Here is a 57,671-nt window from a genome sequence, read left to right as displayed (position 1 = left end):
TGGACAGTGCGTGAACGCCTCGAGGCACTTGGCGCAGCACCGTGCACTCGCGGCTGTGGTGAAGGTGCCACATTTGTCGTGGGGTCGCGACAAGCAGGTTAAATCCGGCGTAATGAACGGCTTTTTCTTTCAGTTGCTCAAGCCAGCCGGGCAAATATGTGCAAGTGAGCGCTTGCACCACGAGCTCGCCGCGGCTTGGGGCACCAGACGGTGTTGTCAACGTGGGGTCGCGCACGTTGGTCAGGGTGGCTAGCATGCCTTGGCGGTTAACCGCGAGCCAGGTGCCGCCGGCTTCGAGATCGCGCCCACCGGTGATCGGCATATCACCCCAGTGGTGGAGCGCTTTAGTCGGGCGCGCGTAAAACTCATCGCGATTGCCGATAAGCCGCAAGGGCGTTGGCGCGCCGGGTTGCCAATCGAAGGCAAGTAGACACATGACTGCAAAACTCTGTTGATGTTGTAAAAGCGGTTAAATACCCGTTGATGGTGGCGATGCGACCAACATGACAGTCACGTACGCGCCACGTACACTGTCCGCGGCTATTATTTCGCACTCGCTCCCCTTTTTTATCCAACCGGAGCCTAGCGCCAACGGGAAGGCATTACCATGCAAGGTTATCACCGTCAGGAGCACTTCTGGAACGCTATTATGTGGCCAATTTTATGGCCATGGCTGCTGGCGCAGCTCGCGTTGGTGGGGCTCTGCTTGATCGTGGGTCTCGTCGTATGGGGGCTGAACCCTGAGGAAGCCTCTTGGGGCACGGTCGTGGCGATGATGGCCGCGCTGTTGCTCGGCAGTAGCCTCAACGCCGGCGCGTTCATTATCTTGTTGCGTGCCCGCGCAAGGCGCATTGAAGCTGAGTTTGAGCAGGTGCTAAGCGAATTGGAAGGATATGTTTCTACGCTGTGCGAACCTAGTGGGCATGCCAGGGTGACAGAGGGGGAGGCCCAAGAGATAACGCTGTATCGCCCTTCTGTCCGTATTCAGCGGGTTAGCGCGCAACTGGCACAGCTTGAACAGCGTACCCAAAGGGGGCCTCAAGGGGAGCCGGCGACTCCTGCGGAACAAGCCCTACGCGATGATTTAACGCGTCAACAGCAGCAGCTCGAACAATTGCTGCAGGGGCGTGATCGTGCGCGGGAAGAGTCACGGTTAAAATCCAGTTACTTACATCTGCTTCAGCGCGAAACCAATGCGCTATTTGAGTACTTGGGAGATTTAGACGCCGGCCCCTCGACCGAGGATCGCCAGCCTGACCTTATCGAACTGCGCGAGCGTTTGGCCGATATTCGGGCATTGCTTGCCAACATGGTCGACGATACCCCAAGCCATGCATCGCCACAGGCGGCAGCTGTTCGGCAGCGTCGGGTGCTGGTGGTCGATGATGGCCCCGTCAATTTAATGCTCGCTCAGCAAGTGTTGGAAAAACATGGGCTGGAGGTAGAGACCGCCAGCAGTGGCGAAGAGGCGCTCGCGCTTCAGCAAGCCAGTGCTTTTGATTTAGTATTTATGGATATTTTTATGCCCGAGATGGATGGGCTGGAAACGAGCCGCCGCTGGCGTGCGTATGAAAAAAACCACGGCATACCCGGCGCTATTCTCGTTGCATTGACGGCGAATGCGGATAACGCCGGTCGCGAGCGCTGCTTACAGGCGGGGATGAACGACTTGATCACCAAGCCCTATCAGCCCGAAAGCCTCATGAATAAAGTCGCTGCTTGGTTTCCGGATGATGTGCAAGAGGTTTCTTCATAATGGCAGTGTTAATCACGTTGTTGGGTTATCTGGCGCTTGGGGCAGTGGCGGGCACCATGGCGGGCCTTTTTGGCGTGGGCGGCGGGCTAATCATTGTCCCTGTGCTCGCATTCGCGTTCGAGCTGCAAGGCGTTGCCCCTGAAGTGCTCATGCATTTAGCCATTGGCACCTCGCTTGCCACCATTGTGGTCACCGGTGCTTCCTCTACGTTTGGCCACTTGCAAAAGGGCAGCATTCATAAGCCATGGTTTATCGCGCTCCTGCCAGGGTTGATGTTGGGGGCCGTCGCTGGTGTCTTCGTCGCTGATACCCTATCAGGTACGCTGCTGGGAACGCTTTTTGGGGTGTTTGTTCTGTTAGTGGCCGTCAAAATGGCGCTGGGCCTTGCCCCCAAACCAGGCACTATCGCGCCGGGTAAACCTCTGATGACGTTCGCCGGTGCCGTGATTGGCGCTATTTCCGCGCTGTTCGGTATCGGTGGCGGGACGCTTTCCGTACCGTGGTTTTTGCGCTGTGGCGCTACCATGACCCAAGCCGTGGGGACATCAGCCGCCTGCGGTTTGCCCATTGCTCTCTTCGGCGCCGTCACGTTTATTATCGTTGGGTGGAGCCATCCGCTAGTGCCCTCGACGGCAACCGGGTTTGTGATGTGGCCGGCATTTTTGGGCATTGTACTGGCGAGCGTGCCCTTTGCCCGCGTTGGCGTTAAGCTGGCGCATGCGCTACCGGGGCATATAGTGCGCTACGCCTTTGCTGCGCTGTTAACCCTCGTCGGTTTACGCTTTGTGTTGGGCTAGCGACCACTTACCCACCTTACTCTTTTGGGCGTTTGTATGCTGTCTTATCCCGAGATCGATCCCGTTGCCGTTTCCCTCGGCCCCTTTCAGGTGCACTGGTACGGCTTAATGTACGTGGTGGGGTTTGTCGCCGCCTGGTGGTTAGGATGTAAGCGCGCCGAACGCATTGGGCTGACGCGCGATGATATTGGCGATTACCTTTTCTATGCCGCTATCGGTGTTGTTGCCGGTGGACGAGTTGGCTACGCGCTGTTTTACGGCTTAGAGCAGTTCGCCGCGGATCCGCTGTGGATTTTCCGCGTGTGGGATGGCGGCATGAGCTTTCACGGTGGTTTGCTTGGCGTCATCTTGGCGACGTGGCTATTTGCGCGCAAGAAAATTCTCGCTTTCTTCACCATGGCCGATTTTGTCGCGCCGTTGGCACCGATTGGCTTAGGCGCCGGGCGCATTGGCAACTTCATTAACCACGAACTGCCCGGCCGCGTGACCTCGCTACCCTGGGGCATGCCATTTCCGGGGATGGGGCCAGAGCCACGTCACCCCTCGGCGCTGTATGAAGCGCTTCTCGAAGGAGCGGTACTGTTTGTGCTCTTATGGTGGATCTCGGCCAAACCGCAAAAGCGCGGCTTTGTCTCCGGTGTGTTCTTGCTTGGGTATGGCGCCTTCCGCTTCATAGTGGAGTTTGTTCGCCTGCCCGATGCCCATATCGGCTATATCGCCTTTGGTTGGGTCACCATGGGGATGCTTCTTACGTTGCCCATGATGCTATTTGGCGTGCTGCTGATTGCTTGGTCGCAAAAACAGCCGGTGGATGTGAAAACAACAGACAAACGCTGATGTATAAAAGCCAAGTTTGCTAGTATCTGACAAACTTCACCCGCGAATGGATAAGCCGTGACGCCGAGAGAGCCTTTGAAACAGCCCTTGAAAAATGGATCAGCTCAGCAAGCGCTTGAGCAACCTTATCTTGACCTAATGCAGCACGTGTTGGATCACGGGGTCGATCGTGGTGATCGTACCGGTGTAGGGACGCGCTCAGTGTTTGGCCATCAAATGCGTTTTGATTTGGAGCGCGGCTTTCCGCTGTTGACGACTAAAAAGCTGCATCTACGTTCGATCATTCATGAGCTGTTGTGGTTTCTGCGCGGTGATACCAACATCGCCTATTTGAAAGAGCACGGCGTGCGGATCTGGGACGAATGGGCGGATGAAAATGGCGATCTTGGCCCGGTTTATGGTTACCAGTGGCGTAGCTGGCCGCGACCGGAAGGCGGAAGTGTCGATCAAATCCAGCAGGTGGTCGAGCAGATTCGCACTCATCCGCAGTCGCGGCGGCTGATTGTCTCCGCGTGGAACCCCGCCCAGGTCGATGACATGCAGCTACCGCCGTGCCACTGTCTGTTTCAATTCTATGTCGCCAATGGAAGACTCTCCTGTCAGCTCTATCAGCGCAGCGCGGATATTTTCCTCGGCGTGCCGTTTAATATCGCCAGCTACGCGCTGCTTCTCAGTATGGTGGCGCAAGTCACCGGCCTGAAAGTGGGAGAGTTTGTTCACACGCTCGGCGATGCCCACCTTTATAGCAACCACCTTGAACAAGCCCGTGAGCAGCTGACGCGCCGCCCAAAAACACCTCCCCGATTAGTGCTTGCGCCCGACGTGACGGATCTATTTGCCTTTCAGTTTGACGACATTCGCATCGAAAATTACGACGCGCATCCGCATATCAAAGCACAGGTGGCGGTATGACCTCACAAACCTCTTCCCCAACGACCCACTCCATTGTGGCCGAGCCCCTGGTGCCGGTCGCTATGATCGCGGCGATGGCCAAAAATCGAGTGATCGGCGTAGAAGGCAAGCTGCCGTGGTACCTGCCGGAAGATTTACAGTTTTTTAAACGTATGACCCAAGCCAAGCCGTTGGTGATGGGGCGCAAAACGTTTGAGTCCATCGGTAAGCCGCTCCCCAATCGGCTGAATATCGTGATTACTCGTGATACCCGCTGGGAAAAGGAAGGGGTTCGCGTGTGCCATCGCTTAGAAGATGCGTTAGCGCTCGCGGATCAGCAGGCCACCATCGAGGCAGCGGAAGAGATTATGGTGATGGGCGGCGGCGAGATCTACGCGCAAGCGTTACCCCAGGCGCAGCGGCTGTATATTACCGAGGTTGATGTTGAAGTGGCGGGCGATGCCCTGTTTCCTGAGATTGATGTAAACGAGTGGCAAGAGGTACAGCGCGTAGCGGGTAAGCCCAAAGAGGGGCAACCCGATTACGATTTTGTCGTCTATGAGCGCAGAGTGCGTGCTTGACGCCATAAAAGAGGAGCTTACGCATGGCAGCCCACGTGATGCAGTTACTGGATGACTTAGAAGCCCGCCTAGAGCACGCTCAGCATGAAATTAACGTGTTGAGAGAGGAGAACCAGCGGCTAAGACAAAAACTCGGGGAGCAGGGGGGCCGTGAAGAGCAGAGTAATCGCGAAGAAGCGCTGCCTCCACTCCAAACGATGCCACCTGAGCCCGATGCTTCATCCGAGCCGCCAGCAGCGGAGGCACCAAAACCGCCCTCTCCCCATGCGTTATTGAACCAGTGGTACGAACGCTATCCAGACGCTTTTTTCAAAGGCCACACCAAGCCGCTGAAAGTCGGCATTCACCAAGATCTTGCCGAGCGCGAGCCGTGGTCGAATAAACTGATTCGCCGCGCCCTTGCCAACTACGTCAACTTGCCTCGCTATGTCAAAGCGATGCGCGAAGGGGCGACACGCGTGGATTTGGCGGGCAACCCTTCTGGCGTGGTCGATCAGCAGGCGGCGCAATTTGCTGCTGAAAAGCGCAAGTTAAGCGAGCCGGCCGATAAAAAAGCACCTCAAAAGAGCTCACAGGCGGCGCTGGGCGCAGAAAAAACACCCAGTAAAAACAAGCGCCCAGAACATGCGCAGAAAAAGCGTCAGAAATCGCAAAGAGTGGAAAAGCAAGAGAAAGATCAGCAAGCTGGGAAGAGAGAACTCACCCTGGAAGAGAAGCTGGCAAGCCTGCAGGCCAAGTTTCAGCGCCCCTAAGACATGCCTTCAAGGTGGGGGTTCCATTAAAAAGGCGTGAATAATTAAAAAACAGTGTTTTTTTCTATTGCGTTCCTCGAAATCCCGGTATAGAGTTCTACCTGCGAGCATTGGACTATAACAAGGTTTGCGTAGGACATGCCCTCCTCGGCAAAGAGGTACTAAAAAAAGCATGCCACCAAGCCAAAAAAGCAGGCGAAAGCCTGAAAAACGATCGAAACAGTAAGCTAGTTAAGGAACCTACTCATGAAAAAGACACTCTTAGCAACTGCTATCGCCGGTGCGGCCTTCGCCTCTGGCGCCCAAGCAGCGACCGTTTACAACCAAGACGGTACCCAGGTTGATCTGTACGGTAATATTCAGATGGTTTATGGCAGCATCACCGGAAGCGATGGCGAAAGCACAGAGCAGCTGGGCGATAACGGCACAACCTTAGGTATTGCCGCCCAGCACCAGATCTCTAGTGATTTGGTGGCCTATCTAAAATTAGAAATGGACGACTTCGCCGCCGATGAGATGAAGAATTACGACGATGCAGGCGATTCTGGTGATCAGGCGTATGCCGGCCTTAAAGGTAACTTCGGCGATGTTCGCGTTGGTTCTTACGACAGTATTTATGATGACTTGATCCATGATTCCATCGATGGTGCTTGGGTTTTTGGGCCGAGCGAAACTAGTGATAGCGGTGAGACTGATCAGATTCGTTACGCCTCTCCCTCTTTCAACGGCTTCCAGTTCATGATCGCCACGAATCTCAAAGGTGATGGCGAGGAAGTTGGTCGACTGGACGAAGAACCCATCTTTGACGACGAAACCGGAGAAGTGATTGGTTTTACTGAGAATTTTACTCCGGGCGATCCGGACGGCAGCGATCAGGCCTCCTTCGTGTTAGGTACCAAGTATACTATGGGACCCTTGACACTGGCTGCCGCGTTTGATGATCAGGGTACTGATGCCTCTGGCCAAGAGGGCGAGCTTTATGGTGTAAGTGCTGCCTACGCATTGACTCCTGAGTTTACTTTGTCTGGCAAGGTTGATATCCACAACAGTGATGATGGCGATACAGACCAAAATCTTTATGGCGTAAAAGGCAACTATGCTTATGGCATGGGTAATGTCTACACTGCAGTACAAAACGTTGATGTGGATACCGCTGCCGGTGATGACAGCTATACCGAAATCCTGATGGGTATCGACTACTCGCTCAGTTCTTCTGTCACCTTCTTCGTAGAAGGTTTGATGAAAGACCGAGAAAATGATGCGGGCGATTTCGTCGGTACCGGCCTGCTGTACGCATTCTAAGCTTCTGCTAGACTGCTCTTAGAGCCCCGTATCACAAGCCAGCCAGCCCCTCGGGGCTGGCTTTTTTTGGTTTTAAATGGGAGTAATGGGATGCGTTATAAACACCTGATAGGGTTGCCTCTGGTAGGTATATTGAGCGTGGCCCAGGCACAGGATGAAAAAGCTCCAGCGCTGGATCAGCGTATAGACTTAACCTCCACACTACAGTCTCGCAGTGATCAACGCAGCCAAGCATTTAATTTTGGCGGCCAACATATCCATCGTTTTGAAGTGGAAGAGAGTGGGCGCTACACTTTAGGCGCGGAAACCCTGGCTGCCTTTGAGGCGCGCTATTGGTTTGAGGCGACGCTTCGTAATGCCAAAGGCGAGGCGTTATTAAGCGATAAGCACTATGTCAATGCCGAACCTTGGTCGGAACGTGTTGAGCTTGAACCAGGGCAATATGAGTTGGTTGTCCAGGCCTCAGAGCATACCGATACGGCGCGCAAAGGAAATCGCTTTGTGGTAACAGTGTCGGGTGAGGGCTTGGCGCAAAAAACGTCAACGCCCCCCGTATTGGGAAGAGCGGGAAGTGGTTTGGAAGAGGCGGTTGGCCGCTTGTCCTCCGCTTTCACGCAAGGTGTGTCCACGCTAACAGGCAGCGGTAAAAGAGGTGAAGCTGAGACAAGATTAGACAGCGAGAACATGAATAACGAAAAAGCCATTAATTCATCAGACACCGAGCAGAAAGTTGCACTAGCTCCCTCGACGCAAGGCACAAGCGACGCGAAAGGTACCAGTGATAGCACTAAGTCTTCACCTGCGGAAACCTTCTCGCGCGTTGTTGCGGATGTGGATGTGAGCTACGAGGGCGAAGCGCTTGAATTCATCCTGCAAGAGCCGGGGCGCGTGCGCATTTATACCACCTCACTCGTTGGTGTGGAAAAAAACTATAAAGTGGAAGCCCTCCTAATGGATGCGCAAAACGGCGTGGTGGCGCGGGAAGAAGGCGAACGCTTTGCCGGTGATATTGATATGACCGTTGATCTTCCTCCGGGTCGATACACTGTCTGGGTCAATGGTCACCGCTACGGCTCTGCTCATGACGGCATGCAAAATTATGCATTAAACGTTGAGCGCTTGGATTAACAGCCTAATAACGTGAAAGCATGTTATCTCAGCTAAGCACGATCTTAATCTAACCATACTAAGCTTATCGAAAGAGAGGATGAGCGAAAAAGCCCCGGCGGCTGGCCGGGGCTCAAAGATCGAATTCGTTGTACTGTTAAGTCAAACTACTCGCTTGATTAGCTTTGTTTAGAAGCTGTACATCGCCATGCCTTGGATGCGGATTGCGTCTCCATCGTCACCAGCATGAGTTTCGCGAGTATGGTAACCAGCTTCAATACCGTAGCTAATGCGATCAGCAGGCGACCAGATATAATTGAGGTGAATGCCTTCGTACTTATCATTAGAGTTAGCAGTAATAGCAGTAGAACTACCTTCATCTACGACATCATCCAGGTCAACTGTGGAAATGCCATATGCTAAATTGATGTTGCCGGAACCTGCCGCCATACTAATGCCGATAGTACCACCGGAGCCTTCGATTCCTTCTGCATCGCCGCTATTATCAATGTAGCCAGCTTGAGTAGTAGGAGGTAGCCACAGGTAACCACCCAAACCATCGCCATGGGTAACAGCACCACGGAGGGTAATCCCTTCAGCGACTTCAGCGCTGGCTTCTAGGTTAATCCCCCAACCAAAAGTGCTTTCGTCGCTGTCTCTTGCGGCGTTGTAATATTCGAGTTGACGCATGACCGTAGAAGCAGCGTATTTCACATTGCCTGCGCTGGCTTGATAGCGCAATGTTAAGTCGGGTAAGCTGCTTTTGACGGTATCTTCATCAGTTGTTCTATTACTAATGTCTAGGTTGGTTCCAATAGTACCGGGGTCTTCCAATGCTACTGAGAAACCATTTGTAGTGTAGCGTAACTGGGACTGGCGACTGATATTAGCCTGACCTGGTTGACTGTTGAAGTCGATAGCAGGAGTCATGCCCAGGAACCCACCGAAGTTAGTCCAAGTCTGGCCGGCAAGAATGCCATTCCATTCACCAAAGGCGTGACGTAGACGAAACTCACCACCGCCCGCGCCGTAAAAATCCCCTTCGATGGTGGTATTAAGAGTGCTGCCCTTCAAGGGAGTGGAGGTCTTGAAGCCTATACGGCTTTGATAAGCTAGAAAATCCGCATGTCCGTCAGACCCATTTTCCCCATCCAAGCGAATGCTAGAGCGGGTAACAGCAGACCCTAAGTCTGCATCAACGTCATAAATCATATCTAACTTGGCGTAGCCATAAACGCTAGCGGTGGTGTTCCCCACTTCAAAATCTACGGCGTGTGAGCTAGAGGCCACGGCGAGGGCAAGGGCGCTTGCCGAGAAAAGTGAAGCTTTCTTGAAGGTTTTTTGAATTGTCACGTGCTATTCCTTTCGATAGATGACCGCTGTCAGCCAGCGGGTTGTTGTTGTAGTGGTCAAGCATCAGTCAGATAGCCCTGAGCGTGTGAACACTGTTTGCTATCTGTGCCTAACATAACCAGGCAGCAGGTAAGTGACAATCACATAACAGATGTATTACGACCAAAGAACGAGGAACTTCTTTGTAAGGTGTGAAGATATGGCGCGCCTATCCTTTCTATGCCCTTTTGACCGACATCAAGCATGAGCCGCGTCAAGGGAAAGGGGAGGTTTTGGCGCGGTGATTATGGCATAGTCGTAAGCGTTTATTGATGCGTTAACTGTACCTATTTATCAGTTTGTTTAACTTGAGTTGTAAGAAGGATATCGCTTGGCTCAACCACCCCAACGGAGTCCACTACGCTTTCTACACACGCTACGGGGGCGCCTAGTTTTTGGGCTAGCGCTCATTTGGGTGCTAGTCGTTGCGCTTGTTTTGGGCATGGCCTGGCACCTGGGGCAGTCGATGGTGCAGCGCACCAGTTTGTCGCACCTTGATTACCAAGCCAATATGCTCGCTGATGAAATCACACAGCAAATGAGCTCGCGTATCAGCGCGTTAGAGCGTATCTCGGCGTTTGTCGCAGGCCGAGAGCAACAAGCGTGGCTGCAAAACACACTACGCCGTAATGACGCCTTACTGGAGTGGTTCGAAGGGGTGGTCATCATTGATGAAAACGGGCGGGTACGGGCCGATTGGCCGGTGGTGAACGAACGGCAAGGGCTGGATACTGCGCATACGGAGTATTTCCGTATGCTAAAAGGCACCCAGAGTCCCTATGTGAGCGAGCCGTTTATAGGCCGGGTCAGCCAATACCCGATGGTGCTCGTCAGTGTGCCCAGGTTCGATGCGCAAGGGGAGTTCGCCGGGATGATCGGCGGCATAGTGAGCCTGAGGACCAGCGGCTTGTTTTCACGCCTCTCTCGCATGCAGCAAAGCGAAGGGAGCTACGCGGTGATTTTTACCGCATCGGGCAAAGTGCTTTATCACCCTGAGCGTGAGCGCATCATGACAGAGGCACCCCCGCGCAGTGAAAACCGGTGGTTGAATGAGGCGCTGTATGGCTGGCAGGGGAGTGCCGTTGGCCCTTTAATGAATGGGCAAACCGGTATGCAAGCCTATGGTCAAGTTTGGCCCGCCGGTTGGGTCGTCGGGCGATTTTTAACCCACGAAGAAGCACACCTGCCCCTTTCAGACTACATCACCAAACTTTGGTGGCTCTGGGCGCTGTTGGCTGTCTTGATGCTGCCACTGCTATGGTGGTTACTGGGCCGCTTGCTTCGTCCGCTGCGCCAGTTGGAAGCGCAAATTGGTGAGGTGGGTCTTGGCCGTCGCCAGCGGGTGTCGCTCGCGACCAACATGGCGGAGCTCAAGCAAGTCGCGTCAACGTTTAACCGCGTGGAAGACGAGCGCCAAGCACTGCTGAACAGCCTGCAAGAGCGTGAGGCGTTTTTAAACTCCATTCTGCAAGCCACGCCGCAAGGGATGTTCGTGGCCAATTTTGACGGTGAAATTACCTACATGAACCCAGCGCTACTTGATCTGCTGGGTATTTCCGCGACCGTGCCGATGTCACAGTGGCTCAAGCAAGTGCATCCTGACGACCGCGAGGGTGCTATGGACATGTGGCGTCATAGCTTGAAAACCCGCAGCGAGTTTGTCCGCCAGCTGCGCTTTATTCGCCGTGACCCTGAACATCCAGATACCAAGGAAGAAACGCTGTGGCTTGAGGTGCATGCGCGAGCGGTGATGGTGTCGCAAGCCGGCCTTTCGCTTGGGATGGTGGGGATGGTGAAAGACATCACCGAGCGTCGCGAGCAGGAAGCCTTGCAGCGCTGGGAGGCCGAGCATGACCCGCTGACGGGGCTTTTAAACCGTCGTGGCTTTGAGCGCCGTTTGGATGAAGCCTTCGCTGAGTTCCAAAAGACCAGTACGCCATCAGCGCTTTTACTTTTCGATTTAGACCACTTCAAACCGATCAACGACGAAGGCGGCCACGCTTTAGGCGATGAAATGCTACGCCGTATCGCTCAAGTGGTGGCGTGGGAAGTTCGTCGCAGCGATCACGTCGCCCGGCAGGGGGGCGACGAGTTCGGCGTGCTGCTACCCAGCTGTACGTTAGGCCAAGCACAGAAGATCGCCGAGTCGCTGCGTCAGGCTGTCGCCGATATATCGGTGACGCACGAGGGTAAAGAGTATCGCGTCACGCTGAGTATCGGCGTTACCGCTTTTGATGAGGACGACCATAGTGTGAGTGAGGCGGTAAAGCGTGCTGATGCTGCAAGCTACGATGCTAAAGCCCAAGGGCGCAACGCGATGGTCGTCAGCGTGCCTGGCAAACCCCTGACGGATACCTTGTTTGACTGAGTGCTTCCTCTGTTACCAGTGTGACCCCGGCTGGCAATGTTCGCTATAAAATGTTCGCTGTAAGGAGAGGCGGTTGTGGACTTGTTAGCGCTTTTTGCGCGAACACTTGATGTCACTTTACCGGTGTTTGCGATGGTGTTTGTGGGCCTGGGGCTCAAGCGGCTGGGTTGGATTGATACCGCCTTTATCTCTACCGCATCGGCGTTGGTGTTCAAGGCGACACTACCCACGCTGATCTTTATGAGTCTCGTGCAAGCCGACCTGAGCGTTGCGCTCAATCCACCGCTATTGCTCTTTTTTGCTCTTGCCACGCTGGTGCAGTTTTTACTCAGCTGGATATGGGCGCACTACCGGGTGCCATACGCGGATCGCGGTGTGTATATACAAGGGGCTTTTCGCGGAAATTGCGGCATTGTGGGCTTGGCGCTTGCCGCCGCGATGTATGGCAGTTACGGGTTATCCGCCGGTGGGGTGTTACTCGGCGTGGTGATTTTGACTTACAACGTACTTTCGGTCATCGCGCTGGCCATGTTTCAACCTGGCCGAACCACCGATTGGCATAGTCTGCTGCGGAGTATTCTTACTAATCCGCTGATTATCGCCGTCGTTGCGGCGGCACCGTTTGCGGCGCTTACGTTACCGCTGCCAAGCTGGCTACTGACCACAGGCGACTATTTTGCTTCCCTAACGCTACCGCTGGCGCTGATTTGCATCGGCGCGACACTTTCGGTCTCTTCATTAAGAGAAGAGAGCCAAGCGGCGCTTGGGGCAAGCCTATTGAAAATGGTCGTGTTACCCATATTGGCGACGTTAGCCGCTTGGCTTGTAGGCTTTTCGGGCCAAGAGCTTGGCTTGCTGTTTCTGTTTTTTGCCAGCCCCACCGCCGCTGCCAGTTTTGTGATGGTAAAAGCCCTGGGCGGAAATACGGCCTTGGCGGCGAATATCATCGCCATGACGACACTCATGGCCAGCGTGACGGTGACACTGGGGATTTTTTTACTACGCGGCCTCGGGTGGATTTAGCCACAAAGCGCTCTCCGTCTCAGTGGGGCGGTTGGCGCCTTAGCGGCCAAACGTTATACTGTGCGCCCCGCCACGTCCCTGTAGCTCAGTAGGATAGAGCAGCCGCCTCCTAAGCGGCAGGTCGCAGGTTCGACTCCTGCCAGGGACGCCAATAAAATCAATGATTTATTGTTACTCTACTTCTTAAGTAATGCCTCTTTTGCCTTCGGTTCCCCTAGTGGTTCCCCTAGATTTGCAAGCATTGAAGATGGTTATTTAATGCGTATCAGCACCCAGATAGCTGTGGTTTATTAGCTTATTGGTAAAAGTTGGGCAATCACTTCTGGTGCCATGAATCGTGTATTTATGTGAATCCTTCGGCGAAACTGATGATTGTGGAAGCCGGATGCGTCAGTAGCGCACGTCCGTCTGTGGAAGCTAGGTCGAACAAACGTCCGGTATACTAAACACGTATTCACAGATATCCGATTTTATAGCCAGGGGCTTTGGCTTAGACTTTAGTATATTTTTAGAGGATTTCTGATTAGCACCGTTTTTTGAGCCGGTTATTCACGTCATTTTTTTGAGGATTATTTATTCTACTTGTGCTTCACAAAAATTATGATTGTTTTTAAAGGAGTGCATTATGAATAATCTGCATGAAGATCGATATCTATGCGATCTCGAAGTTTGTAAGCGTTATAATATTTCACGTTCTACTTTGTGGCGTTGGCGTAGCCTCGGCCGTGTGCCTCCGCCCGTTCGTTTAGGGCCCCGGGCGGTACGATGGTCGTTACAAACATTGATTTTATGGGAGAAGGCTAAGCATTAATCAGCCAGACAACAAAGCGCTGGCAAAAGTGCCAGCGCTTTTCTTTTTTGTGAGCGCCCCTAAATCGACACACCTGACCTAGCCGTGTTTTGTCTTTTTTTTTGCGACGGAAGCTAATCTCGCGTTCCAGGGCAGCAGTGCCTCCAGCGTATCAGCGGTAGCGATGCGCTCTAGCACGTGGTGGATATAGGCAGCAGGCTCCAAGCCATTGGCTTTGGCTGTTTCGATGAGCGAGTAGCAGGTGGCACTAGCGTGCCCTCCGCGGGAGGTATCCGCGAACAGCCAGGCTCTTCGGCCAACTGCGAACGGGCGGATAGTGTTTTCTGCCAGACTGTTACTGATGCGCAGATCCCCGCGCACAATAGCCAACGAGGAAGTTCCATTGGTTCAGCGTATATTCCATCGCTTGACGCGTCAGGCTGCCTTTCATCACGCGGGTGACATTGGCCTCTAGCCAGGCCTTGAAGGCCTCAAGGCGCGGAAGGCCCAGCTCCCTGGCGGACACGGTAGCGTTCCCCTTCGCTAAGCTCCTTGATCTGCCGTTCGATAGCGTAGAGTTTGTTGATATGGCTAAGCCCTACCTCAGCCTTGGCCGGCGTGGCGTTCTTGCCTTTTGCTTTGACCTTGGCCGCCTTAGACTCTTCCACGAACTTACGCCGTGAATGGTCCCAGCAGCCAATGCGGGTAATGCCATTGGCACGGCATACCTGACCGTAACCGGCGTAGCCATCGGCTTGCAGGTTCCCTGAGGAGTCGTCGAGTAGGCGCACCGGCACGCTGCCGCTGCGGTACGGATCGTAGGCAAAGAGCACCGACGGTTGATCCGGCGGGCCGCCTCGGGTGACCCACATCCATTTATCGGATTGAGCGGTCTTGCCGTCTTCCTTGAGTACTTGCAGCCGCGTTTCATCGGCTTGCAGATACGCACTGCTGTTTTGCACCTCGCGCATCAGCGTGATCATGGGCGTGAAGACGTCATCCAAGCGGATGATCCAGTGGGCCATCTGCGTGCGACTAACGGCGTGACTTAACCGCTTGAACATGCCTTCCAACCGGTACAGCGGTAAACCGTCGGCGTACTTGGACGTGATCACGTACGCTAGCAGTGACGTTGACGCAGTGCACTTGCCAAGCGGATGAACCGGACGCTCCGCAGCGAGGAGATGGTCGTTGCCCTCAAGCGGGAACACCGCTTTTCGTGCCAGTATTCGAGAACTTTCACCTGAGCGGGGATGAACTGGAGCTCTTCTTTTACCTTGACGAAGAAGCTCTTGGTTTCTTCTTCGCTGAGCGTAAGCTCAATACGCTTACGGACCAGCGTGTCGGAGAAGCCCCGTTGGCGACGCTGACGTGAGGGACGTGGCGCGTCTTGCGCTTCGACATCGTCCGGCAACTGATCGCGTAGCGCCTCGATGTCAGCTTCCAGCTCGGTCTCATCGAACAAGTGGGCCTGATTCGCGGACTTTTCACTGTGCGCGGCGAACTACTGAATGCGCTGCAAGCGCAGCTTCTATTCGAACAATTTGAGTATAGAGATTACGCTGTTGTAACGCCGACTGTTAAGCGGCCACCTGTGGCTGAAGCACCGCCACGAGATCTACTACCTCGGCGGCCGATAGGCCACTGAGATCAGGCAGTTGAGATGAATCTTCGATGGTGTTTTTTTCAGGTTCATCGCAGATCAGCGTGAAACAGGGAGGGCTTGAGACTAGGGCAGAATAGAGGAACGGCGGTAAATCCGGGTAAGCTGATATTCGCCAAAACGTCAGCCTACGGACACCGCCGTTGTTATGGATGCTACCCCGCTCTGCCTCTTCTGGAAAGGGTTCACCGTTACCCACCACGAGTTTCTGGATTCAAAGACGCTGCGGCTCCAACTGGAGCCCGATGACCGGGTCACGCCCGTCTGCAGTGGCTGCGACCGCGCCTGTTTTCGAGTGCATGACGTGCATCGCCGGCGCGTCCGCGAAGCACCGCTGCTGATCTATCGGATAGCGCTCGACGTCCCGGTGCGACGCCTGCGTTGCCCGACCTGTGGCCCAACGCGAGAGCGCATCGACTGGTTACCCGGGCGCTCGTCGGTCTCCACCACGCTGCGCCAATGGGTGGAGCGGCTGGTCACGTTGCTGCCGATTCGGCATGTCGCGGACCTGGTCGGCTTGCACTGGCATACCGTCAAGACCATCGACAAGCAGCGTCTACAACGTGACCTGCCGGCACCGGACCAGTGTCGGATCCCGCGTGAATAATTACCCGTTTATTAAATAATTCGGGGCGCTTAATTTGCCATTCTTTCATCGCTGAGATCGGCGACTGATGGTGCAGCGCCTTCTGGGGTATATGGTGGTTGTAAAGCCAATTGTAGCGCTTCAGTGTCTGCTCCAAATCCTCGCCTGATTCATACCGACGGGTAGCGAGAACGTCGCTAACACGGCCGTTGAAGCGCTCTACCATGCCATTTGTCTGAGGTCGCCCAGGTTTGATCAGACGGTGCTCAATGCCTTTCTTTTGGCACACTTGGTCGAAGGGATGGCGACCACTCGGTTGTCGTTCACCCGCCCGCGTGAAGCGGTCCGTGAACGATTTACCATTGTCGGTCAGCACCGTCTGGATCTTGAAGGGCACCTTCTCTTCCATACGCGTTATGAACGCTTGCGCGTCCTTAGAAGATTAGCTGCTCCTGACCTCTAAATACACCCAGCGAGTGGCCCGATCAATGGCAACGTACAGTAGCGTTTCTGCTGTTCATCAGGCATCTGCGGGAGATGCTTGATATCGATGTGTATATAACCCGGTTCATAATCCTTAAATGGCTTGTGCCGGGGCTTACAGTTATCACCAGCATCTTGTCGGGCGAGTTCTGCCAGTGTCTGCACCTCGCGCCGCTTGAGCATACGGTGCAGTGCAGAACGTGACAAACGAGGATTCAAAAACTCGCGTGCCACAATTAACATCCAAGCCAAGGCGAAGGAGTTCACGAGCAGCGATCACAATTTCTTCCTGCTCAGGCGTTAGGGTAGCGAGCAAATTACGCCGCGTGTGCGGCCGGTCATGAACGTCGTCACGGTATCGCCAGCGCCGGATCGCCGAATCAGTCACGTTAAACTGGCGCGCCAATTCACTATCACTGATATCGGCAGGTGCTGCTTGAATATCAGCACAGATTTTGGGTGTCGTGGTTGCTTGCTTATGCAGTTTGATGTCCATAGGCCTGCTCCCGGATGCATTGCTGTAGAAGCTCTCTAGCGGCCAATAGAGGATAACTTCTATAGTTCATGTGACCATCAGGAATCCCACAGGTAGGCGGTGTATTGTATGTTTTTATAAATTAGTTAGTCTTTAACCCGCCTCATTCATGAGAACGCCGATTGAGCATTTTTACAGCCCCGGGTTGCCAGCTTCGGTCTTCAGTAGCCGTATTTATGGCGTGTGCATCTGCTGACTAATGCTCCAATGGTGATCTTAACTCAGCTATTTATAACTTTCTGGCATTGATCTCGGCCATCAGGGTAGCCATATCCGCCGGCCACCGTTGTGGCCGCCTTGATCTTGCCTCAGTCAGTATCGCCGGAAGGTCAGCTTAGCGCAGTCAGCTTCGGCAGCCCTTTCAGTAAAGTGGGCCACCATTTGTCAGCAGCGTCACCGAGGTGAACAGTAATGCGCCGAGCGTGCCGTGAGATAGTGGCAGCGACCTTGAGCACCTGCTCGCGCATCCGGCTCAGGCTCCAGCCTTGGCGGGTTTGCCGCGTGAGTAGGCAGCGCAGGCCATGCAGGGTCTGGTAGGCGTAGAGGCTCAGTAGCAGACTCACTTCGTTGCGAGCCATCACCTCCTGAACAGTAGAAGCGCCGCGGTCGGTCGAGGAGAGATGTACGTCGAGTGCTGACTTCACTTCGCCCATGTGCGCCTCGGCGCTGCCGCGTTTGCGGTAGAGCGCCAGGACTTTCTCCGGCGGCCAGTGGAACTTGTTGAGGTTGGTGACCAGGAAGAAGGCATGCAGCAGCAGATCATCGGGACGTTCCTGCACCACCAGCACCACGCGCCGTGACGACGGCCAGGAACCGGCTTGGTACTCCAGGTCGTGGCACCACTCCCGAGGTTGCTCGGGTGGCCGGCCCCGTGGCCGTTTCAGGTACGGCGCTGCCAGCTTCTGCAGTCCCGTGTGACTGCGCAGTCGGCCCAGGTACTCGATGTTGCGGTCTTCCAGGGCCTCCAGCGTGTCGTTGTCGGTGAAGCCAGCGTCAATGCGCACTCGCACCTGGGCGCCGGTGCTCTCGTTGAGTCGCCGTACCAGATGCGGGACCCAGGTGTCGGCATTCTCGGCCGGGCCAGCATTGCCCTCCCGCAGCAAACCGCCCACCATGTCGCCGGTCTCTGCCAACGACGCGACTAGCGGTGAGTAGATGCGGGCACCGTAATGACCATGAAAGGCCGAGCCGCCCTGGTGACCGTGGACCTCAATCGGCAGGCCATCGATGTCCAGTGTCAGTTGATCCGGGCGTTTGCCCTTCTCCAGCGAGGTCAGACGCCAGACCACCAACCGCAGCAAACCTTCGTGTACGGCATCGATGTTGTCGCTACGTCCAAGGCACGTCAGCAGCCGCGACAGCGTGGCTTGGGATGGCCGGTCCTGCGTCAATGGCGTCATCCCGCGCGCATCGCTGCAGGCCAGTTGCCAGAGCGGGTCGTGGCGCAGCATGTCGGTATCGCTGAGATCGATCCAGCCCATCGCACGCTGCAGCACGAGGGTGCGCAGCTGGTTGGCCAGCGAATGGCGGACGCGCAGCGGGTTACGTTGGTCGATCAGGTTTTCATCCAGTGCGTCTATGACACCGCTGCTGTCGAGAGCTTCACGCAGCAGCAAGGCGCCGCTATCGCTTGTGGTGCGCTGGCCATCAAGCTCAACGCGAATGGACCCGTTGCAGGACGGAATCCAGGGAGATACGCTTTCACCCATGGCGGATGGTCCTCTGGAATCAGGTTCTTGCCGGAACGTTCTGATTTCTCAAGAGAATACCATCCGTCATCTTCGTTTTCAGGCTGCCCTCATGAATAAGACGGGTTATCAGTCTTTTGAGGCTGAATAACCGGTTTCCGTTTGCGAATTTCCGGTGCACTGCGCGAGGCTATCAAGAATCTCAGCTCAATTTTCCCAGTGGGGACTTTCAGGCGGAAGAGCGCGAGCTGTTGGAGCGTTGGTTTAACTATATTGTTTATTTTTAATCCATAATTATTCACAATGCAGGCCTGCAAGGCAATAAAGTTTACTTTCTGGCTGCCGATAAAGAGAAATGCACCAGTTTAAATATGCTGAACTGCACATGCGCAGACCGGCTCCGAATATTGCTAGGTTACGCTATAAAAATAGTATCAATGCCGACATATACAAGGAATAACATGAGCGAAAAACTGACACAATCAAAGATGATGAAGGCGCTGGATTGGACCTATGATAAAGCCATTGAAGGCATTCCTGGATTTGATTCTGCGGAAGATTTAGCTGAAAACTACAAAAAAAGCGATGATTTAGTTGCCTGCACGAATTCGCTTATACGTTGGCAGAATGCTAAAACGGGCACCACTGGCTTTGTAAGTGGATTGGGTGGCGTGATTACTATGCCCGTAGCAATTCCAGCAAGTATAGCTTCTTTGTTATATGTGCAAATCAGAATGGTTGCTGCCATTGCTTATTTGGGTGGATACGATGTTCGTGATGATCGCGTTCGCTCGCTTGTTTATGTGTGCTTAACTGGAAGTGCGGCTAAGGATATTGTTAAGGAGGCTGGTATTAATATAGGCACTCGCTTAACTGTCAGTATGATCAAGAAGATTCCTGCCACTGTTACCACCAAAATAAATCAGAAGGTTGGTTTTCGACTGGTAACTAAGTTTGGAAGCAAAGGGGCTGTAAACCTTGGGAAAATGGTGCCACTTGTAGGAGGCATTATTGGTGGAACGTTTGACTCAGTTTCAACAAATATCGTGGGAAATGTCGCACGAAAAACTTTTATTGAGCAAGCACCGGTAGAGGGCATGAGTGCCGATCAGCACGGTGGTGGTACGATGGATGAGAAAATCATCGAGGAAGAAGCTGTTGAAGAAGCGGAAGAGGTAGTCGGAGTTGAAATTGATGCTAATGCTCTCGATGAGTCTGATGAGATACTAATTTTAAACGGCTTCTCTCCAAGATTGAAAGATTTATGGGATACTGTTTTAGGTCCCGTAGCAGTAGATGTTATAAATGATGAGGAGCAATTCAAACGCTTAGCTAGTTCGCTCTACGCATCTCTACCTATGCCGTTATCTTCATTAGTAAAAAAGGAGAATTTTGTTGCTTGGTGCTATGAAAATCGCCAAATTTTTAATGTCAAAAAAGAAGAAGATATTAAAGATTCCAGCACACAATAATTTATCTAAGGTAGGCACCAAGCCGAAAGAGTAGCACCTATGGCGCGCTCTTTTGCTCAGCCACCGGACATGTTCGTGCATAACCGGTGGCTGGAATGCTACTGATATTATCCAGTGTATAGCTGCGAAGTAGCCGAGCTGACGTGCTGTCATTATCCTATCAAGGAAGTTTTGCCCAGGCGGTCTCAAGCAGATTGATAACTCGGCGTTGTAGGGTTGGATCACCATGGCGCATAACCTCCGCTTCACGATGCCAGAATGGAAAATGGCTTATTGCTAACAGACTGTGTCGATGATTTGATCCGCGACAATGGTAATTCCTCCTATTTAGAACCGGGGGGATTACCGCTGTCACCGGAAGGTAAGGTGTAACGGCAAGAATTTGCGCGCAATGGAGCGGTGCTTAAGGCATTAATGATTCCCTAAACGACTGTTATCTGGTCTTGGACAGCCGCCCTTGAGTGGTATCCACCAGTCTTTCGGCCACCTACTGCAGCGTAGGACTGTGAAATGGTTATGACGGCTGGCTTCTAGTTTAAAAGTTGGTTTGCCATGATTGTCGTCGTAATCCCGCTCACCTAGGATAAGTGCTCGACAGCACTATCGCAGACGCGGTTCAGTGTCCGTCCAACACAAGGAGGTGGCTTGGCTTTTCGATTTCAACGCCGTATTACGCTAGCGCCCGGTGTGCGTTTGAATGTCAGCAAGCGGGGCATTGGCTTCTCTGTTGGGCCGCGCGGGGCCAGTGTAAGCGTTGGCCCCAGCGGGGTCCATGCGCATGCCGGCATCCCCGGTACGGGGCTTGCCTATCACACAAAGTTAGATCGAAAACGTTCCTCACCACGCTCGTCCAGTGTCATTGAGCGTTCTGCCACTTCAGCACTTGAAGAACGTATCGGCGAGGGTGAGACGCTCGCGTTCACGCTCAAGGTCGATAGCGAAGGTCGTGTGCACTACTTGTTTGAAGATGGTACGCCCCTTAGCGATGAAGAAGCACGGCTGATTCGTCGGCATGCCGACGCCGCGATACGCGAGCGCTTGGCTCGCCTTTGCGACGAACTGAATGCGGATATCACTCACCTTGGACAACTGCACTGGGAGACGCCTTGCCCCGAGACTCGCGGTTATGTGCCACAGCCTTTTCCGGAAGCGCCACCCACGTCCCCGGAGTTTACCCCTGTTCGCTGGTGGCATCGGCTATGGCCACCTCTCAAGCGCCGCCTTGAATTAGATAATGCGCAGCAAAAAACGCTTTTCGACGATGATTACCGTCAATGGGAGTGGCGCAAGGCAGAATTTGATGCGGAAGAGTTCGCTCGCCAACAGCGTGAAGAGGAGGGCGTGTTCAGTGATATGGCGGCAATGGAGCAAACACTGCGCGAGCGCCTCGAGGAAATCGACTGGCCACGAGAAACGCTGATCGACTTTGACCTCGGTAGCGATGAGCGCACTATCGCGGTAGATATCGAACTACCGGGTGAAAGTGAAATGCCAACGCGTGAATGGACGATGCCGCCCAAAGCGCTGAAACTTAGCCCCAAGCCCCTGAGTGATACACGTCAGCGCAAACTTTACCGGGATTATGTGCATGGTGTGGCGTTCCGCGTGCTGGGGGCGGTGTTTGCGCGGTTGCCAAACGTACAAGAAGCGCGCGTTTCCGGTTATCGCCCTGTGATTGACCCAGCGACAGGTGGTGAACGGGATCAATACCTGTACAGTATCAAAGCCACTCGTGATCAGTGGGCACGCATTCACTTTGATAAGCTTGCTCAGGTCGACCCCGTTGCTGCCGTTGAGGCCTTCACTTTGCGTCGCGATATGACCAAAACCGGCATTTTTCGTGATGTGACGCCGTTTCAGCTGGTGTAGCGGCTTTGTTTCTTGCTCTTCCCTTTATCCGTTCATCCGTTTATCCGATTGTTTACAAGTTTCCCGCGCCGTAGGGCGGTTAAACGTTTCGTTTTAGCTCGGCGTGAATAGCCATTTCACGTGCATGGCGTGCCGCATCCAGATCGTCTAGTGCGGGTATACGCTCTAGCGCCCGGATATACGCGGGCGGTAAGCCGTGTTCTTGCGCCCCAGCAAGTACGTGGTGCTTATACCAGGCGTAAGGGCGCATGCCATGTGCCGTCATTTTGCCCACATACGCCTGCACCTCAAATGGGCGCGATGAGGCGAGATCGGTGACGGTCAGCCAAGTCTCTTCGTAGGCGTGTCCAAGCCCTTCATAAGCATCGAGTGCCGGTTTGTGGTGGGAGGCGACGTCCCAGATCACCCCGTACACAGCCGCCTGCTCGGATGCCGGCACAATGTCACACTTACCCGAACCGTCAGCGCTGCGCTGATGGAACGCCAATCGGTACGCGGGCAGTAGGGCGGTGGTGACAAAGCGTGCTGGAATTCGCGCGGCTAAACGTTGAGTCGACATGTTCGACCCGTAAGCAAAACACAGCATAGGTGGCTCCTTGATAGCGCTATGGGGTAACGCAACGTAATGGCTTAACGCGTGTCGCTAGTCTCTGACGATACTGGCACGTCGCGATAATGGGCTAACACCTGCTCCGCATTGGTCTTTAAGGCTTCCCGCCAGGCGGCCGGAGCGAGCACTTTAACGTTCGCGCCCATGCCCATTAACCACCACAGGGTTTGTTGGTCATTGGGCACTTGAGCGGTGAGTAGGTACGTCTCGCTATTGCCTAACCCCGTCTTATTCATGAGGGCAGCCTGAAAACGAAGATGACGGATGGTGTTCTCTTGAGAAATCAGAACGTTCCGGCAAGAACCTGATTCCAGAGGACCATCCGCCATGGGTGAAAGCGTATCTCCCTGGATTCCGTCCTGCAACGGGTCCATTCGCGTTGAGCTTGATGGCCAGCGCNACCACAAGCGATAGCGGCGCCTTGCTGCTGCGTGAAGCTCTCGACAGCAGCGGTGTCATAGACGCACTGGATGAAAACCTGATCGACCAACGTAACCCGCTGCGCGTCCGCCATTCGCTGGCCAACCAGCTGCGCACCCTCGTGCTGCAGCGTGCGATGGGCTGGATCGATCTCAGCGATACCGACATGCTGCGCCACGACCCGCTCTGGCAACTGGCCTGCAGCGATGCGCGCGGGATGACGCCATTGACGCAGGACCGGCCGTCCCAAGCCACGCTGTCGCGGCTGCTGACGTGCCTTGGACGTAGCGACAACATCGATGCCGTACACGAAGGTTTGCTGCGGTTGGTGGTCTGGCGTCTGACCTCGCTGGAGAAGGGCAAACGCCCGGATCAACTGACACTGGACATCGATGGCCTGCCGATTGAGGTCCACGGTCACCAGGGCGGCTCGGCCTTTCATGGTCATTACGGTGCCCGCATCTACTCACCGCTAGTCGCGTCGTTGGCAGAGACCGGCGACATGGTGGGCGGTTTGCTGCGGGAGGGCAATGCTGGCCCGGCCGAGAATGCCGACACCTGGGTCCCGCATCTGGTACGGCGACTCAACGAGAGCACCGGCGCCCAGGTGCGAGTGCGCATTGACGCTGGCTTCACAGGCAACGCGACACTGGAGGCCTTGGAAGCGCGTGACATTCAGTACTTGGGCCGGCTCCGCAGCCATACAGGTCTACAGCAGCTAGCCGCGCCCTATCTCAAGCGACCCCGTGGCCGGCCACCCGAACAGCCTCGTGAATGGTGTCATGACCTGGAATACCAAGCCGGCTCCTGGTCGTCACCACGGCGCGTGGTACTGGTGGTGCAGGAACGCCCCGATGATCTGTTGCTGCATGCCTTCTTCCTGGTCACCAATCTCAGCAAGTTCCACTGGCCCCCAGAGAAAGTCCTGGCGCTTTACCGTAAGCGCGGCAGTGCCGAAGCGCACATGGGCGAGGTAAAATCAGCCCTCGACGTGCATCTCTCCTCGACGGATCGTGGCGCCTCCACCGTTCAAGACGTGATGGCTCGTAACGAAGTGAGTCTACTGCTGAGCCTCTACGCCTACCAGGTCCTGCATGGCCTGCGCTGTCTTCTGGTGCGACAAACTCGCCAAGGCTGGAGCCTGAGCCGGATGCGCGAGCAGGTGCTCAAGGTCGCTTCCACCCTCTCGCTACATGCTCGACGTATCACCGTTCACCTCGGTGACGCCGCTGAAAAATGGTGGCCCACCTTGCTCAAGGGGCTGCCGAAGCTGACCGCACTGAGCTAATACGGCGATAAACTCATAACTAACGCAAGAACAAGGCGGCCACAACGGGGGCCGGCGGACATGGCTACCTTGATGGCCGGGATCAATGCCTGAAAGTTATAGACAACGAAGATAAGCGCTACACTTGGGCATTAATCTGTGTGTCAACACGCCATCGATACGGCTGCGAAAAACCGAAGCCGGCAACCCATGGCTCCAAAACGCTCAATCGGCACCCTCATGAATGAGGCGGGGTAATGGCTGGCGCGAGAAGCATCTTACAAGCCGTGGCTATGATCATGTGGATACCGTCTCCGCCTCGAATCCTTAGGGGGGCTGTGGCGCTGTATTTGAAAAAAAACCAATAACACATAAAAGGTAAACGGTCCACTAAACACATCTTCTCAGGCTGAATGTTGCCAACCACACTGAGGCTCTCTTTTATTTGGGAGAGCCTCATGAGTCGCGAACTCAACGCTACACAAGCCTTTTGGCTCGGTCATCTTTACCATGCCTCAGTACTGGAGATGCCGCTAAGCCAGTACGCCACGCATCAGGGATTAACGTTAGCCGATCTGCTGGCCTGGGAAGGGCGGCTCAAGGTCCAGGCGTTGCCCGTGCCACCACGCTATCGTCCCGCGCGATTTGTCGAAGTGGCGGTGGCGCCATGATCCGTCCCAGTACCGACTTGAACGTATATCTGTGCCGCGAACCGGTGGATATGCGCAAGCAGATCGACGGACTGGCCTTATTGGTTCAGGAAGCCATGGAGTTGAATCCGTTCGATAAGGCGCTGTTTGTGTTCGGTAATCGGCAGCGTGACAAGGTGAAACTGCTGTTCTGGGAGCGCAATGGTTTTGTGGTGTGGTACAAGCGCCTAGAACGCGAACGTTTTAAATGGCCAACCCACCTGGATGGGGACTCGGTGACACTGAGTGGCCAGGAACTTAACTGGCTGCTGGATGGCTACGACCTGAAAGCGATGCAACCGCATAAAGCACTGAATTTTCAGTCTGTTGGCTGATGTTCTTGCTCCTTTTTTACGGGCGTTTTTGATATACTCTGCGGCATGAAAAACGCCACTGCTTCCGCCCATGACGTCTCTCAACTGCAACGCCAGGTTCAGGCGCTGGAGGAAGAGAACGCGCAGCTGCATCGCCTGATGGAGAAGAAAGAGGCGCAGTGGGAAGCGGCCAAGCAATCCCTGTACGAACAGTTCCGCCTGGCATTGGAGCGCCAGTTTGGTCCCTCCACGGAAAAGTACGGCATCCAACAGGGTGACCTGCTGATCAATGAGGCTGAGCTGGCCGTTGATGAAGAGGACAGTGCGGCGGATGATGAAGCGACGGAGAACGCCGACGCAACGTCATTGGCCGATAACGCTACCGCTCCTGTCAAAAAGCGCCCGCGCGGTGGGCGTGTGGCCCTGCCGCCAGAACTGCCTCGCGTCGAGGTGGTTCATGAGCTAAACGAAGCAGAACGTTGTTGTGCCCAAGACGGAACCGAGCTTAAGGTCATCGGTGAAGACGTCAGTGAAGAGCTTCATGTGGTGCCGGCTCGCGTCGAAGTGATCCGCCATGTGCGGCGCAAATATGCCTGCCCAACCTGCGAAGAAAACGTCAAAACGGCCCCTGCACCGGCCAAACTGCTGCCCAAGAGTAATGCCAGCGCCACCTTGTTAGCCTACGTGGCCACCGCCAAGTACCAGGATGCCTTGCCGCTCTACCGGCAAAGTCAGATCTTTGCCCGACACGGCGCGGAGATCCCGCGCAACACGCTAGCCCGCTGGATGGTGCAAGCCGGTGAGCGCCTCACCCCGCTCATTGAGACACTGCGCCAACACCTGTTAACAGCGCCTCTGATCCACATGGATGAGACCACCCTCCAGGTCAACCAGGAAGAGGAACGCAAGGCCAGTGCCAAATCGTACATGTGGGTACAACGAGGTGGGCCGCCTGGCCAGCAGGTGGTGCTGTTCGGCTATGCCCCCAGCCGTGCGGGAAGCGTGCCCATGCGTCTGCTGGGCCACTATGCCGGTTGCCTAGTGACCGATGGCTATGAAGGCTACGCCGAGGTGGTGCGACGTAATGGCATCACCCACGCCGGTTGCTGGGCACATGCAAGACGCAAGTTCATCGAGGCCCAGAAAGTACAGCCAGCCGGTAAAACCGGCAAGGCTGACTGGGCACTGAACCAGATCAGCAAGCTCTATGGTGTCGAAAAACAAGCCAAAGCGTTGGCGCCAGAAGCACGTCAGGCTTTACGCGAACAGAAGAGCCGTCCACTGGTCGCTCAGCTACGCACCTGGCTCGATAAGTCCCTGGCGCAAGTGCTGCCCAAAAGCGCGCTGGGTAAGGCGTTGCATTACCTGGATAGCCAATGGCCGCGCCTGACCCGCTTCCTTGAGGACGGCAGAATCCCGCTGGACAACAACCTGGCCGAAAACGCTATCCGCCCCTTCGTGGTGGGGCGTAAAAACTGGCTGTTCAGCCACACACCGAGCGGCGCTCAAGCCAGCGCGGCAATCTACAGCCTGATCGAAACCGCCAAGGCCAATGGCCTCTCACCCTACGACTACTTGCAGTACGTCTTCGAAACGCTGCCCACGCTCAATGATGACGAGCTCACTACGCTGCTACCCTGGCACTGGAAGAAAACGTTACCCGACTGAGCGATGCCTGCCCAGATGTGGTTAGTGGATCGTTTACGGGTCTTCAAACCGGCTCAGTGCGCCAGTGATTGACGTAATACGGGCTTCACGCGGGCTATATTCACCGCGTACCAAGCCCAGCTCGATGATGCTATCCGCCTCTGTATCAAGCCCAGTGGTTTCCACGTCGGCCACGACGAAAGGCCGTTCGTCACCGGCGGGCGGGTGTAGCGTCACTGGAAAAGTGGCATCACTTTTGGTTAACGGTACGCGTTCAAGCAGCCGGTAGTCGTCGGGGCTGGCCTCAATGTGGGGAATATCTTCTAGGGGAAATGCCTCGGGTAATGACATACCGGTCTCGCTTGCAGGTTGAACGGTGGCGCTGGGATCGAGCCTACCCGTTAAGGTTAGCACCGTCGTCCAGCAGTTTCTGGATACGATCGACCAAGATACGCCGTTTTCGCCAGGCATAAGGGCAGAGGCGTAGCCTTGGAGTCAGCTCCAGTTGAAGCCCCCCATGCTGGCCCCGGTTGCAGATATTGTTGCGTCCATGGCCATGAAAAATAGGGTGCGGACGGCTTTTTACACCCGCGCAGTTCAACACGTTTTCCATCTGTTGACACAGTTCAACGTTATCGCCTCCGGTATAGGCAACAGTGCCTCGGCCCATGCAGCCGTGAAGTGTTACCACGACAGCGGAACGGTCCGCCAATGCCAAGGCAACGGGCTCATCAAACGCCGTGCTAGTGATGTGTAAATCCCAGTTGTGGCGCTTCTTGTCTCCACTGAAGCTGTAATAGTTGAACCTCTTACCTGCGATTCGTTTTGCCAGGGAGGAGGTGCCAGGCTCGATTTTGCCGCCGTGAATGGCCATGATGGTGATCGGCGAGCCCCGATCGGCATACGTAATCGAAAATGCCCCATTGGGTTGCTCGCATGCCAGCGCCGAAAAGTTGCTGTAGCGGTCTCCGCGGTGGCGAATCCACCCCTTTCGACGTAGCCAAGTGGTTACATGCTCAAGCATGGATTGCCTATGCTTTGTCACCATTCCCCATCCTCGATACGCATCTCGCCCTGAGTTCCTGCGTTGTAGAGGTAACACCACGCCTCACCATGCTGAGTGGGAAAAACAGCACGATCGTAAAGCCCTTCGCATGGTGCATGCGTGACGTAACCTTCCAGCTGATCCAGTAAAGCCAAGTGTTCGACATTGATCGCGTAAATCTCAACGACCGCGCCGGTTGACGCTTCCACTTTGGCACCGGGGTAAGGGCCAAGGTCATAGAGGGTGAGGGACGTAAGGCGGTCATGTCCAACCAGGATAGCGCCTTCAAGCCAATGATGGTTGTGGCAGCCTTGCTTGAGCGTGCCGTACACGGCGACGCGAGGGCAGCGATCTATATCGCGTTGTAAGTGATCCATGAGCTTATTTTCTCCGTTTCAATTAGTGCGCGAAATTTCCCAGCTCTGTATCTCGTTATCCTGCTGCATTAGCAGGGTATCCACCTCGTTACATCGCAGTACGGCCTTTTTTTCGCGACGCTATTTCAGCAAGCAACCCGAATTTTCTTCTGTCCCCCCAGCGAATTTATCTAGCATGCCGCTGGTGTGAACGTCGGTCAATTTGCTGTCCAAGCGCTTGAAAAGGCACTTCGGCAAGGCGATTTTGTCGCTATCGGGCAATCCGTGAAGGCATAGGCGGCCGTGCTTGTGGCAGCTCAATCGCTTCACGGTGCTCTCAAGTCCAGGACGGTTATTCAGCCACTCCATAGGCACTCGGGCATGGTAGGCACGTTATGCTATGCCTTTTGTGCCAGGGTAAACGCGGCCGTTTTTTCTAGCTTATTGCAGTGGTGCGACGTCATCTGTCGTATTGTGGGTCATCGCTGATTAAGCGCTGAACATGCCGCCATTTTGCGCTAAAACGTGACGAAGCTGGTGGCTGTCATCCAGCGTTGTGGTGAGTCGGTAGTGACCGTTGCCAAGCGGTGTCAGTATTTGGTTGTGACCCATCGGGCGTTCAAAAAGCATCTCTGCCACCTCGCGAGATACCACCATTTCGATAGGTTGCTGCCCACCGGTGCCGAGTACCTCTTGTTGGGCAAGGTCGGGATCCCTCGTCCGCCCGGTGGCAAGGCCGATGCATTGAGCATGAGTGACACGGTGCAATGGGATTTTGCACAACCGCGCCTCAGCGCTTTCGGCTTTAGGGTGTTCGGCAAGTAGGTACATCACTTCTTCTAGCAGCAATAAGCGAAGTGGCACTAAGCCTGTTAGCGTCTCAGCGCCATCCAGAGTATCTCGTGTGAGCCTCAAGGCTTGGCCTTCCATAAGGGCCTGCTCGACAGTGAGTTGAATGGCCTCTGGTGCGGTAGGCGGTACCGGGCGAAGCGAATCGGGTAAGTAGCGGATTAATGCCCGGTAATGATCGAGTCGAATATCCGGTGCATGCGCCAAGGTGCCATGGGCTTGCTCCCACCATTTTTGTAGACGTTGCATGACGCTACGGGGCAAGCGGCTATGGGCCTGTTGTTCGAGTACCACCAGTGCCATCGCAATATCGGCATCATTGAGCAACACCTCGGGGATAAGGCCGCGCCGCGAACGCAGGGACCAGTAGGTAGTTCGCCCGTTATCACCTCCGCCGTCCTCACTGATAACCGCTTGGGGAAAGGTATCGGCAAGATGCAGAAGATCCCGCTCGTAAGTGCGCTTACTCGCCGGGAAGTGATCCGACAGCTTTTGGTAGAGCTCACTTACCGTGATGGGGCCGTGGGGGGGAACAAGGTGGCATAAAATCGCCCACTGCCGTGCGAGCTGAGACATACGCGTTGTCCTTTCGTAGCTGTGTACCTACCTTCAGGGTATCAAGCTATTGGGTCTGTTAGAGAGTTGCTGGCGCGATTGAGAACATTTTGCTTTCACGTTATGGCTATTTTTCCTTGTGGCAACGATAGGCAGTTACCCGTGCTAAAGTGAAGAAAGTTTTCCTTTTCAAGGTGCTATTCGATGGAGCGCTTTTTTAATAACGCCGGCCCAACTAAGCCAGACAAGCATTATCATATTGATCCGCTGATGCGTGTCGACTGGGAAGAGATTGAAGCGCTGATCGCGCAAGAGCGCTACTTCGTGTTGCACGCGCCGCGCCAGACGGGCAAGACCACCACGCTGTTGGCGATGATGCAGGCGCTCAATGAAGAAGGTCGCTATGCATGTGCTTACGCCAATATCGAAGGCGCCCAAGCCGCTCGGGGAGACGAAGAAAAAGGCATGCGGGCAGTGTGTGATGCGGTGATCAATGCCATTCAGCTCTATCTTGATGAGGATGCACTGGTCACGTGGTATGAAGCCAAGCAATACACAATTTCGCCCCAGCAGCGACTGACTAGATTACTGCAGATGTGGACACAGCATGCCACTAAACCTACCGTTCTGTTTCTCGACGAAGTCGATGCCTTAGTCGGGGATACGCTGATATCGCTTCTGCGACAAATCCGTGCGGGGTACGCCCAGCGGCCCAACGCCTTCCCCCAGTCGATCATTCTATGCGGTGTACGCGACGTGCGCGATTACCGCATGCACCAGGAGGGCGCGGAGGTGATCACCGGCGGCAGCGCCTTCAACATCAAGGCCGAATCGCTGCGCATGGGCAACTTCTCCTATGAAGAGTGCGAGCAACTTTGGTGTCAGCATACCGAAGCCACCGGGCAGCCTTTGGACCCGGCGATTTTCCCGGAGCTATGGGAAGACACCCGAGGCCAGCCTTGGCTGGTCAACGCCTTGGGTTACGAGCTGACCTGGCGCTTCAGGCCCGCCCGCGATCGCACGCGCCTGCTCACGCTGGAGGATTACCGCGCCGCGCGTGAGACGCTGATTCAATCCCGCACCACGCACCTGGATCAGCTCACCGACAAGCTGCGCGAGCCGCGCGTGCAGCGGGTGATGAGTGCGTTACTTACCAGCGAAGAGAGTGTCGATATTGATGCGATCAAGCCGGACGACCAGCAGTATGTCGAAGACTTGGGCCTGATCGAGACGTACCCGTCCCTGCGTATCAGTAACCGTATCTATCGCGAAGTCATCCCGCGCGATCTTACCTGGATCATGCAGACGCGCATTCCCAATCAGGAGCAGGCCTGGTACCTCACTCCTGAACGTCGGCTGGACGTGCCCAAACTGCTGGCAGGATTTCAGCAGTTTTTCCGCGAGCACGCCGAGAGTTGGCTGGAGCGCTTTCAGTATAAAGAAGCCGGGCCGCAGCTTGTGATGCAGGCATTTTTGCAGCGCATTATCAACGGCGGCGGGCGTATCACGCGCGAATATGGCCTGGGGCGCAAGCGCATCGACTTATTGATCGAGTGGCCGCTGAGTCAGGCGCAAGGCTTTAACGGCCCGGTACAGCGGGTGGTGATTGAGCTCAAAATTCAACGCGACAGCCGGGAGGCCACCGTAGCGAAGGGCGTCGCGCAAACAGCCGGTTATGCGGACCAAGTGGGTGCCGATGAAGCCCATCTTGTGGTGTTCAACCGCGCAGACGATGTGCCATGGGAAGAGAAAATCTGGCAGGGCACTGAACACCACGGCGATAGGCCTATCCACACTTGGGGCGCTTAAGCCATCCATGTTAACTGCGACATGGAACGTCGCACCGGCCCGTTAAGCTGTTATCTCGATATCAGCAACGGGAGGCGAATATGGACCCACTAACGCTGGATAGCAATGGCGGCACCGCCCTCATCGGGCCGTGCGGTAATGCCGAGAAAGGCACGCGATTAGTGCTCGCTGAACCGAATTTGCGCGCGCTGGATCTTCATGAGGACGGTCAGCTGGAAGTGCTGGATTTACGCGGCTGCGGTGCGCAAGACTACCTGCATCTACAGTTAAATCAGTTGCCTAACCTGCGCGAGATTCATCTGCCAGCGCTTTCCAAAGGCGCGATCGTCCACTTGTTTAGTCTGAGTATGCCACGCACGCTTATGGTACATGGCGTGGTGTATGAGCTGGATGCGGATTGGCAAACGGATATACTGCGGCTCACGTCAGAACAGGCGCCATGGAAGGGCGTACGGCTCCTTGGCCATGAGGCGAAAACCCACGATATGGCATTACGTTGGGGTTGGTCATGTCCGAGTAACTTGAGCAAACCCTCCCCGGTAGCGACGCCTAGCCCATTGCCGCTCACTGTCGTCATCAATCCAACCATTCTGCCATCGGCGCTCCACCTTTCTGGTGAGGGTGAGTGGTTGATTACGGATGCCTCCCCATTAACGCAGCTCGTGATCGATGGGCCCCAGCGTGTGCGAATGAACAAAGCTACCGCTCTAGAAACGCTGAGTATGCACACGCTTGGCGTATGCGAAACACAAGGTTTAGAGGCGCTGACCGAGGTGAAGGGGGCGTTTGCCCGATCGCGCCAAGCGCCTTCTGAGCGTGCTCCCATGCCACTGCGTCACGGTTCACGTAAACACCTGACGCTGCGCGGCAATATGAAAAACCTCAAGCTGACCGACGCCTGGGATCATGTGCAGCTGCATGCGCCGCGACTTGAACGTCTTACTGTGAGCTGGGCCAAGCACCTGGCACTTTATCACTGCGATGCGCTAACTGACGTCGCGCTACCCGACGGACTGCCCGTGGACTGTTACGGCAGTGTGCCAACACCGCTTTTGCACCAGGCGCGCTTTTTTATCGATGAAGCCACGCTAAAGCAGAGCCTAAAGCGGCTGGAAGCGGGCGAAATCGACTTGCTCGAAGGCGTACTCAACGTGCTGTCCCAGCGCTATGCACCGCAGGCCGCATTTCATAGCCTAACCACGCTGTTGCATCTGGCGAAACAAGGCATGGCGCTCGACGCGCTTTGGCAGTGCCGGCGAACGTTGAGTGCCTGGCACCGTCAAGGGGGGCGCAAACGCAAGCGTCCCAGCCTGCGTGACGGCGACTATCAGCGTGTTGACACGCGTTGGGGGTGGGAGTTTCCAGCGGATCGCTTGGATGAAGGGTTAAACGCCGACCTTCAGTTGTGGGCGCTATGTGCCTCCGAAAGCGAACACGCGAAAGCCTTTCGAAAAACGCTGCTTAAGGAGGCAATGAAGCGCAATAATCTGGGATATTTTGTGCGTGCCGCCACGGCGGAAAACGCCCATCCCGCATTGATCGCGCTAATGCATGAGGTGTTGGTCTCGCTTTACGGCAGCGGACAATGGCCTCAGCTGTCGTTGCCCGCTATGCAAAAAGGCACTGCGCGTTATCTGCCGCGCTTGCTAAAGGAGGAAAGCCTTGATCAAGCCCAGCGTCAGGCCGTTTTGCACGCCATTGCTGAAATGACACCCTGGGCCAGCTTGCCCCAACAACTCGCAGAGTTACTTCAAATGTACCCAGGTCCCGTACGCGCGCTATTGATGACGCTTGCACGCCAATCGGATGACTGGTTTCAGTGGCGCCTGCCAGGGTTTCCCACTTCGAAAAACATTCGTGAAGTCCAACAGCAGTTTATGCAGCTCGCGTTGATGCCGCCTTCTGCGGCGGTGCAAACGGCGGTGGCCATGGGGCAAGAAGTCATACAGGAAGATAACGATGATGACATGTTGGCATTTCCGCCTGTTATCCGTCATCAGCTAAGGCAGCGGCAGCCAGCCTCAGGCGGACGTTAAACGCCTTACGTTACCACTGAGCGGATTTTTTGCACTGTTTGACAATGTGGTGGCGCTGCTGCTGCAAGCGAGGCCAGGCATTCTTGGGTAACCCCGCTTCTGCCACTGCATGCTGTATATCGGTGGAGTCAACATGCTCGGAGAGCCTCATGCGCATGTGTTCGATTTCACGCTTAATGAAGGGATAGCTCAGCTGGCAAGCATCGGCGAAAGCTTGCCAGTCGCGGGTCAAAAGCTGCATGGCGTTGTATTGCTCACCAATGGAGAAGGCGAGCCGAGGATCGTATCCCAGTACTATCGTACCCACGAGATCGTAGGCCGGCGCTATACGCCATTTGCCTTTTTCATTTTGCAGTAACGACACATTTTTTGCATGACCGTCGCTGTTACCCACCAAGACGTTGAATATTTGCCAACGCAGCAGCTGTTGGAGGGAGCGTGCCGGCGGCTTGCATATTTCTCGGAGTGCTTGGATGCAATCAGCGAAGGTCGGGCCGCCATGTTCTTGGTATTTCCGTGTGCGGGATATGCCCATGGCCTGGCATAGGTCTTCTTGGTGAATACGCTTAAAAACGTCTCCCTCTTTTTGGCGGTCGTAGCGCTCAATGATAAGCAAGGGATAGCGGTCGACATAGCGTACGTATGTTTTGGGGCAGTCGAGACCCACTAACGCCGCAAGCGTATTGAGGTAGAGCTCATTAAATATCACTTGCTCACGGCCTTCTACGGCAAACTTGATGATATGGGATGAGGCTGTGGTTCCTCTGGGCAGATAGAAGGCCTCATCGAGCCAAACCACCGGAATCTTATCTTGTGCCCCCGCGAGGGAAAGGCGCGGCTTGGCCGTTGTGGAAGTTTCCTTGAACAATGTGTAGCGCTGCTTAAATGCAGCCCACTGATGCAATTTGTCCTGGGAAAATGGCACAACATCTTCTGAAGAAAGTGTAGCGGAGTCAGGTGCATGGCCGGGTGGCAAAATCGTGAGTGCGCCGGCACAATCGCCCCCGATGGCGGCAAGCAATGAGAAGTCGTCATCGGGGATACCGAGTTGGCGTATCAAGGCGGTCCGTGCTTGCTCTTCAGGGAGCAAATTGCCGAACCAGTGATGAGCCGTCAGCGTTTCAGGCGGCCATGTGCGCTGGCTAAACGGTAGGCTGTTAGAGATGGCATGGCCATGACGTTGCCAATCTTCTTCATATTCAAACCCCATCAATCGACCGTCTTCACCGCGCCATAAAGTGCCAACGCGGCGCTCTGCGTACCATACGCTTAACGTATCGTGATTCATGCGTTGATATCCGTCGGTAGGGCGAAGAGCTCAACACCTAACGTTTCCAGTACGCGCAAGACTCGCCCCATGCCACAAGACTGCCGCCCGTTTTCCAGTTCGCTCAAAAAGCGAATGCTGACACCGCAGAGCCCCGCCAGCGTTTCCAACGTCAGCCCTTGGCGTTTACGTGCCTGGCGGATGATCAAGCCAAGACGTTCAGCAGTATCGATTGGCTGACACGCTTGACCCATTGAGGAAATAGAGGGATGCATGGAGGGCTCCGGATTTTCCTTAAGGGGAAATTAATGAGGATGACACAGCCATGATAGCCAAATTTTCCCTATAGGGAAAATTTTGAAGGCGATAAACCTGAAAAGCAAATTTTATCCCGTTAGGGAAAGTCGATGCTTGCGACATCGATTGTCGCATTCGCAGATTAAGCTAGACATATCGACTATCGCGCCAGGAGGCTCTTTATGTACGCGACACCCGATCAGGCGATGACGCTTTTATCCCACCAGGCCCAGCAGTTGGCGCATACGCCGGCACTTGCCGAGCAATTACCACCGGTCATGCTATGGGGCGCACCCGGGGTGGGCAAAAGCGCGATTGTACGCAAGGTGGCTGAGGAGCAAGGCATAGGTTTTATCGATATCCGTCTAGCGCAACGTGAGCCTGTGGACTTACGCGGCTTGCCTGTTCCTGATAATGAACGTGGCGTTGTGGATTGGCTGCTCGCGGGGGAGTGGCCCCGTGATCCCAATAGCCGAGGTATTTTGTTGTTTGATGAGCTCACTGCCGCGGATCGTAGCCTTCAGGTGGCGGCTTATGAGCTGATTCTCGACCGACGCCTGGGCGATCTTTATCGCCTGCCTCCCGGCTGGCTGGTGGTCGCGGCGGGTAACCGCCTAGAGGATCGCGCCGTTGCACAGACGTTTTCCAGTGCGCTGGCCAACCGTTTTTGCCATCTCAACCTCACGCCCGATCTGGATAACTGGACCCGTTGGGCGCGTTCGGAAGGATTGCATCCTGAGGTCATCGCTTTTTTACGTTTTCGTCCCGAGTGTTTCTTTTCCATGGAAGGGGCCGTCGAACAGGGCTGGCCCAGCCCGCGCAGTTGGGCGCGTGTTGCGCAGTCACTTCGTCAAGCGGACTCTCTGCCAGCTGATGTTCAGGCGCTGATAGTGCATGGCTTGGTGGGTGAGGGCGCCGGTACGGAATTTCTGGCTTTCCGTGACTGGGCGCTCAAACTCCCGGATATCCCCGCCATGCTTGCCGGTAAAGTGCCGATCCAAATTCCTGAACGGGCGGATCAACGTTATGCGTTCTGTGCGGGGTTGGCGCATGCGCTATGGAAAAATATTGAAGCTGATGAGCTTGAAACACCTAGCACTCAGCAGCGCCTGGCGCGTTTCTTTGCCATTAGCCGGGGGCTCACGGCCGACTTTGCTACGCTGGCACTTCTGGACGCGCTGCAAGGCCCAGACGACGTGACTACGCAAGCGCGCACCCTGGCGCTTCTAGGGCATCCTGATTTTTCTGCCTGGAGCGAGCAGCATGGCGAGGTGTTTCAGCAGCACCTAAGCGCGCAGATGGGGCTGTCATTTGCGGCGGAAATGCCCACGGATCAAGCGGATGCATCGTCTAATGCCTAATGCGCCTATCCAAACGGAAGCCCAGGCTCAAATGCCTTTCGCCCCGCGTGCGCCTAATGCCGAGGAGCAGCATCTAAAGAAGCGGATGCAGCAACTGTGCGAAGCCGACCGGGCCTGGCTGCTCACGTTCCAACCGTTTACTGCCAAGCTACTGATGCAGCTGAGGCTTGCTGCTGTAGTGGATGATCGGCTTCCTACCGCAGGAACTGACGGGGAAAGTATTTTCTTTAACGCGGCGTTTATGGCGGGGCGTAGTCACGAGGATCGCCGTTTCATTCTGGCACATGAGGTATGGCACTGTGCGCTGGGGCATCATCGCCGCCAGCTTAGCCGAGCGCATGAACGCTGGAATCATGCATGCGACTACGAAATTAACGCTTTGCTCAAGGAGGAGCTCGGCCATTGCCCGAAAGATGCCCTGTTTGATCGATGTTTTCATGGACAGTCGGCCGAGCAGATCTATGCCCTTCTCGGTCAAAAGAGTCGCCGTCTGCGCGGTTATGTGCTGGATATTCACGATGTGCAACAGGCCCTGCAGGCGCAGGCCGGTGACGTGCATGATCCCGATTTCATGCCCCGCCCAGTATCGGCGGAAAATGCGCGCGCCTGGCAGCAACGCCTGGTCGCTACGGCCCAGCAGCACGAGCGACAGCAGGGAACCTTACCCGGGCATGTGGCGCGTCTGGTGGAGCGCCTACGCAAGCCGGTGATCCCCTGGCAACAGGTGCTGGCGCAATTTATTAAGCAAACGTTGAGCGGTAATCGACAATGGCTCCCGCCATCACGACGGCATATATATCGGGGGCTTTATTTGCCCAGCCAGCGCAGTCAAACATTGTCATTGGCGGTGGCGATTGATACCAGTGGAAGCTGTCAGCGAGATTTGCCGCATTTTTTGAGTGAACTGGTTGGCATCCTTGGCGCATGTGACCGTGTCACGGTTAACGTCATGGAGTTCGACACGCGAATCACCCAGCAGCGTCAATTACATGAAGGTCAGCTCCATGAACTCAGCCAGTGGCAGTGTTGTGGGGGAGGGGGGAGCGATGTGCGGCCGGTATTTACTGCCTTGGAAGTCTCACCGCCTGAGCTACTGGTGGTGTTTACCGATGGCTTTATTACCGTACCTGAAACATCTCCTTTTTATACCGTTATATGGTGCCTCGTGAAAGATGGTCGAACACCGGCGGAGTGGGGGATAAAAGTCACTTTATCTACTTAGTCAAATCTCGTAAACCCTCGCCCAGTGAAGGGCGAGCGGTCACTGTTCAGCTATTTATCGGGGGAGGTCAGTGATGACATTCCGGTAAGCTGAAGCGTAACGCTTGGCGTCTTCCCGTGCGCGATGCGGTGTTGGGCTGTTTCTGATAATCCCGCCTCATTCATGAGAACGCCGATTGAGCATTTTTACAGCCCCGGGTTGCCAGCTTCGGTCTTCAGTAGCCGTATTTATGGCGTGTGCATCTGCTGACTAATGCTCCAATGGTGATCTTAACTCAGCTATTTATAACTTTCTGGCATTGATCTCGGCCATCAGGGTAGCCATATCCGCCGGCCACCGTTGTGGCCGCCTTGATCTTGCCTCAGTCAGTATCGCCGGAAGGTCAGCTTAGCGCAGTCAGCTTCGGCAGCCCTTTCAGTAAAGTGGGCCACCATTTGTCAGCAGCGTCACCGAGGTGAACAGTAATGCGCCGAGCGTGCCGTGAGATAGTGGCAGCGACCTTGAGCACCTGCTCGCGCATCCGGCTCAGGCTCCAGCCTTGGCGGGTTTGCCGCGTGAGTAGGCAGCGCAGGCCATGCAGGGTCTGGTAGGCGTAGAGGCTCAGTAGCAGACTCACTTCGTTGCGAGCCATCACCTCCTGAACAGTAGAAGCGCCGCGGTCGGTCGAGGAGAGATGTACGTCGAGTGCTGACTTCACTTCGCCCATGTGCGCCTCGGCGCTGCCGCGTTTGCGGTAGAGCGCCAGGACTTTCTCCGGCGGCCAGTGGAACTTGTTGAGGTTGGTGACCAGGAAGAAGGCATGCAGCAGCAGATCATCGGGACGTTCCTGCACCACCAGCACCACGCGCCGTGACGACGGCCAGGAACCGGCTTGGTACTCCAGGTCGTGGCACCACTCCCGAGGTTGCTCGGGTGGCCGGCCCCGTGGCCGTTTCAGGTACGGCGCTGCCAGCTTCTGCAGTCCCGTGTGACTGCGCAGTCGGCCCAGGTACTCGATGTTGCGGTCTTCCAGGGCCTCCAGCGTGTCGTTGTCGGTGAAGCCAGCGTCAATGCGCACTCGCACCTGGGCGCCGGTGCTCTCGTTGAGTCGCCGTACCAGATGCGGGACCCAGGTGTCGGCATTCTCGGCCGGGCCAGCATTGCCCTCCCGCAGCAAACCGCCCACCATGTCGCCGGTCTCTGCCAACGACGCGACTAGCGGTGAGTAGATGCGGGCACCGTAATGACCATGAAAGGCCGAGCCGCCCTGGTGACCGTGGACCTCAATCGGCAGGCCATCGATGTCCAGTGTCAGTTGATCCGGGCGTTTGCCCTTCTCCAGCGAGGTCAGACGCCAGACCACCAACCGCAGCAAACCTTCGTGTACGGCATCGATGTTGTCGCTACGTCCAAGGCACGTCAGCAGCCGCGACAGCGTGGCTTGGGATGGCCGGTCCTGCGTCAATGGCGTCATCCCGCGCGCATCGCTGCAGGCCAGTTGCCAGAGCGGGTCGTGGCGCAGCATGTCGGTATCGCTGAGATCGATCCAGCCCATCGCACGCTGCAGCACGAGGGTGCGCAGCTGGTTGGCCAGCGAATGGCGGACGCGCAGCGGGTTACGTTGGTCGATCAGGTTTTCATCCAGTGCGTCTATGACACCGCTGCTGTCGAGAGCTTCACGCAGCAGCAAGGCGCCGCTATCGCTTGTGGTGCGCTGGCCATCAAGCTCAACGCGAATGGACCCGTTGCAGGACGGAATCCAGGGAGATACGCTTTCACCCATGGCGGATGGTCCTCTGGAATCAGGTTCTTGCCGGAACGTTCTGATTTCTCAAGAGAATACCATCCGTCATCTTCGTTTTCAGGCTGCCCTCATGAATAAGACGGGATAATATTTCCCAATCGTGTCGCTCGCTCGGCGCCTAATGCACCATATAGCTGGTAAACATCAGCCAACTGGAACGAAGGCTCTATGCCCGCAGCTTTGAATAGTCGATCGAGCCAGAAACCATCAAATGCCAGCGCGTCACAGAAGACAGTCTCAACACCTAGCATCTCTTCTAGCCGTTTAACTGCTTCGTCCACGGAGACGCCTTCCTCCTGAAGTTGCTCGCGTGTGATGCCATGCAGGGATTCGGCATCCTCATCCCAATACGTCCACTGGGGAAGAGGGCAAATCAGGAAGGCGTCGCTATTACCGAGAGTATCGGCCCAGCCGATTTCGATAGGGTAGCTATCTGGCTGCTTTAAGCCGGAGGCCTCAATATCGATAAAGGTAATGAAATCAGGTGGCGCAGAAGCCTGGCTATTTGACACAATTGTTCCCGCACTTCGCTGATTATTTGGTGACGCATCCAACTCTGGTTCACTTTCAGAGCTTGTCATCATGGTAGGGCTAACACTCTTAAAGCTATTAGCGTTTGAAGTGGGGGAGCTTGCGACTTTTTGAGCTATAAGTTCTCCCCAACTGAGCCAGACGATTACTTGAGACTTCCATCGCTTTGCATGGTTATAAGTGCCGATTAGCTTAGGTGGCGCGTGGGCTAGCATGGTTTCTACTAGAAATGGATCCGCCATAAGAACTTCTGTTGCTTGTGTAGCAAAGCTACGCCGTAAGTCGTGGACCGTAAAATGATGTAGATGGTTTAGCGGCGCGGCCACATTGTGTTCTTTGCTGCTTCGACCCTGTAGTCGAGCAATGGTAGTGCTTAGGCTGTCTGGATGAATGGGATTACCAGTTCCTTGGGTGGAGGCAAAGACGAACTCCCCCACGCCTAGATGGCGCTGCTCGTCTAGGAGCTTAAGTGCTAGGGGGCTGAGGTATACTTGATGCTGGCGGCGGGACTTGGTGCGTTCAGCGGGAATTGTCCAGATATCCTTTTTGATTTCATCCCAGCGCATGGACGCTACCTCTCCACGGCGTGCACCCGTCAAAATTAAAAGCTTAAGCGCATTGGCAACGGGAATACTTAGTACGGCTGTAGTTGCTTTGCCTTCCGTATCTGCACGCGCATCGTCTATTGCCTGCCACAGCTGGTGCAATTCTGACAATGATAAGTAACGTTTACGCGGTGGAGATGCAGAGGCCGCAATATCAGAGGGCGTTAGCCCATCAGTCGGATTTACTTCAATTTGTTCACGTATTTGGCAATAACGTAGTAACTGACGAAGTAGATTAAGGCTATGGCGCGCCTCTACTTTGCCTTTTTTTGACGCTTGTTCCAGCACGTCGATAATCAAGCGCCGGGATACATCACGAACATAAAAATCGGCCAGCAGTGGCGCAAGGTTACGACGCCAGCGCCCCCGTTGTTGCGATACCGTCTTGGCGGTAGGTGGTTGCTGCTGTTTTCGGCCGGGTGTTTGTTGATAGTGCTCTATCCAGCGTTCAAAGGCATTTCGCATTGTCCAAGCGGACAAGTTATTAGCTTTTTCAGACGCGCGCTGTTTACGTGGATCCAGCCCTTTTTTTACTAATTCAACGGCAGTGGCGTGTTCTTCTCTGGCACGCTTTAATGTCATGGCAGGATAGCTGCCCAACATCATTTCACGCTGTTGCCCGCCAAGATTGAAACGATACATCCAAAGTTTCGTGGATTTGCCCGCGCGTGCTTCCAACGACAAACCAGCGCCATGTTTTGACTTCACGGCGCGGCGTGCCTTCAACCTGCCCTCCGGGAGTGCGAAAGCAGAGACTTCTGCCGGGGTGGTTATTGCCTTCTTGGTACCCACTTCGGGTTCCCCTATTGGTTCCCCTAGATTTGCACAGTATAGCGTGGTATCAAGTAAGACACAAAAAGACAAAAAATATCTTAAATATATGATTTTTAAGTTTTTTATGAGTGGGCATAGGTACGTTTGATAATGCATAAAACGTACTGAAATCCCGCTCCTAAGCGGCAGGTCGCAGGTTCGACTCCTGCCAGGGACGCCAAGTAAGTCAAAGCGTTATTTGCGTTTCGATCCTTCCACTGTATTACGTCTAGCAGCATGTGCCGAGAGCTTCGGCATCTACGGCATCCGCATTGCCTATCGCGGCTCATACCATGCCGTAACGCGGCCGCTTACCCCCTTCGAACGATAGGCTGCTACGCTGAAAGTCAGCACCTTTGAACCGAGCGTTTCTTTGCTCGGAATCGATATCCGATACGGAGCTGGCAATGCAGACGTCTATCTCGCCTCCCGATACCCCCATGACCGTTCGGCTGATCGTGAACGAAGAGCCCATCACCGTCGACGTTTTGCCGCAGGCCGTCCTACTCGACGTACTGCGCGAACAGTTGCAACTCGGTGGCACCAAGAAGGGGTGCGATCATGGGCAGTGCGGTGCCTGTACGGTGCATGTCGATGGCCGCGCAATGAATGCCTGCCTGCGCCTGGCGGTGATGTGCGAGGGCCAATCGATCACCACCATCGAAGGGCTTGCAAGAAAAGGCAAACTGCACCCGGTTCAGGAGGCCTTCCTCGTCCATGACGCCTATCAGTGCGGCTACTGTAGCCCAGGGCAGATCATGTCGGCCGTGGCGCTGCTTGAGGACCCGAATGCCGCCACCGACGATGCCGCGATACGCGAGGCGATGAGCGGTAATCTCTGCCGTTGTGGTGCCTACCGCAATATTCAGGCTGCCATCGCCGATGCCCGCCGCCATCTCGAAAGCCAGGCATCACGGGAGGGCGATCACCTATGAGACCCTTCGCCTTCTCACGCGCCGACAGCATTGAGAGCGCCGTGCAGCACTACCAGGCCGAACCGCACAGCACCTTCGTGGCCGGTGGTACCACGCTTCTCGACCTGGCTAAGCTCGATGTGATGCGTCCTTCACGGGTGATCGACATCAACGATCTGCCGCTGAAGGAAGTCGAGCGGCTAGAGGATGACCGCCTGCGCATTGGCGCTCTGGTGACCAACGCTAATCTAGCCCGCCACCCCGACGTAAAACAGGATTACCCGCTGCTGGCACAGGCGATTATGGCCGGCGCCTCGACCCAGGTGCGCAACATGGCGACCACCGGCGGCAATATCATGCAGCGCACGAGGTGCCCCTATTTTCGCGATGTGGCGGCGGCCTGCAACAAGCGCGCACCGGGCAGCGGCTGTGACGCTATCGACGGCATCAACCGCATGCATGCCGTGCTCGGCGGCAGCGAATCCTGCGTGGCCGTCCACCCGTCGGATATGTGCGTGGCGCTGGCCGCCATCGGTGCCACGCTCACCCTGCAAGGCCCGGACGGTGAGCGCGAGATCGATTTCGCCGACTTCCACTATCTTCCCGGTACCACGCCGCACCGGGAGCACGCGCTCGGTGAAGGTGAGCTGATCGTCGCGGTGACCCTGGACCCGCCACTGCGGCCGCTGGGGACGGCCTATACCAAGCTTCGGGACCGCGCTTCCTACGAGTTTGCCCTGGCCTCAGCCGGGGCCATGCTCTCGCTGGACGACGGGATGATCGGCGAAGCACGCCTGGCGCTGGGCGGCGTGGCCACGCGGCCATGGCGCTGTCACGAGGCGGAGTCACTCCTCGTTGGCCGACGTGCCGATGAGGCCGCCTTCAAGGAGGCGGCGGATACCGCCCTTGCCGAGGCAAAGCCGCTTTCTCACAACGCCTTCAAGATCACGCTGGCACGTCAAGCCATCGTGCGCGCCCTGCGCGACGCCCGGGAGAGACACTCATGAGCGAGATAAACGACCCCACCGTCGTCGGTCATCGGACGCCACGCATCGACGGTGAAGACAAGCTGACCGGACGCGCCACCTATACCGTCGACTGGCATGCCACCGGGATGCTGTACGGCTATCCGGTGTCCGCTACCATCGCCCATGGCACCCTTGAGGCGCTGGAGCTTGATGAAGCACGTGCCATGCCTGGCGTGGTGGATATCCTTCACCACCGACATTTTCCTCGGCTGCATCGCAGCCCCAATAGCATGAAGCACGGCGATCAGGTCAGCGAGGTGCGTCTGCCCTTCGAGGACGAGCGTATCTATTACCATGGCCAGTACATCGCCCTGGTAGTGGCCGAAACCTTCGAACAGGCGCGAGCCGCCGCCTTCTGCGTTCGCGCCCGCTACCGGCATGAAGACGATGCCAAGCCCGGCCTGCTGGCAAGCGGTGCCGAGGGCGAAACGGTCGGCCACTACTCCCGTGGCGACCCCGACACTGCTTTTGCCTCGGCCGAGGTGACCCATGATGCCACCTACAGCATCGCCGCCGAGAGCCATGTGCCGCTTGAGCCGCACGTCACCCTGGCGCAGTGGCGCGATGGCGAGCAGCGCCTGATCGTACATGAGTCGACCCAGGGCGTCTTTTATGAGCGCAATGCCTTGGCCCGCATCTTCGATATGCCCGTGGAGCGGGTCGAGGTGATCTCCCACTACATCGGCTCGGGCTTCGGTAACAAGCTCTTCATGTGGCCCCATGCGGTGGCGACCGTGGCGGCGGCACGTATGACCGGTCGCCCGGTCAAGACGGTGCTGCCGCGTCAGCAGGATATGATGAACACAGGGCACCGACCGGCCTCGTGCCAGCGCATCCGCCTGGCGGCTGAGCGGGATGGCCAGCTGATGGCAATCCACCACGACAGCACCAGTGAGACGTCGCTGATTGATCGCCACGTCGACGGCTGCGGTGGGGCCACGCCGAGTGCTTATGACTGTGCCAACGTGGCCACCCGCCAGCGCCTGTTGGCGGTCAACCACGGCACGCCCTGTCCGATGCGCGCCCCGGGCGAGGTATCCGGCATCTTCGCCTTGGAGTGCGCCATCGACGAATTGGCCCTGAAACTGGACATGGATCCGTTGGCACTGCGTCTGCGCAACTATGCCGATCACGACCCCCAGCGCGATCTGCCATGGTCGAGCAAACAGCTTGATGTCTGCCTGAAGAGCGCAGCCGAGCGGTTTGGTTGGGCGGCGCGCGACTCGCGCATCGGCGCGATGCGCGAAGGAGACGAAATCATCGGTTACGGCATGGCTTCGGCGACTTGGTTCGCCGGTCGCCAGCACTGTGAGGCACGGGTGGAGATCCGTGCCGATGGCTCGCTGCTCGCCGCCTGCGGGACACAGGACATCGGCACCGGCACCTATACCATCGTTGCTCAGACAGTAGCCGAGCTCACTGGCGTGCCAGTGGCCAGCATCGATGTGCGGCTTGGCGAGACAAGCCTGCCCGCCGGGCCGCTCTCCGGCGGCTCGATGACCACGGCAACCGTCCTCCCGGCGGTGGCTGCCGCGACTCGCGATGCCTTGGATGCTCTAAAAGAAGTCGCTATTGGCCCAGGTAGCCACTTCGCGGGTTACAAGCGCGCGTCGCTGGAGGTCAAGGAAGGGGCCCTGATCGCCGAGGAGAAACGCTGCGGTTTTGCCGAGATCCTTGCCCGACACCGCCTTGGCAGCGTCTCCGGTCAGGGCAGCGCCGCGCCTGGCGGTGAGCGGCGCGAGTACAGTTTTCGCTCCTTCGGCGCGCACTTCGTGGAGGTTCGCTGGGATCCAGGGATTTCGCGGCTGCGCGTCGCCCGGGTGGTGAGCAGTATCGACGTCGGCCGCGCTGTCAACCCGCTTGCCGCGCGCAACCAGGTGGAGGGGGCGATTACGATGGGCATCGGCATGGGGCTGCTGGAGCGACTTGAGTATGATCCACGCGACGCACGCATGATCAACGCCAACCTCGCCGACTATCGGATGCCGGTGCATGCCGACATGCCGGAGGTCGATGTCGAGCTGCTCGACTATCCCGACTTTCGCTTTAACGAGTTTGGCGCCCGCGGTATCGGCGAGATCGGCTTGACCGGTATCGCTCCGGCGATCGCCAACGCCGTTTATCACGCCACTGGCAAGCGAATCCGCGACCTGCCGATCACCATCGAAGCACTGTTGGATTAAAACTGCGGGACAAAAAAGAAAGCCGCCCGAGAGGGCGGCAAAAAGACCGTGACTAGCAATGAAATGAGAGGGAGAACCATGGCAGGAAACTGGCGGTTTCTGCCTGGCTGTGATGCCTCATCAAGCACCACACAGGCACTATAACCATTCTCATTTATCTATTCAACATTAATGCGAACAATTTTTATTTAATTTTTCTGCTCCCCGCCGGTGGGTATTTCACGTTTGAATTTCTTTGAACTACGCTCAGGAGTATCTCATTTATTCATCAACAGAGAGGCTCTACATGGCAAATTCAGAGCGCGCCTTCAGCTTTCTGCCCATTAATGAGCGTGAGGAAAAGCCCCGTAACCGTGGACTGACCGAAATCCGCGGACCCTATTACGATCCCTTGGGCAAGCGCCATTTGGCCGATATTTACGAAACCTGTGGCGACTTTGTGGACATTCTCAAATTCAGCGGTGGTTCCTTCACCCTAATGCCCGAGGAGGTACTCAAGGAGATCATAGCGCTGAGCCACGCCCACGATGTGCATGTCTCCACCGGTGGCTTCATCGAGCGGGTACTTGAGCGCTGCCCGGAGAAAGTGGACGACTACCTGAAGGAGTGCAAGCGCCTGGGATTCGATGTGGTCGAAATCTCCAGCGGCTTTCTTGCCATTCCCCAGGACGACTTGGTCAGGCTCACCGAGCGGGTGATCCAGCACGGACTCAAGGCTAAGCCGGAGGTTAACGTCCAGTTTGGCGCCGGCGGCACCAGCAGTGTCGAGGCGCTTGAGCAGCAGGGACTCCAAGACCCGAACGAGGCTATCCGCGAGGCCAAGCGCCACCTTGAACCGTTCCGGGATTCCCGGAGGCTCCAAACCTTGAGAGGATGGAGCTATGAGTAAATCAAATCGATATTCCCCTGAAGTCCGCCAGCGGGCGGTACGCATGGTCTTCGACCATGAAGCTGATTATCCCTCCCAGTGGGCCGCTATCGGTGCCATTGCGCCTAAAATCGGCTGTAATCCTGAAACACTGCGCAGCTGGGTCCGCCAGGCGGAGCGTGACGCCGGTCGTCGAGAAGGCACTACGACCTCTGAGCGTGATCGAATTAAGGCGCTAGAACGTGAAAATCGAGAGTTGAAGCAGGCCAACGAGATACTGCGAAAGGCGTCTGCGTATTTTGCCCAGGCGGAGCTCGACCGCCGAAGCAAGTGATGATCAACTTTATCGATGATCATCGAGCGCTATACGGGGTCGAGCCGATCTGCCGTGTCCTGCCGATCGCCCCGTCAACGTACTATGAACACCAAGCTCGCCTACGTGAGCCCGACCGAGCGCCTCCCCGTCACCAACGTGAACGCTGGCTACGGGCCGAAATCCAGCGCGTGTGGGACGAGAACTTTGGCGTCTACGGCATCCGCAAAGTCTGGCGTCAACTGCACCGAGAAGGTATTTCGGCAGCTCGCTGCACTATCGCTCGCCTGATGCGCCAGTTGGGGCTGCGCGGCGTGATACGGGGTAAGCCGATCCGTACGACCGTTTCCGATCCCCACAAAGCCTGTCCGGCGGATTTGGTCAAGCGGCAGTTTCAGCCGGCTCAGCCAAACGCCCTGTGGGTATCCGATTTTACGTACGTGGCGACATGGCAGGGCTTTGTTTATGTTGCCTTCGTCATTGATGCTTTTGCTCGCCGAATCATTGGTTGGCGAGTATCCAGTACACCCCGAACTGATATGGTGTTGGATGCGCTTGAACAGGCACTCCATGAGCGTCCTCAACGGCCTGAAAGTGACCTTGTTCACCATAGCGATAGGGGAGTGCAATATGTGTCGATTCGGTACACAGAGCGCTTGTTAGATGCCGGCATTGAGCCTTCAGTCGGAAGCGTGGGCGATTCGTACGATAACGCAATGGCTGAAACAGTCATCGGCCTTTTTAAGACCGAAGTGATTCGCCGACGCGGACCATGGCGGCATCTAGAAGCGGTTGAGTTTGCTACGTTAGAGTGGGTTGACTGGTTCAATCATCGGCGGATATTGGAGCCGATTGGCAACATGCCACCGGCAGAGAGAGAAGCCCTGTATTATGAGCACCAGGGTCAGGCTAATAAAGCTGCCTGACTCAAACAAACGGGTCTCCGAGAAAGCCGGTACGGTTCAACCTCGACGCAGGGGCCTATAAAATCATGGTGGAGTCGGAGGGCATCACCGAGCAGGTGCGCGAGTGGCGCACCGACATCATCTCAAGCCTAGCCGACGGCATCGGTATCGAGAATGCCGTCTTCGAGGCCGCGGACCCTGCCGTCTACGAGTGGTATATCAAGAGCTTCGGCCCCGAGGTCAACCTCTTTGTCGACCACTCTCAGGTGCTCGAACTCGAAGCCATGCGCGCCGGTGTCTGGGGCACCAACGACCTCTTCGGACGTGTCCGCACTTGGAAGGGGTGATTTCGCCCCGGCGAGCTACGGCGTCTCCTCCATCGGTAAATCGACGTGAAACGTCGTGCCTGATTGCACTTGCGACTCAAAATGCACTTGCCCCTGCATGCCTTCGACATAGGCTTTTACCAAGGCTAGCCCGAGGCCTGTCCCCGGCCTTTTGGCCTCGTTGCCTTGGGCTTGGCTGAATTTCTCAAAGAGGTAGGGCCTGAACGCCTCGGGAATGCCGGGGCCGCGATCGATAACGCTGATGCGCACCCGGTCGCCGTCGCCATGACGTTCATCAAGGCGTTGGGCCGCTACCCTGACGGTTTCGCCTTCGGGAGAAAACTTGATCGCGTTGGAAAGCAGGTTGGTCAGCACTTGCTGAAGACGATCAGCGTCGGCAAGTACCGCTACCGGCGGTATCGCGCCCAGTTCAAGCTTGACCCCATGCTTGTGAGCGAAGCCTTGGTTGGCGCTGATCGCCTCGTTGAGGAACTCGTTAAGATCTAGCGGTTTTATGTTGAAGTCGACCCGGCCAAGCTCCGCTTTCTCAAGATCGAGAAACTCGGTGACCAGCCTCACCAACCGCTGGCTGTTGCGCTGCGCGAGAGTGGCCATCTCGGCCACCGGCTCCGGCACAGGCCCGGCCATGCCCGAGGTGATCACCGAGAGCGCGCCGTCGATGGAGCCCAGCGGGGTGCGTAGTTCATGGCTCACCGTGGAGATAAGCTCGCGCTGGGCGCGTTCGATCGCCTTTCGCTCGCTGATGTCGCGCACCACGCTCGCGAACACGGGCACGGCGGTTTTTACGATCTGAAGCCGAATCTCCACCGGATACAGCACCCCTCCCTTGCGCCGGCGCATCTGCTCGCTGATCACGACCTCTTTTTCCCCTTGGCGCAGCGGCTTTAGCAGCGCCTCAAGGCCTTCTCGGTCGAGCTCTGGCATCATGTCCAGGGGGGTGGCTTCTTTGAGGGCGTCTATGTCGGTATCGAGTTCTTCCAAGGCGCTGGCGTTGGCGTAGACGTAACGCAGGCTCTCCATATCAAAAAGCGCGACTTCCTCCGACATGCCGTCGAGCACCGAGCCAAGCCACGCAAACTTAGCCTCTTGCCGTCGCGTGTTGAGCAGCGTTTCCACCAGCTGGGCCAGCGCCTCCATGGCGTCGGTCTGCTCGCGCTCCAGCTCACGGGGCTCGCGATCCATCACGCACAGGGTGCCAAGGGCCTGGCCGTCGGCACTGTGAATCGGCTTGCCGGCATAGAAACGGGCATGAAAGTCGCTGACCACGAAGGGGTTGTCGTGAAAGCGCGGGTCCCGGCTGGCGTCGGGTACTTCCATAAGATTTTTATTAAGAATAGCATGGCCGCAGAAGCTATCGTCTCGGTTGGACTCTTTTAGCTCCATGCCATAGGTGGATTTGAACCACTGTCGGCGCGAGTCAAGCAAGGCGATGAATGCATAGGGCGTGTCGCAGATCTTCGCCGCCAGCGTAGTGATGGCATCAAACACCGGCTCGCTGGGCGTATCGAGAATGTAGTGATCAGCGAGACTGGCAAGCCGAGCGGCTTCATTGGCGGGCAAAGGAGGCTTTTGCATCTCAGGGTTCCCTTATTGATAACGCGTCTGCTTTGACCGAGTGTCAGCGGCCTTGGCACGCATAGAACTCTAACGCAGGCGTGGGTATTTACCCAACAAACAAGAACGCATGGCGTTGATACCCTGGGTACAAGAGTGCTGGTGACGGTGCTAAGCTCAGGAAATTGATCGTTTATTTTCCACGCCATTAAGCCTTTTTGATGGCCATGGGGAGTAATAAGCCCCTCAACCCGGTTGATTGATATGCTTCTGGTTCCGTTGAACCGCTGGCGTTTTGCCGGCCCTTGGATTGCCTTGATTACCCTCGCGGCCATCTGGCTGGCAAGCGCTTTAGGTGTTTTTCAACTGCCCAATGCCTGGACGTATTGGCAATTCCACCGCCTCAACTTAGGGGAGAGGCCCGTTCCCCAGGTACTTTTGGTAGAGGCCGACTTCGAACAGCGCCAGCAAGCGGAGTGGCTGGCGCTTGTCGAGCGTCTTGAGCATTTCAATCCCGCCAGCATTGGCCTTCTCCACCAGCCCACCGAGCTCACTGACGCGCAGCTTGCGCGACTGCGCGAGGCGGGTGTGGTGGTGGGGCAGACAGCCGCCCAGGCCGACGGCGAAAGCCAAGTGTTAACCCTTCCCCCATCACAAGCGCTGGATAGCTTGGGCGTGCACCAGCCCCAGGTGATCGACGAAGGTGAGCGCTACTTCAGCACCGAGGCGATGGTTGCCCGTCGAGCCGAAAACCGAGCGGTGCCCGAGGATGACTTTTTGATCGATTTTCGCCCGGGGGTGAACTACTTGCCGGTGGTACAGGCGGAGCGGGTGCTGCGTGGCGATCTCACCCGGGATCTGGTGGGCGGACGCGTGGTGCTGGTGGGGCGTAGCATCGACCCGACCAATCCGCCGCTGCTGACGCCCCTGCCGCAGGAAGCCAATGTGTCGCGACTGGTATACGCCGGCTATGCGGTGGATACCCTGTTGCGGGGTCAGCCGCTTGAGAGCACGACCTGGTGGCAGAACCTGCTGCTCTCTATTGGCGTGCTGAGTGTTTCGGTGCTGCTCTATTTTCGCTTGGGCGTAAAGCGCTCGCTCGGGGTGTCGTTGGGGGGTGGCCTGCTTCTGTTCGGCACGGGCTGGCTTTCGCTGCACCTTCTGGGGATTGTGCTCCCGGTGGTCGAGCTGGTCGCCTTCCATCTGCTGCTCTGGTATTGGCTCTCCCGGCGCGAGCAGCGGCGCGAGTCGGCGATGGTGCGTAAGCTGCTGCGAGCCAGCGGTAGTCGTCTGCATGACCGCTTGCTGCCCGCGGACTTCAACTCAAGCCAGGATCCCTGGGGGCAGATCATCTTGCTCACCACCCAGATTTTGCATCTTGACCGCGCCATCCTGCTGGAGCGCGCGGGCAACGCCAAGCACCTTCGCGAGGTGAAGGCCTATGGTTGCTCCATTGAGGATATCGACGAGCGCCGGCGCGACTTCGAGCGCACGCCTTACTCTACCGCGTTGGAAGAGGGCGGCCCTATCGTGCTATCCAAGACCTTTTTGAAGCATCCGGCAGCGGGCAGTCGACAGTTTTTGGTGCCCTTGGAGTTCAACGGCCAGCTATTGGGCTTTTTGAGCGGTGAGATGGCCGAAGAAACCCTAGAAAATAATCCCCTCTTTCTGTCGTTGCTACGGGACTTCAGCAGTCAGATTGGCGAGCTTCTTTATCAGCGCCAGCTGTGGCAGGCGCGCCAGCGCAGCGAGGCGAGCCCCTGGAAGCGGCTGGTGCGCCTGGAGTCGGTGGAGTCCGAGTATGAATCCTTAAGCGAGGTGTCGCAGCTTTTCGAGCGTCGGCTCGCGCTTCTGGAGAACGTCTTTAACTCGCTGCATACCAGTACCATCCTCTACGACCTCTTTGGCCAGGTGATGCAGGTCAACCGCAAAATGGAGGAGCTAGTGAAGCGTTCGGGGCTCTCCGTGTTCAGCATGACCGCCGCCGACGCCATCGCGACCCTCGGCGGGATGCCGCTTGCCACCGCGCGCGAGCATCTCCAGCACATGGTGTTGACTGACGAGAGTGTGACATTTGCGGCCAACCTGCCCGGCGTGAAGGGGGCTTTTTCGCTCAACGTGCGCCCCTTGAAGGGCGCGGAAGGGGAGGCGTCGGGCAGTGCCGCGACCCCTTTCCGGATACACGGCTTTCTGCTTGAGCTGGTGGATGTGACCTATCTGGTGCGCCTTGAGCGGCTAAAGGATGAGCTCGGCAACAAGGTCAGCGCGGAGCTGCGTAATCAACTGGAAGCCGCGCTGTTGGCCGCCGAGCTTGGCCGCCAAGAGGACGTGGCAGCGGCGGACAAGGCGGCCTTCGGCGAGCTTGTCGAGCGCAAGCTTCAGCAGATGTCGCGTACCTTGACCCGTTCTCAGGCTATTCTCAACGCCGTTCAGGACATCAGCCGGCTGTCGGACTTTCCCGTCAACGTCACCGCGCTGGCGGAAGACCTGGCCCGGCGCTGGGAGCCACGCCTTGCCACGCGCGAGCTTGCCTTCGAACTCGAGAGCCCCCCGTTCAATGCCTTCGTGCGGGTCGACGTGACCCAGATCGAGAACATCCTGGACGCTGTTGTCGCCGTGCTTGCCGATGATGCAAGCCCCGGCGGCGTGATTCGCCTAAAGCTTGAGGAGCGACACGCAGGCGACGTCTTCTGGACCACCTTTATCTTCGATAACACCGGCTACGGCATGCCTGAAGAGCGGCTGCAAGCCGCCATCAAGGGGGCCGCATGGGATACCACCCCCGCCATGCACCGGCTGAAACAGGCCGTTGATCAGGTCACCCTCTGGGGCGGTGAATTGAGCGCAACGACCGCCATCGGTGAGGGCATACGTTTTGAACTACGACTACCGGGATTTTCCCTAGATGACCAACTCTCAGACCATCAGTAAACGCATCCTTCTGGTTGACGACGATGCCGACGTGGCCCAGCTGCTCGGCTTTGTGCTGCGCCGAGCCGGCTTCGAGGTCAGCCATGCGCCAAGCGTCAAGCAGGCCATGGAGGAGGTGACGACCAAGCGGCTGCCCGACCTCTTTATTCTGGATCTGTGGATGCCGGAACTCGACGGTGAATACCTACTGCGCTGGCTCAGAGAGGAGCAGAAGATCACAAAGCCCATCATGATGCTTACCGGCACCGTGCGCCCGGGGCTCGAAGACGAACTCAAGGCCGCCGGCGCCGATGCCGTGGCGCACAAACCCCTTAATATCCAAGCGCTCGACGCCTTGGTGCGGGGGCTTCTGGAAGAATGAATTGGGATCTGCTGCCTTTCCACCTCTTTCCCGAGGGCAGTCTTGCCAGCTCCGTCATTACCACCGTCTGGGTGGGCGTGGCGGTGGTGGCCTTCTTCAACCTGCGTTTTGGTTGGAGCCTGGCCGGGCTGGTGGTGCCCGGCTATCTGGTGCCGCTACTGCTAATCAAGCCGTGGAGCGTGGCGGTGATCATCGGCGAGGGCATGGTCACCTATCTGCTCGTTCACGCTTTTTCGCTGCTGGGCGCGCGCTATCTGGGGCTGGCCGATTTCTTTGGCCGCGACCGTTTCTTTGCCCTGGTACTCACCAGCGTGATTGTCCGAGTGGTGTTCGACGCCTACTGGCTGCCGGGGCTCGGGGCCTTTCTCGATGCCAACTTCGGCCTGGAGTTCGACTACGCCAACAACCTGCACAGCTTCGGCCTGATTATCGTTGCGCTGATCGCCAACAACTTCTGGAAGCCGGGCATGGTGCGTGGCACCTTCTGGCTGCTGGTGACCCTGGCCGCGACGTTCGTGCTGGTGCGCTTGGGCTTGATGGAGCTGACCAACTTCTCGGTTTCCAACCTGAACTACCTCTACGAGGACGTGGCCAGCTCGATTCTCGCAAGCCCCAAGGCCTATATCATTCTGCTGACCACGGCCTTCATCGCCTCGCGCATGAATTTGCACTACGCTTGGGAGTTCAACGGCATCCTGATTCCCTCGCTCTTGGCACTGCAGTGGTATCAGCCGACTAAGCTGTTGCTCACCTTCGCCGAGGTGGCGGTGATTTTGACCGCGGTGCACCTGCTGCTCAAGCTGCCCTTTTTCGGCAACATCAACCTCTCCGGGGCGCGCAAGCTGTTCTTCTTCTTCAGCGTCGGCTTTGTCTACAAGCTGTTGCTCGGTTACGGCTTTCAGTTTTTTGCGCCCTGGATCAAGGTCACCGACTTCTTCGCCTTTGGCTATCTCATCTCGACGCTGCTTGCGCTCAAGATGCACGACAAGGACATCGGCATCCGGGTCACGCGCGCCACCCTGCAGACCTCGCTCACGGCCGTGGTGGTGGCCAGTTTCGTGGGCTTTGCGCTGAGCTTCATTCCCGCCCAGCTGATCGAGGAGGGCGCCGACACTCAGGCGCGGGTGGCACCACCGGAAACGCAAGCCACACTGGGCGATGTGCTGCTGCGCCAGCGGGTGGTGGATTACGGCGTGGTCGGGCGGGAAAATCTGCCGCAACCTAGCGGCGTTGAGCTCGCCCGCTTTCAGGCAGCGCTCCTAGCGCTCAAGCGCTATCAAAGAGAAGGCGATGCTGCCGAGCTCGAGCAGGCCCGGCGGGGGCTAAGTGAACTCGGTTACGCCATCTCACGGGTCGAGGAGCGCTACCTCGTCCTGAGTGAAGTGGGGGCGCCCAGGGGATGGGGGACCTTTGTTATCGATACCCAGCTCGAAAGCCGGCTGGTGGTCGAGGTGCCTGCGGCCATCAACGAGCGCGGTATCACCGAAGCGGGACTGGCGCTATTTCGTGACCAGAAGGCTGCGGCCCTTGCCGTGAGCAGCGTGCGCCTGCGTGAAAGCACGGCGGGCACGATCGACGTGACGCGCAATCCCGGCAGCTTCTTTCATCAGTTTCACCAGACTTTCGGGCCGGGCAATGCCATTCAGGTGCGCTTGATTACCCGGACTGCAGCCCGCGAGCTGCTGGGTGGGCGTGCGCCTGAGACCAATCTGCTTGCCCTGCCAAGCCAGCTGCGGGTGAAGCAGGCCTTGCCCGAGGATCTAAAACTGCAGTCGCTTGAGCGGCTTCTGGGCGAGCTGACCCTACGCTGGGAGGCGCCAAGCATTCCCAATGTGCAGCGCGAGCGCACCCGCTCGGGCTTTGCCGAGCTCTACCTCAACCCGGATGCGTTGCGCCCGCTGCTGGCCCGCAGCCACCGTCAAGAGGCGGCCCCAACGCCGCTGGCGCAGCACACGGGAGCGTTGAGCGACTACCTGCTAGAAAGAACCGCGCTGATCCGCGAGGTGGGCGGGGGCGATTTTCGCCCACCCCGTCTTGACGAGCTGCTGTTTCTTGATCTTGAAGTGTTGAGCCCACTTCTTGAGCTCGCCGTGAGCGGCCCTCAGCGCGGTTGGAACGAAGACGCGTTGGGTGAGCTGCGCTACCTCAATGACCTGGCCCGGGGACTGGGCTATCGCATCACTCGCTTTCATGATCGCACGCACGATCAGCGCTACCTGATCCTGGAAAATACCCTAGACGCCACGCCCACCCAGCCCTGGGGCAGCGTGGTGATCGCCACCGGTGGAGCGTCGTCCCAGCTTGTCCAGGTGCCGCGCCCGCGCTTTGAACGCAATACCCTGGAGGCTGGCACTCAGTTATTTCAAACCCTCGAAGCGGGCGCGCTGCTGATCGCGGGTAGCCACCCCTTCCTTGACCCAGCGGGGAGTGCGGATGTGTTGAACCCACGCAACCCGCGCAGCGTGTTCAATCTGATGCATCAGGTGTTCGTGCGTGAAGCAGGCGGCGCGCCGCTTCTCGTCACCCAGATAAGGGGGATGGGGGAGCGAGAGAGCATCCAGGCGCCGAGTCTTCTGGCTTTCGCCGATGGCTTACGCCCGGATGCCGCGCCACTGCCGCTGCGCGAGCGGCTGCGCCGGTCACTGGAGAGCATGGGCCTTGCCCCCGAGGAGGTGCTCGGTGACGCATCGACTGCCGGGTATGAAGTGGGCAGCAGTGCCCAGACGCGCTATCTGGCCGCCGCTCGCAACACGGATTTTGCCACCGTCTGGATCGCCCCTTCGGTTCGGCGCGCCTTCGCGTTGCCCACCGACGATCGTCAGCAGCAGCTGCAGTTCCAGGCGCTAGAAATCGAGACGCTCAATACCCCTCTTGCCGAGCAGGTCGCGCGCGATGGCCTGTCAAAAGCGCCGCTGCCCGAGCGCGCGGCATCGCTTCTTGAGCACTACGTGGCGACCGACGACATCGTGGCGCTACGAACACTGCAGCACCGGGGGTACCGCCTTGCCCGTGTGTTGGACCCCGATTCCCGTCAGGCCTTTCTGCTGGTGGCGGCAGCCGATGCCCCACGCGCGATCCTGGCCATCGCCAACCTGAATCCGCTGAGTCAGGCGGTCACCGAACTGACGCCGGATAGCCCCTGGACCGGGGAGGTCGAGGCCTTCATTGACCGCCGAGCCTTTCTACTGCTCACGGGAGGCGAGCAATGAGACTACTAGGCCGCCTGCTGCTAATACTGCTGCTCGTCATCGTGGCAGCGTTTCTCTACCCGCCTCTGCGCGCGCTGTTTCAGGTGCCGCCGCCGGCGCCCGCCGTGGTCCAGCAGCTCGGTCTCGACGCGCGCGCCTCGACGGTCTATTTCCTGCCCGAAGACGACTGGCTCACCTTCCCCGTTATCAGCCAGGCCCAACGGCTACGCGTGCTTACCCACGCGGGCGCCGATCCCGCGGCCGAGCAGGACGTCCCGATGCGCTACGCCCTCGAGTACGAGCTGCTGGACGGCAATCGCGAGCCCTTGCATGCGGGGCGCTATACCCAGGAGACCCGCTTACCTCAGCCGCTTATCAAGGACGGCGTGCCGGTGCCGCGCAACCTCTATGGCGACAGGGCGCTTGCCGTGGCCGCCGGTCAATCCTTCAACGTGCAGCTGGAGGCGCTGCCCCAAACGGCCTATGTCCGCCTGCGCCTGAAACCGCTTGCTCCGCCGCTTGAGAACGTCGCCGTGCGTGTCTACTACGAGGAGCGCATGAGCGAGCGGCAGGCCTCGGTGGCCTGGGAGCGACTGAGCCAAGCCCAAAAGGAGCGGCTGTCCCAGGGGGCACTCTACCCGCCGGAGCTACTGACGCGCCAGGAGCGCCTGAATTTGCTGGAGCGTCAGTGGCAGCCGGTCGGCCCACTCGGCACCAACCCCGCCCAGGGCGTACTGTTTAGCATCCAGGGCGCCGACGCCTACATCGACCCAAACCTCATGCCTCGCTCGCCCGGGCTCTATGCCGGGCCGGATCGCCTCGGCGTGCTGCCCATTGAAAAAGAGGGGCGCTACCGCCTTCAGTTCACGCCGCTTTTCGATGAGGGCCTGGAACCCGAACTCTCGCTGCGCCATGTCACCGAGCAGCTCGAAGCGCCGCCTGAAGAGCGGGTGACGCTTTCCGGCGAGCCGCTATCAAGCGAGCACGTTCTCTCGCCGGGGCTGTTGGTGGTCACGCCGAATCAGCCCGGCATGGTCGACCTCTGGCCAGTCGAGGAGCCCGAGCAGAGCGCGCTGCCCGAACCCCGTTTTCTGCGGGCTTGGAGCGTGCAGCCGGGGCTATCTGCGGCGTTTCAGCTACTGCCCGGTGATGAAGTGGGTACGTCTCTGCGCCTGGACCTTCGCGCTCACGGCGAGGGCGAGCCCCTGCCAGAAGAAAAGACCATTGAGGCCGAGTACCGGCTGCTGGATGCGCAAGGCAAGGAAGTGGATCAGGGAAGGCTCGCGGCCGATGTCATGCCCTCGATGATTGACCGGGTGGCGAATACGCAGCCGATAGCGGATCTTTCCGACCCGGCACGTTTCTATTTGCGACTGCCGCCCGACGCGGTTCGCCTTGAGGTCACAAGCCGCCAGCCACTGCTCGCCAACGCCTATACCCGGCCCGACGATCTGCCGCACCGCACGCGCGTACCGGTGGACTACTACGCGTGGCAGGGCGACGAGGCGGGTCAGCCGAGCTGGTTTATTCTGCAGCCACCCACGTCCCAGGCGCCGGCACCGGAGACAAGCCAGGTGCTACACGTGCAGTCGCGCCCCCCCGAGCGTGACCCGGAGCTTCTCGCCGGGCGCTACCAGTGGGAGGCCCTTGAGCCGCAGCTCTCGGCGCGCGGCGCCCGTATTCTGGTGCCCGTGCGCGGCGAGGAGCGCCT

45 protein-coding genes, 1 tRNA gene, 3 pseudogenes and 1 other annotated feature (1 of these 50 running past the window's edge) are annotated in these 57,671 nt (G+C 57.0%); of the genes and pseudogenes, 33 read left to right on the top strand and 16 right to left on the bottom strand.

Going from position 1 to position 57,671, the window contains the following annotated elements:
- Positions 1–436: the 5' portion of an NRDE family protein gene (locus BQ9846_RS00260; RefSeq protein WP_075878635.1), read on the bottom strand. Its footprint begins 344 nt before the window's first position; the window shows 436 of its 780 coding nt (coding positions 1–436); its start codon is at positions 434–436; its stop codon lies beyond the left edge, outside the window.
- 171 nt (positions 437–607) lie between these two features.
- Here BQ9846_RS00260 and BQ9846_RS00255 point away from each other — a divergent pair, with 171 nt between their 5' ends.
- From BQ9846_RS00255 to BQ9846_RS00220, 8 genes are all read left to right on the top strand, one after another.
- On the top strand, positions 608–1,756 hold the full coding sequence (locus BQ9846_RS00255) for a response regulator (RefSeq protein WP_075878634.1): 1,149 nt from the start codon (positions 608–610) through the stop codon (positions 1,754–1,756).
- Positions 1,756–2,553: a sulfite exporter TauE/SafE family protein gene (locus tag BQ9846_RS00250; protein ID WP_075878633.1), complete on the top strand. Its 798-nt coding sequence runs from the start codon at positions 1,756–1,758 to the stop codon at positions 2,551–2,553. The genes BQ9846_RS00255 and BQ9846_RS00250 overlap by 1 nt, the downstream gene beginning before the upstream one ends.
- A 36-nt stretch (positions 2,554–2,589) precedes the next feature.
- Positions 2,590–3,390 carry a prolipoprotein diacylglyceryl transferase gene (gene lgt / locus BQ9846_RS00245; protein WP_075878632.1) on the top strand — a complete coding sequence of 267 codons (801 nt, stop codon included), beginning with the start codon at positions 2,590–2,592 and terminating at the stop codon, positions 3,388–3,390.
- 138 nt (positions 3,391–3,528) lie between these two features.
- Positions 3,529–4,302: a thymidylate synthase gene (locus BQ9846_RS00240; RefSeq protein WP_083651466.1), complete on the top strand. Its 774-nt coding sequence runs from the start codon at positions 3,529–3,531 to the stop codon at positions 4,300–4,302.
- A complete protein-coding gene (locus BQ9846_RS00235; RefSeq protein ID WP_075878630.1) occupies positions 4,299–4,862 on the top strand; it encodes a dihydrofolate reductase in 564 nt (187 codons plus the stop codon). The genes BQ9846_RS00240 and BQ9846_RS00235 overlap by 4 nt, the downstream gene beginning before the upstream one ends.
- A 23-nt stretch (positions 4,863–4,885) precedes the next feature.
- Complete coding sequence (locus tag BQ9846_RS00230; protein ID WP_075878629.1) at positions 4,886–5,614, top strand: ProQ/FINO family protein; 729 nt, start codon at positions 4,886–4,888, stop codon at positions 5,612–5,614.
- 246 nt (positions 5,615–5,860) lie between these two features.
- Positions 5,861–6,916: a porin gene (locus BQ9846_RS00225; protein WP_075878628.1), complete on the top strand. Its 1,056-nt coding sequence runs from the start codon at positions 5,861–5,863 to the stop codon at positions 6,914–6,916.
- A gap of 90 nt (positions 6,917–7,006) precedes the next feature.
- Positions 7,007–8,044, top strand: coding sequence for a hypothetical protein (locus BQ9846_RS00220; protein ID WP_075878627.1), 1,038 nt, complete (start codon positions 7,007–7,009; stop codon positions 8,042–8,044).
- A gap of 168 nt (positions 8,045–8,212) precedes the next feature.
- Here the strand turns inward: BQ9846_RS00220 and BQ9846_RS00215 are convergent, their stop codons facing one another.
- Positions 8,213–9,376, bottom strand: a complete 1,164-nt coding sequence (locus BQ9846_RS00215) for a DcaP family trimeric outer membrane transporter (protein WP_083651434.1) — start codon at positions 9,374–9,376, stop codon at positions 8,213–8,215.
- Between the two features lie 481 nt (positions 9,377–9,857).
- Between BQ9846_RS00215 and BQ9846_RS00210 the strand changes: the two genes are divergently transcribed.
- The 4 genes from BQ9846_RS00210 (at position 9,858) to BQ9846_RS17185 (ending at position 13,617) form a co-directional block, all read left to right on the top strand.
- On the top strand, positions 9,858–11,783 hold the full coding sequence (locus BQ9846_RS00210) for a sensor domain-containing diguanylate cyclase (protein WP_083651465.1): 1,926 nt from the start codon (positions 9,858–9,860) through the stop codon (positions 11,781–11,783).
- Between the two features lie 75 nt (positions 11,784–11,858).
- Positions 11,859–12,806, top strand: coding sequence for an AEC family transporter (locus BQ9846_RS00205; protein ID WP_075878625.1), 948 nt, complete (start codon positions 11,859–11,861; stop codon positions 12,804–12,806).
- A gap of 74 nt (positions 12,807–12,880) precedes the next feature.
- Positions 12,881–12,957: transfer RNA gene (locus BQ9846_RS00200), tRNA-Arg, on the top strand.
- A 474-nt stretch (positions 12,958–13,431) separates the two neighbouring features.
- Complete coding sequence (locus BQ9846_RS17185) at positions 13,432–13,617, top strand: helix-turn-helix transcriptional regulator (protein WP_075878624.1); 186 nt, start codon at positions 13,432–13,434, stop codon at positions 13,615–13,617.
- Between the two features lie 78 nt (positions 13,618–13,695).
- Here BQ9846_RS17185 and tnpC (BQ9846_RS00190) read toward each other — a convergent pair.
- Positions 13,696–15,299 (bottom strand): annotated as a pseudogene (gene tnpC, locus BQ9846_RS00190) (IS66 family transposase).
- A 108-nt stretch (positions 15,300–15,407) separates the two neighbouring features.
- On the opposite strand from tnpC (BQ9846_RS00190), the gene BQ9846_RS00185 reads away from it, so the two are divergent.
- Complete coding sequence (locus tag BQ9846_RS00185; protein WP_144049356.1) at positions 15,408–15,866, top strand: helix-turn-helix domain-containing protein; 459 nt, start codon at positions 15,408–15,410, stop codon at positions 15,864–15,866.
- On the opposite strand, the pseudogene BQ9846_RS16315 reads toward BQ9846_RS00185, so the two are convergent.
- Positions 15,793–16,824 (bottom strand): annotated as a pseudogene (locus BQ9846_RS16315) (DDE-type integrase/transposase/recombinase). The gene BQ9846_RS00185 and the pseudogene BQ9846_RS16315 sit on opposite strands and share 74 nt — an antisense overlap.
- Positions 16,825–17,192: 368 nt before the next feature.
- A complete protein-coding gene (locus tag BQ9846_RS00170; protein WP_075878607.1) occupies positions 17,193–18,572 on the bottom strand; it encodes an IS1380 family transposase in 1,380 nt (459 codons plus the stop codon).
- Between the two features lie 440 nt (positions 18,573–19,012).
- On the opposite strand from BQ9846_RS00170, the gene BQ9846_RS00165 reads away from it, so the two are divergent.
- Together BQ9846_RS00165 and BQ9846_RS00160 are read left to right on the top strand one after the other, a co-directional pair.
- Positions 19,013–20,023 (top strand): EcsC family protein, encoded by a 1,011-nt coding sequence (locus BQ9846_RS00165; RefSeq protein ID WP_075878623.1) that lies wholly within the window; start codon positions 19,013–19,015, stop codon positions 20,021–20,023.
- Positions 20,024–20,668: 645 nt separating this feature from the next.
- The gene (locus tag BQ9846_RS00160; protein WP_075878622.1) at positions 20,669–21,892 is read left to right on the top strand and encodes a DUF4236 domain-containing protein; all 1,224 of its coding nucleotides are present in this window, start codon (positions 20,669–20,671) and stop codon (positions 21,890–21,892) included.
- 79 nt (positions 21,893–21,971) lie between these two features.
- Here the strand turns inward: BQ9846_RS00160 and BQ9846_RS00155 are convergent, their stop codons facing one another.
- Positions 21,972–22,478 (bottom strand): gamma-glutamylcyclotransferase family protein, encoded by a 507-nt coding sequence (locus tag BQ9846_RS00155; protein WP_075878621.1) that lies wholly within the window; start codon positions 22,476–22,478, stop codon positions 21,972–21,974.
- A gap of 44 nt (positions 22,479–22,522) precedes the next feature.
- On the bottom strand, positions 22,523–22,738 hold the full coding sequence (locus BQ9846_RS16860) for a WCX domain-containing protein (protein WP_235818877.1): 216 nt from the start codon (positions 22,736–22,738) through the stop codon (positions 22,523–22,525).
- Between the two features lie 91 nt (positions 22,739–22,829).
- On the opposite strand from BQ9846_RS16860, the pseudogene BQ9846_RS00145 reads away from it, so the two are divergent.
- From BQ9846_RS00145 to tnpC (BQ9846_RS00130), 4 genes and pseudogenes are all read left to right on the top strand, one after another.
- Positions 22,830–24,210 (top strand): annotated as a pseudogene (locus BQ9846_RS00145) (IS1380 family transposase).
- A 437-nt stretch (positions 24,211–24,647) separates the two neighbouring features.
- The gene (locus tag BQ9846_RS00140) at positions 24,648–24,860 is read left to right on the top strand and encodes a hypothetical protein (protein ID WP_075878619.1); all 213 of its coding nucleotides are present in this window, start codon (positions 24,648–24,650) and stop codon (positions 24,858–24,860) included.
- The gene (gene tnpB, locus BQ9846_RS00135; RefSeq protein ID WP_075878618.1) at positions 24,857–25,213 is read left to right on the top strand and encodes an IS66 family insertion sequence element accessory protein TnpB; all 357 of its coding nucleotides are present in this window, start codon (positions 24,857–24,859) and stop codon (positions 25,211–25,213) included. The genes BQ9846_RS00140 and tnpB overlap by 4 nt, the downstream gene beginning before the upstream one ends.
- 45 nt (positions 25,214–25,258) lie before the next feature.
- Positions 25,259–26,860, top strand: a complete 1,602-nt coding sequence (tnpC, locus tag BQ9846_RS00130; RefSeq protein WP_075878617.1) for an IS66 family transposase — start codon at positions 25,259–25,261, stop codon at positions 26,858–26,860.
- Between the two features lie 33 nt (positions 26,861–26,893).
- On the opposite strand, the gene BQ9846_RS00125 is transcribed toward tnpC (BQ9846_RS00130), so the two are convergent.
- The 4 genes from BQ9846_RS00125 to BQ9846_RS00105 all read right to left on the bottom strand — a co-directional run bounded on the left by BQ9846_RS00125 (position 26,894) and on the right by BQ9846_RS00105 (position 29,665).
- Positions 26,894–27,190 (bottom strand): hypothetical protein, encoded by a 297-nt coding sequence (locus tag BQ9846_RS00125; RefSeq protein ID WP_075878616.1) that lies wholly within the window; start codon positions 27,188–27,190, stop codon positions 26,894–26,896.
- Between the two features lie 43 nt (positions 27,191–27,233).
- Complete coding sequence (locus BQ9846_RS00120; RefSeq protein ID WP_159437896.1) at positions 27,234–27,863, bottom strand: poly-gamma-glutamate hydrolase family protein; 630 nt, start codon at positions 27,861–27,863, stop codon at positions 27,234–27,236.
- Positions 27,864–27,880: 17 nt separating this feature from the next.
- Positions 27,881–28,261 carry a gamma-glutamylcyclotransferase family protein gene (locus tag BQ9846_RS00115; RefSeq protein WP_075878614.1) on the bottom strand — a complete coding sequence of 127 codons (381 nt, stop codon included), beginning with the start codon at positions 28,259–28,261 and terminating at the stop codon, positions 27,881–27,883.
- A gap of 468 nt (positions 28,262–28,729) precedes the next feature.
- Entirely contained in the window at positions 28,730–29,665 is a 936-nt protein-coding gene (locus BQ9846_RS00105; protein ID WP_075878612.1) for a WYL domain-containing protein, read from the bottom strand.
- Positions 29,666–29,848: 183 nt separating this feature from the next.
- On the opposite strand from BQ9846_RS00105, the gene BQ9846_RS00100 reads away from it, so the two are divergent.
- Both BQ9846_RS00100 and BQ9846_RS00095 read left to right on the top strand, forming a co-directional pair.
- Positions 29,849–31,453, top strand: a complete 1,605-nt coding sequence (locus tag BQ9846_RS00100) for an AAA family ATPase (RefSeq protein WP_075878611.1) — start codon at positions 29,849–29,851, stop codon at positions 31,451–31,453.
- 80 nt (positions 31,454–31,533) lie between these two features.
- The gene (locus BQ9846_RS00095) at positions 31,534–33,489 is read left to right on the top strand and encodes a hypothetical protein (RefSeq protein WP_075878610.1); all 1,956 of its coding nucleotides are present in this window, start codon (positions 31,534–31,536) and stop codon (positions 33,487–33,489) included.
- 10 nt (positions 33,490–33,499) lie between these two features.
- On the opposite strand, the gene BQ9846_RS00090 is transcribed toward BQ9846_RS00095, so the two are convergent.
- On the bottom strand, positions 33,500–34,777 hold the full coding sequence (locus BQ9846_RS00090) for a type II toxin-antitoxin system HipA family toxin (RefSeq protein WP_075878609.1): 1,278 nt from the start codon (positions 34,775–34,777) through the stop codon (positions 33,500–33,502).
- The gene (locus BQ9846_RS00085) at positions 34,774–35,031 is read right to left on the bottom strand and encodes a helix-turn-helix domain-containing protein (protein ID WP_210433157.1); all 258 of its coding nucleotides are present in this window, start codon (positions 35,029–35,031) and stop codon (positions 34,774–34,776) included. Before BQ9846_RS00085 ends, BQ9846_RS00090 begins: the two co-directional genes overlap by 4 nt.
- A 204-nt stretch (positions 35,032–35,235) precedes the next feature.
- On the opposite strand from BQ9846_RS00085, the gene BQ9846_RS00080 reads away from it, so the two are divergent.
- Both BQ9846_RS00080 and BQ9846_RS00075 read left to right on the top strand, forming a co-directional pair.
- A complete protein-coding gene (locus BQ9846_RS00080) occupies positions 35,236–36,414 on the top strand; it encodes an ATP-binding protein (protein WP_075878608.1) in 1,179 nt (392 codons plus the stop codon).
- Positions 36,395–37,636 (top strand): vWA domain-containing protein, encoded by a 1,242-nt coding sequence (locus tag BQ9846_RS00075; protein ID WP_083651433.1) that lies wholly within the window; start codon positions 36,395–36,397, stop codon positions 37,634–37,636. Before BQ9846_RS00080 ends, BQ9846_RS00075 begins: the two co-directional genes overlap by 20 nt.
- A 382-nt stretch (positions 37,637–38,018) precedes the next feature.
- Here BQ9846_RS00075 and BQ9846_RS00070 read toward each other — a convergent pair whose 3' ends face one another.
- Positions 38,019–39,398, bottom strand: a complete 1,380-nt coding sequence (locus BQ9846_RS00070; protein WP_075878607.1) for an IS1380 family transposase — start codon at positions 39,396–39,398, stop codon at positions 38,019–38,021.
- An 89-nt stretch (positions 39,399–39,487) separates the two neighbouring features.
- Positions 39,488–41,347 (bottom strand): tyrosine-type recombinase/integrase, encoded by a 1,860-nt coding sequence (locus tag BQ9846_RS00065; protein WP_075878606.1) that lies wholly within the window; start codon positions 41,345–41,347, stop codon positions 39,488–39,490.
- Between the two features lie 428 nt (positions 41,348–41,775).
- Between BQ9846_RS00065 and BQ9846_RS00060 the strand changes: the two genes are divergently transcribed.
- The 6 genes from BQ9846_RS00060 (at position 41,776) to BQ9846_RS00030 (ending at position 47,926) form a co-directional block, all read left to right on the top strand.
- Positions 41,776–42,303: a (2Fe-2S)-binding protein gene (locus tag BQ9846_RS00060; RefSeq protein ID WP_075878605.1), complete on the top strand. Its 528-nt coding sequence runs from the start codon at positions 41,776–41,778 to the stop codon at positions 42,301–42,303.
- A complete protein-coding gene (locus BQ9846_RS00055) occupies positions 42,300–43,289 on the top strand; it encodes an FAD binding domain-containing protein (protein WP_075878604.1) in 990 nt (329 codons plus the stop codon). The genes BQ9846_RS00060 and BQ9846_RS00055 overlap by 4 nt, the downstream gene beginning before the upstream one ends.
- A complete protein-coding gene (locus BQ9846_RS00050; RefSeq protein WP_075878603.1) occupies positions 43,286–45,493 on the top strand; it encodes a xanthine dehydrogenase family protein molybdopterin-binding subunit in 2,208 nt (735 codons plus the stop codon). Before BQ9846_RS00055 ends, BQ9846_RS00050 begins: the two co-directional genes overlap by 4 nt.
- A gap of 286 nt (positions 45,494–45,779) precedes the next feature.
- Complete coding sequence (locus tag BQ9846_RS00045; RefSeq protein WP_075878602.1) at positions 45,780–46,382, top strand: phosphosulfolactate synthase; 603 nt, start codon at positions 45,780–45,782, stop codon at positions 46,380–46,382.
- A protein-coding gene (locus BQ9846_RS00035) for an IS3 family transposase (RefSeq protein ID WP_144049355.1) occupies positions 46,375–47,600 on the top strand; the annotation gives its coding sequence in 2 pieces (ribosomal slippage) (positions 46,375–46,660 and positions 46,660–47,600; 1,227 coding nt in all). The genes BQ9846_RS00045 and BQ9846_RS00035 overlap by 8 nt, the downstream gene beginning before the upstream one ends.
- Positions 46,653–46,769, top strand: a sequence feature (AL1L pseudoknot). (Overlaps the previous gene by 117 nt.)
- Entirely contained in the window at positions 47,597–47,926 is a 330-nt protein-coding gene (locus BQ9846_RS00030; protein WP_268874657.1) for a phosphosulfolactate synthase, read from the top strand. The genes BQ9846_RS00035 and BQ9846_RS00030 overlap by 4 nt, the downstream gene beginning before the upstream one ends.
- Before the next feature lie 15 nt (positions 47,927–47,941).
- Here the strand turns inward: BQ9846_RS00030 and BQ9846_RS00025 are convergent, their stop codons facing one another.
- Positions 47,942–49,501 (bottom strand): GAF domain-containing sensor histidine kinase, encoded by a 1,560-nt coding sequence (locus BQ9846_RS00025; RefSeq protein ID WP_075878598.1) that lies wholly within the window; start codon positions 49,499–49,501, stop codon positions 47,942–47,944.
- A 243-nt stretch (positions 49,502–49,744) separates the two neighbouring features.
- On the opposite strand from BQ9846_RS00025, the gene BQ9846_RS00020 reads away from it, so the two are divergent.
- From BQ9846_RS00020 to BQ9846_RS00005, 4 genes are all read left to right on the top strand, one after another.
- Positions 49,745–52,411, top strand: coding sequence for a CHASE2 domain-containing protein (locus BQ9846_RS00020; protein ID WP_075878597.1), 2,667 nt, complete (start codon positions 49,745–49,747; stop codon positions 52,409–52,411).
- Positions 52,386–52,772: a response regulator gene (locus BQ9846_RS00015; protein WP_075878596.1), complete on the top strand. Its 387-nt coding sequence runs from the start codon at positions 52,386–52,388 to the stop codon at positions 52,770–52,772. Before BQ9846_RS00020 ends, BQ9846_RS00015 begins: the two co-directional genes overlap by 26 nt.
- Positions 52,769–55,981 (top strand): poly-gamma-glutamate biosynthesis protein PgsC/CapC, encoded by a 3,213-nt coding sequence (locus BQ9846_RS00010; RefSeq protein ID WP_075878595.1) that lies wholly within the window; start codon positions 52,769–52,771, stop codon positions 55,979–55,981. Before BQ9846_RS00015 ends, BQ9846_RS00010 begins: the two co-directional genes overlap by 4 nt.
- On the top strand, positions 55,978–57,671 hold a 1,694-nt coding region (locus BQ9846_RS00005), incomplete at its 3' end, for a hypothetical protein (RefSeq protein ID WP_144049354.1). The genes BQ9846_RS00010 and BQ9846_RS00005, both read left to right, overlap by 4 nt.

Origin of the sequence: Vreelandella massiliensis, assembly GCF_900155385.1 — a bacterium.
GTDB lineage: Bacteria > Pseudomonadota > Gammaproteobacteria > Pseudomonadales > Halomonadaceae > Vreelandella > Vreelandella massiliensis.
This window is presented reverse-complemented; position numbering and strand designations above follow the sequence as displayed.

What these genes read in the sequence shown, in the direction of transcription:
- lgt (WP_075878632.1), top strand. Translation starts at nt 2,590, where the DNA reads ATGCTGTCTTATCCCGAGATCGATCCCGTTGCCGTTTCCCTCGGCCCC.
- BQ9846_RS00085 (WP_210433157.1), bottom strand. Translation starts at nt 35,031, where the DNA reads ATGCATCCCTCTATTTCCTCAATGGGTCAAGCGTGTCAGCCAATCGAT.
- BQ9846_RS00240 (WP_083651466.1), top strand. Translation starts at nt 3,529, where the DNA reads ATGCAGCACGTGTTGGATCACGGGGTCGATCGTGGTGATCGTACCGGT.
- BQ9846_RS00210 (WP_083651465.1), top strand. Translation starts at nt 9,858, where the DNA reads ATGGCCTGGCACCTGGGGCAGTCGATGGTGCAGCGCACCAGTTTGTCG.
- BQ9846_RS00060 (WP_075878605.1), top strand. Translation starts at nt 41,776, where the DNA reads ATGCAGACGTCTATCTCGCCTCCCGATACCCCCATGACCGTTCGGCTG.
- BQ9846_RS17185 (WP_075878624.1), top strand. Translation starts at nt 13,432, where the DNA reads ATGAATAATCTGCATGAAGATCGATATCTATGCGATCTCGAAGTTTGT.
- BQ9846_RS00025 (WP_075878598.1), bottom strand. Translation starts at nt 49,501, where the DNA reads ATGCAAAAGCCTCCTTTGCCCGCCAATGAAGCCGCTCGGCTTGCCAGT.
- BQ9846_RS00095 (WP_075878610.1), top strand. Translation starts at nt 31,534, where the DNA reads ATGGACCCACTAACGCTGGATAGCAATGGCGGCACCGCCCTCATCGGG.
- BQ9846_RS00120 (WP_159437896.1), bottom strand. Translation starts at nt 27,863, where the DNA reads ATGCTTGAGCATGTAACCACTTGGCTACGTCGAAAGGGGTGGATTCGC.
- BQ9846_RS00010 (WP_075878595.1), top strand. Translation starts at nt 52,769, where the DNA reads ATGAATTGGGATCTGCTGCCTTTCCACCTCTTTCCCGAGGGCAGTCTT.
- BQ9846_RS00100 (WP_075878611.1), top strand. Translation starts at nt 29,849, where the DNA reads ATGGAGCGCTTTTTTAATAACGCCGGCCCAACTAAGCCAGACAAGCAT.
- BQ9846_RS00250 (WP_075878633.1), top strand. Translation starts at nt 1,756, where the DNA reads ATGGCAGTGTTAATCACGTTGTTGGGTTATCTGGCGCTTGGGGCAGTG.
- BQ9846_RS00075 (WP_083651433.1), top strand. Translation starts at nt 36,395, where the DNA reads ATGCATCGTCTAATGCCTAATGCGCCTATCCAAACGGAAGCCCAGGCT.
- BQ9846_RS00015 (WP_075878596.1), top strand. Translation starts at nt 52,386, where the DNA reads ATGACCAACTCTCAGACCATCAGTAAACGCATCCTTCTGGTTGACGAC.
- BQ9846_RS00050 (WP_075878603.1), top strand. Translation starts at nt 43,286, where the DNA reads ATGAGCGAGATAAACGACCCCACCGTCGTCGGTCATCGGACGCCACGC.
- BQ9846_RS00255 (WP_075878634.1), top strand. Translation starts at nt 608, where the DNA reads ATGCAAGGTTATCACCGTCAGGAGCACTTCTGGAACGCTATTATGTGG.
- BQ9846_RS00140 (WP_075878619.1), top strand. Translation starts at nt 24,648, where the DNA reads ATGAGTCGCGAACTCAACGCTACACAAGCCTTTTGGCTCGGTCATCTT.
- BQ9846_RS00185 (WP_144049356.1), top strand. Translation starts at nt 15,408, where the DNA reads ATGGATGCTACCCCGCTCTGCCTCTTCTGGAAAGGGTTCACCGTTACC.
- BQ9846_RS00230 (WP_075878629.1), top strand. Translation starts at nt 4,886, where the DNA reads ATGGCAGCCCACGTGATGCAGTTACTGGATGACTTAGAAGCCCGCCTA.
- BQ9846_RS00105 (WP_075878612.1), bottom strand. Translation starts at nt 29,665, where the DNA reads ATGTCTCAGCTCGCACGGCAGTGGGCGATTTTATGCCACCTTGTTCCC.
- BQ9846_RS00090 (WP_075878609.1), bottom strand. Translation starts at nt 34,777, where the DNA reads ATGAATCACGATACGTTAAGCGTATGGTACGCAGAGCGCCGCGTTGGC.
- BQ9846_RS00165 (WP_075878623.1), top strand. Translation starts at nt 19,013, where the DNA reads ATGAGCGAAAAACTGACACAATCAAAGATGATGAAGGCGCTGGATTGG.
- BQ9846_RS00220 (WP_075878627.1), top strand. Translation starts at nt 7,007, where the DNA reads ATGCGTTATAAACACCTGATAGGGTTGCCTCTGGTAGGTATATTGAGC.
- BQ9846_RS00225 (WP_075878628.1), top strand. Translation starts at nt 5,861, where the DNA reads ATGAAAAAGACACTCTTAGCAACTGCTATCGCCGGTGCGGCCTTCGCC.
- tnpB (WP_075878618.1), top strand. Translation starts at nt 24,857, where the DNA reads ATGATCCGTCCCAGTACCGACTTGAACGTATATCTGTGCCGCGAACCG.
- BQ9846_RS00045 (WP_075878602.1), top strand. Translation starts at nt 45,780, where the DNA reads ATGGCAAATTCAGAGCGCGCCTTCAGCTTTCTGCCCATTAATGAGCGT.
- BQ9846_RS00055 (WP_075878604.1), top strand. Translation starts at nt 42,300, where the DNA reads ATGAGACCCTTCGCCTTCTCACGCGCCGACAGCATTGAGAGCGCCGTG.
- BQ9846_RS00080 (WP_075878608.1), top strand. Translation starts at nt 35,236, where the DNA reads ATGTACGCGACACCCGATCAGGCGATGACGCTTTTATCCCACCAGGCC.
- BQ9846_RS00170 (WP_075878607.1), bottom strand. Translation starts at nt 18,572, where the DNA reads ATGGGTGAAAGCGTATCTCCCTGGATTCCGTCCTGCAACGGGTCCATT.
- BQ9846_RS00235 (WP_075878630.1), top strand. Translation starts at nt 4,299, where the DNA reads ATGACCTCACAAACCTCTTCCCCAACGACCCACTCCATTGTGGCCGAG.
- BQ9846_RS00070 (WP_075878607.1), bottom strand. Translation starts at nt 39,398, where the DNA reads ATGGGTGAAAGCGTATCTCCCTGGATTCCGTCCTGCAACGGGTCCATT.
- tnpC (WP_075878617.1), top strand. Translation starts at nt 25,259, where the DNA reads ATGAAAAACGCCACTGCTTCCGCCCATGACGTCTCTCAACTGCAACGC.
- BQ9846_RS00155 (WP_075878621.1), bottom strand. Translation starts at nt 22,478, where the DNA reads ATGCTGTGTTTTGCTTACGGGTCGAACATGTCGACTCAACGTTTAGCC.
- BQ9846_RS16860 (WP_235818877.1), bottom strand. Translation starts at nt 22,738, where the DNA reads ATGAATAAGACGGGGTTAGGCAATAGCGAGACGTACCTACTCACCGCT.
- BQ9846_RS00020 (WP_075878597.1), top strand. Translation starts at nt 49,745, where the DNA reads ATGCTTCTGGTTCCGTTGAACCGCTGGCGTTTTGCCGGCCCTTGGATT.
- BQ9846_RS00115 (WP_075878614.1), bottom strand. Translation starts at nt 28,261, where the DNA reads ATGGATCACTTACAACGCGATATAGATCGCTGCCCTCGCGTCGCCGTG.
- BQ9846_RS00125 (WP_075878616.1), bottom strand. Translation starts at nt 27,190, where the DNA reads ATGTCATTACCCGAGGCATTTCCCCTAGAAGATATTCCCCACATTGAG.